We start from the raw sequence: 44,555 nt of genomic DNA on the forward strand, positions 1-44,555 counted from the left end.
GCCTTCGTCGTCAGGAATGCGCCGTCGACGTGGATCGCCTGCATCTTCTTCCAGTCGGAGAACGCGTAGTTCTCGATCGGGTTGACGATCTGGATGCCCGCGTTCGACACGAGGATGTCGACCGAGCCGAACGTTTCGGCGACCTTGTCGATGCCGCTGTTCACGGCTTCCTCGTTCGTCACGTCCATTGCAACGCCGATCGCCTTGCCGCCTGCCTTGTTGATCTCGTCGGCGACCGCATTGGCGCCGTCCTGGTTCAGGTCGGCGATCGCGACAGCCGCGCCCGCTTTCGCGAGTTCCAGCGCAATTTCCTTGCCGATGCCGCTCGCGGCGCCCGTGACGACTGCGGTCTTGCCATTCAGGTTGCTCATTTCGAATTCCCGTGGTGAAAGGATTGACAGGGAGAAGGACTGCGGACGTGTTACTGAGCCAGGTAATCGTAGACGACTTCGCCGAGACCGAGTGTCAAATCTGCGACGAGGTGCCGGGCTTCGACGATCTCGAGCACGGGCAGGTCGGCCACCGGCGCGAGCGCGTGCGGCGCCAGCTCGAGCGATGCGGGGCCCGTCCACGCGCCCTTCATCTTGATGTCCTGCATGTAGTAGCGCACCAGTTCGCACACGCGCGCGGTGCCGTCGACGTGCGGAATGATCTTCAGCAGGAAATTGGGGCCGGCGAGACGCTTCGACTGCTCGTCGATGTCGAGTTCCTTGTGCTTGTAGCCCATCGTGCCGGTCGCGACGCGCACCTTGCCGTAGTCGAGCGTGCCCAGGAGGTGATCGGTGTTCACGTGCAGGGTGGGCGACGCGAGCTTCTTCGGGAAGCCCCACAGCTCGCGGCCGCCGGCGATCGGCGGGTGATCGTCGAGATACATCGCGAGCGTGTAGCCGCCCGGCTGGCCGTCGTATTCGACGGGAATCACCTGGCCGCTTTCGGTGTAGTCGCCGAAACCGGTCGAATCGGCCATGCGGATGAATTCGTAATGCACGAGCGGCTCGGTGACCTGCAGCGGCTCGGGGACAATTTCGCGGAGACGGTCCGGATCGGTGCGATACGTGATGATCAGAAACTCACGGTCGACGAAACGGTACGGGCCCATCGGGAAGGCAGGGCTGGTCAACGGCATCGCAAACGCTTTCGATCGGACATCGCTGGGTTTCATGCGGACTCCTTGTTGTTGATCGCTTCGTGGATGAGTGCTCGTAAGCTCGTAATCCTATGCCTGTGCGTTGCCGTTGTGCGATGCCGCAATGGGAATTAATTGTTGCCGATTTCGATAGATTCGCGGCGTAAATATTGAGGCGAACGACGCAAACGGCCTGGATGGCGCCCGGCGCCCCGATGCTCGCACGCGTCGATGACGCCACGATGTGAAAAAGGTGAGGCTTTACGGGATGTCGGGTGAGCCTTTCCGGGAAACGGTCGCGCTGGAATATGACAATTTCGTGAACTTGTGTTGCTGTGCAGGCTCTAAGTGCGTTCGCCGCGGCGGTCGCGCCCTGTCCCGCAGGTCTGCCGCATTAAGCATCGCTTAAGCGGGCGCGCCCTAGCATCGTTCGTGTCCGACCGGGCAACCGGTCGAATCTTTATGCCCCACGCAACCGGATTCATGCAGAACCTCAATCTCGCCCTCTTTTCCGCCATCAACGCCGGGCATGCGCCGCAGCCGGGCGTGGCCCGCGTCGCGATCTTCGCCGCCGACTGGCTCGTCTACGCGCTGCCCGCGATGCTGCTGCTGACCTGGATCTTCGGCGCACGCCCGACGCGGCGCCAGGCGATCGAAGCCGGCGTCGGCGTATGCGCGGCGCTCGTACTCGCGCAACTGCTCGGGCATTTCTGGTTCTCGCCGCGGCCGTTCATGGCCGGCGTCGGCGCGCAGCTGATTCCGCACGCGCCGGACAGCTCGTTTCCGAGCGATCACATGACGTTCGCATGGAGCATGGCGGTCGGCCTGATGCTCGCCGGCACGACCCGGCTCACCGGGTTCGTGATGGCCGCGATGGCCGTGGCGATTGCGTGGGGGCGTGTCTATGCGGGCGTGCACTGGCCGTTCGACATGGCGGGCGGCGTGCTGGTCGGCACGGCCGGCGCGCTGGCCGCGCACCTGTACGGGCAACGTGTGACCGCGCTGCTCGAACGGTTCGGCGATTCGATGCACGCGGCCGTGATGGGGCGCCGGCACGCGCCGTAAGCGGAAGGACGTCGGGCAGGAGGCCGTCAGCCGGGCGAGCCCGGCGTGTGGGCGGATTCGGCCGATGCGGACGGGCCGCCGCCCGCATCGTGCAGTTCGGGCGTATCGGCCGGATGCTGCGCGGCGTCGCGTTCAAGGGCGCTTTCCTTCAGGATCGCGCACATCGCGACGAACAGCGCGAGTACGACCGCGGCGAGGCCGCAATAGCCGGCGATCTTCAGGTTGCGAAGGAAAGGCGAAGCGTGGCTTTCTTTTGTCATGACCGGGCGCTCCTGGGCGGGCTGCGGCGGCTGTCGCGTGACAGCGGCGTCGCAGATGTACATATATACCAGCCGCGATGCCGATGCCAAGCCCGTCGGTGCGCCGGCGCCACGGTCGCATCACCCGTTCGCCGGCCGGATGCGCGTACGCCGTATGCCCGTATGCGTCAATCTTCCAGCGTTTCGTGCACGGCCGCCGCGCCGCGCTTCCAGTAGGCCGCCGCGCGGATGCGCGACTTGTCGACGCCGCGCTCGCCGGTCAGGTGCTGACGCACCGCGCGCATCGACAGCGCTTCGCCGGCCGCCCACACGTAGCCGTCGCCGGACGGCGGCAGCGGCAGGTCGCGAACCGCATTCAGCAGCACGTCGCCGTCCGCCGCGTCGGCTTCCGCGCGGAAGCGCCAGATTTCATGCACGTCGGCGCGCGTATCGAACGAAATCTGCGCGGTGCGGTCCGCGACTTCCAGCACGGCCACCGCGCGCGCGCCGGCCGGCAGTTCCTCGAGACGCCGTGCGATAGCCGGCAGCGCCGTATCGTCGCCGATCAGCAGGTGCCAGTCGAAACCGGTCGGGACGACGAACGAACCGCGCGGGCCGCCGATACCCAGCCATTGGCCGACGCGCGCCTGCGCTGCCCACTGCGACGCGGGGCCAGGATGGTTCAGCACGAATTCCAGATCCAGTTCGCACGTGGCATGGTCGAAGCGGCGCGGCGTGAAGTCGCGCGCGACCGGCTTCGGTTCGCCTTCGGGAAACTCGGGGCCGTTCGCGCCGAGCGTCGGCATCGCGGGCCGTTCGGCGCCGGGCGGCGGGAAAAACACCTTCACGTGATCGTCGAACGACGCGGATTCGAAATCCGCGAGATCGGGGCCGCCGAGCGTGACGCGCAGCAGATGCGGCGTCACGGCATGCACGCGCAGGACCTGCAGCAGACGGAACTTGAGGGTATGGCGCACGCGGGTCATGGTGCGCTCGGATGTGTTCTGCATCAATCCGTTCTCCTGATGTTTGACGGGGCGGCGCAGATTACGCGCCGGTGCCGCCTTCGATTTCGGTCGTCGCGCGGCGCATGATTGCCGCGATGCGGCGCTGTTCGTCGGGGCCGGCTGCGCTCTTGTGCAGCAGCGCCCGCTTGAGCGCGACGCGCGCCTCGACGAACTCCGGCAGCCAGCCGGCCTGCGATTCGTCCTGCGCGTCGTTGCCCGCCGATTCCCCGGCGAACGCGCGGCGCATGAATTCCATCTTGCGTGCGAGGTGCGTGAGGCGTGCGAACAGCGTGTCGACACGTTCGCGTTGCGCGTCGAGATGCGCGCGGCCGGCGTCGGTCAGCGCATAGCGCTTGCGATTGCCTTCCGCCTGCGATGCGACGAAGCCGACTTCCTCGAGATACGTGAGCGCCGGATACACCATGCCGGGGCTCGGGCTGTAGAAACCGTTCGAACGCGTGTCGAGCGCCTTGATCAGCTCGTAGCCGTGGCTCGGTTGCTCGGCGACCAGCGCGAGCAGCAGCAGCTGGAGATCGTCGGAGCTGAACTGGCGGCCGCGCGGCATGCCGTCGTCGCCGAAATCGCCAAAGCCGCCGCGCCCGCCACGGCCGCCGAACGGGCCGCCGCCGAACGGATCGTGGCCGCGACGGTGGCGGCCGATCGCGTACCAGAGACCGGAGAACCAGTCAGGGCGGGCATGCGCACCATGACCGTCGCTTCGGGCATGGCCGCGGGAGGGATTGTGTCGCATGATCGTGTCCTATATGTCGTAAAACATATCTAAAGATATATATCGAAAGATAGGTCGTCAAGGAGATTTATTGGGGCGGGATGGAGAGGCGACCGTTTCCGTCTGCTTGCGGTGAGGGTTCCCGTCGATGCGTTCCCTCAACCTCTTTGGCGAGTCGATCGGACGATCGCCGTAAGGTCTGATTTCGCCGTTGCTGCGAGCCATTGATCGTGAGGCACAACCATGCCGCCCCTCATTCGCCTGCCGATGACACAGCGAGAAACTCGCCGTTGTGCAATGGCCTGTCGGAATGAATGGAGCAATGCTGTTTTTAAAAACGTCTACGGCAATTATTTTAATTACCGAAATGGTTTAATTTATTTCCGATTCATCAAACAAAATTTCCGCGGCAGCAAAGGTGTTTGAATCCGCCCCGTCATTCAATGTGATCTCATTCCGGCAACGCACGTCGGCCATGGCTTGCACACCGATGAAGTTTTTCGACCCTTTATTTGCAACCCGAAAATTCATCGAAAATGTAAAGCATTGCAATATAAAACCCGGGATTGAGTATTCCGATTGCGGCGCGCGATTTTATTTGGCAGGATTTTCAACAAGTTGCTCGATTTTTAAAACAACAAAACGGTCGACCATTCAATTTACCGAAATAACAGGTGCTGGATGAGCAACGATTCGAAAGGAAGCTGACGAGAAATCAGGTAACGAGGCGGCGAACAGTCGATATTGTTCGCCATCATCGAATCAATCGCTCGCCCGGCAGCGCCGATGCGTCACTCGAGCGATCCGGGCGAATCCGACGCGGGGCGACCATGGCGATACTCAAGAATGATTCATCCGGAGAAGCGTGCCTGCTCCGCGCCTATCACGTGTTCGGCCGCGATGCCGCGCGCTGCGACACGGTCATCCGGGACGCGTCGGTGTCCCGAGTCCATGCTCATATCCGCTGGATCGGCGGGCGGTGGGAGCTTCACGATCACAGCAGCAACGGCACGTCGGTTTCGGGCGTGCCGTTGCGCCACGGCGAGCACGTGGTGCTTCAGCCAGGCGACGTAATCCGGTTCGGCAGGACGGGTATCGCGCCGTGGCGCGTGGATGCGCTCGACGATCCGGCCGATACGCTGTGGCCGATACGAGGCGCCGCGCATCCGATCGTGCTCGCGCCGCGCCAGATCCTGGCCACACGTGCCGCGCAGCCGGTCACGATCGTCCGGTCGCCGGCCGGCGAATGGCTGTGCGACGACACGTTGCCGCCGCGCGCGCTTCATGACGGCGATGAAGTATCGACCGGCGACGTCACGTGGCGCCTGGCGGTCGTGCGCAACGGCTCGACGATGATGCTCGCCGCGCCCGCGGATCCGGCCGCGCCGGCGCAACTGCTCGAATTCTTCGTCAGCCGCGACGAAGAGCACGTGCGGATGCTGCTGCATGTCCGCGGCGGCGTGGTCGACCTCGGCGAGCGCGCCCATCACTACAGTCTCGTCACGCTCGCCCGGGCGCGCGCGGCCGACATGCAGGCCGGCTACGACGCCGCCACGCAAGGCTGGATCGAACTCGACCGGCTGGCGCGCATGCTCGGCATCGACACGTCCCATGTCAACGTGCAGATTCACCGCGCCCGGAGCCAGTTTGCGGCCCTGCCGGGGCTGGACGCGAGCCAGCTCGTCGAGCGCCGGCGCGGCAGCGTCCGGTTCGGCGAATTTCCGTTCCGCGTCATGCGCGGCGAGCATCTCGAATGCCAGTCGGTGCCGGCCGCCCTGCCGCGTATCGGCGTGCATCGTCCGGCGCCCGACCCGGTCGCCCAATACTCGTGAGCACGGGAGAACCGGCCGTGTTGCCGACCGTGTCCCGCGCGCCCGTCGTGCCGGAAGCACTTGAACCCCGGCAACCCCGCCAGCCCGCCGCGCCTTTCGCGGAACTTGCCGGCAAGTGGCATTACCGGCTCGGCTCGCTGCTCGGCGAAGGCGGCAATGGCGTGGTGTTTCGCGCGACCTGCGGCGAGACGGGGCAGGACGTCGCGATCAAGCTGATGCGGGACGACGCCGCGCGTACCGCGACGGAGCGCGCGCGCCAGCGTGTGCGCTTTCAGCGCGAGACGAGCCTGTGCGAAGCGCTGCGGCACCCGAACATCGTGGCGTTGCTGGACAAGGGGGTAGCGCCCGACGGCCGGCTGTTCGCCGTATTCGAGCTGGTACAGGGCCGGACCTTGCGCGATCGGCTCGCGGCTCAGGGGCCGTTGTCGGCCGCCGACACGGGCCGGCTGATGACGGAGGTGCTCGACGCGCTCGCGGCCGCGCATCGGCGGGGCATCGTGCATCGGGACCTGAAGCCGCAGAACATCGCGATCACGATGGCCGACGACGGGCCGCACGCGAAGCTTCTCGATTTCGGCATCGGCGCGTTGCTGCCCGGCATGGAAGACATCGCGCGTCAGACTTCGACGCTGGCGACCGAGGTGCTCGGCTCGCCGCCCTACTGCGCGCCCGAGCAATTGCGCAACGAGCCGCCGACGCCCAGGAGCGATCTGTATGCGTGGGGCCTGATCGTGATCGAATGCCTGACGGGCGATGTCGTCATGCACGGCGCGAGCGTGGCCGACATTCTCTATCAGCAGCTCAGCCCGGTGGATGTCGCGCTCCCTCGGTCGATCGCGTCGCATCCGCTCGGCTCGGTATTGCGGCGTGCGCTGAGCAAGAATCCGGAACAGCGCGCCGCGTCGGCCGACGAACTCGCGGAGCCGTTTCGCGCGCTCAACTTCGCCGCGCTCGTCGGCCAGTTCGATGCCGGCCGCGCAAGCGGGCAGACGCGTCCGAGCCCGTTCGCGCCGCGCAGCGAGACGATCGCAACGGTGGGCGAGTACCGTCAGATCACCACGCTGTGCTGTTGCGTGACGATCACGGGAGAGGGCCGGCGGCGCCACGGCGGACCCGATCACGGCGACTTGCTCGACGGCTACGAGGAGCAATGGCTGACGAAGTGCGCCGACATCGCCGTCGGTTATGGCGCGCAGGTCGACGGACGGCTCGGCGACACGTTGCTGTTCCATTTCGGCCTGCACGGCGACATCGACCGGCCGGCGCGCCGTGCGGCGCGCGCGGCGCTCGACATGGTGCGGGTGGCCGAGCGCGCACGGCTGCCGGCGTCGGTAGCGGCCGGCGGCGAAGGCTGGCGCGTCGAAGTGGCCGCCGCGATTCACGTCGGGCAGGTTCTCGCTCATGCGTCGCGCATGTCGGGCATCTCGACGCCCGCCGCGGCGGCGCGGCTGCTGCGGCTTGCCGGGCCCGGGCAGATCCTGATCAGCGACGATGCGCGGCTTGCGCTCGAACGGCATGCCGACTATCGGCCGACCTCGTTGCGGCTGGCGCGGGCGGGCCTCGTGCCGCAGCCGGTTCATGAATTGCTCGGCGAGCGTCGCGCCGATACGCCGTTCGATTCGCTCGATGCCGGCATGCGGGCACCGATGGTCGGCCGCGCGCGCGAACTCGACGCGCTGTTGCGCGCGTGGCGGGAGACGCTCGCACGGCATCGTCGGGTGATGCGCGGCGAGCCTGCGCCGCACGGTGTGCCGCGGCTCGTCGTCGGCGACGCGGGAATCGGCAAGTCGCGCCTCGTGCACGAGTTGTGCGAGGCTGTCCGGATTCAGGGCCACGCCTTCGCGCATTGCGGGTGCCTGCCCGAGCGGGAGAATCATGCGCTGTTTCCGATCCTGCGATTCATCGGCGCGCATTGGCATATCGACGCCGACAGCCCGGCCGGTCCCGCGCTCGCGGCGATCGACGCCATGATCGCGCCGCTCGAATGCGATCACGCGGCGGCCCGTGTCGCGCTCGCGACCTGGCTGGGGCTGCCCTGCGATGCGAAGGGGATCCTGTGGTCGAGTGCGCGCGAGCAGCACGCGCTGTTCGACGTCCTCGGGCAACTGATCGTGTCGCTCGGCAACGGCGCGCCGGTACTGCTCGTTGTCGAGGACGTCCAGTGGATCGATCGCTCGACCGAGGACTTTCTTGCGTACCTGCAGCGCTCGCCGCGCGCAGCGGCGCTCGGCATCGTGTTCACGTCGCGCCCCGACAAGCTCGGGCGCTGGCGCGGCGCGACCGAACGCGTGGTGCTGCGCCGCCTGCCGCGCGACGACGCGCAGCGCCTGATGTCGGCGTGTCTGGGCCAGGGCGTGCTCGATCCGGCCTGGCTCGACCAGCTCGCCCAGCGCACGGCGGGCATCCCGCTGTTCATCGAGGCCGTAGCGCGCGAGTTGACGATGAGCGGCACGGACGGTTCGCTCGCGGGGTTGCGGGAAACGGACGCTTATCCGCTTCCGCTCAGCCTGGGCGGCATGCTCGGTCTCGCGTTCGACCGGATCGACGACGCGCGCGATACCGCGCAGCTCGCCGCGACCATCGGGCTCGAGGTGGATGCGCAATTGCTCGCCGACGCGTCGCCGCACGATCGCGCCACGCTCGACGCGCATCTGCGGCTGCTGCTCGAAGAGCGGATCGTGTACGCGCAACATCGGCGCGATCGCGTGTTCTATTCGTTCCGCCACGCGCTGATTCGCGATGCGGCGTATGAATCGATGCCGCCCGCCGTACGGCGCGGCAACCACGCACGCGTCGGCCGCGCGCTGGTCGCGGAGGCCGACCGCGGTGCCGGTGCGCATGCGTTCGGCGTCGCCGGGCACTTCGCGCGCGCGGGTGCCTTCGCCGACGCGATCGCTCACGGCATCGACGCGGCGCGCCGCGCACTCGAACGTTCCCGGTACGACGACGCGATCCGCTACGGGCAGTCCGTGTTCGACTGGCTCGGCAACGCCGACTACGCGCACCGCGAGCACGACAGCGCGCGGATCCGCGCCACGTTGACGCACGCGACGATGGCGCGGTTCGGCTGGGCGGATCCGCAGGTGCGCGAGCATGCGGAGCAACTGTTGCGGCAGATGCAGACGCTCGACGACCCGGAGCTCGAGATCAGCGCGCTATGGACGCTGTCGACCTACTACCACGTCGCCGGCGATCGTCCTACCGTACGCGGGATCGGCATGCGGCTCGACGCGCTCGCGACCGAGCGCGGCGATGCCGGCGTCCAGGTCGCGGCAGACGCGATGCGCGGCATGAGCCTGTGGGTCGACGGCGACTATGCGCGCGCTCGCGCCGCGTTCGACGCGGTGCTGGCCGGCTACGACGTGCGGCGCGACGCGGACCATCGGCGCATCCTGGGGCTCGATACGCGCGCGTGGACGATGGCGTCGCTCGCGAGCGTGCGCTGGTGCATGGACGACGATCCGCAGGCCGCGCTCGCGATGGCGCGCGACGCGGTGTATTGCGCGACCTGCCTCGATCATCTGCCGACGCTCGGCGTCACGATGATGTACCTCGCACGCACGCACCAGCTGGCGGGCGATCGAGACGCGGCCCGCACGCTGTCGGAAGCGATTCTCCGTCTGTCGGACGTGCATCGGCTGCGCGCGGTCGAGCACTACGCCGCGATCATTCATGCGTGGGCGCAAGGGAGTCGTGCGGGCGTCGTCGCGCATCTCGATGCGCAGCGGCGGTCGGGCGGCCTGCTCGGCCTGACCTACTATGCGTCGCTGCTTGCCGAGCTGGACGCCGGGCGCGGCGATTACCACGCCGCGCTCGCGCAGATCGAGCAGTGTCTCGCATGGTGCGAGTCGACCGGAGAACGGTATTACGAAGCACAGCTGCTGCTGAAGAAGTCCGAGTACTTGCGCCAGGCCGATCCGCGATGCGGCGGCGTGGCCGCGCTGGCCGCGTGCCGGCGTGCATGCGAAGTTGCGACAACGGCGGGCATGGGCCGCATTGCCAGGCTCGCCGAAGCGATGTTGCAGTCGTTGCCGTAAGTGGTCCCATTCGTCAATCAGGAGAACATACCGATGAGCAAGGATCTTCGATTACCGACGTACGAACAGTTTCTCGAATACCGGGCAACCGTCATCCGGGCGATTGCCCTCGCGTGGCATTCCCCGGCGTTTCTCGACGAACTCGAGGCCGATCCGGTCCACGCGTTGCGCGAGCATTTCGGCTATCACTTTCCGTTCAGCCTCGACCTGAAGGTGCAGACCAAATCGTCGGCCTGGACGCCGGGCGTCAACGGCGACTGGACGGGCGGCCGGAAAAACAAGCTCACCCTGTTTCTGCCGCCCGCACCGGCGGACGAGGCGCAATTCGCGCAGGCGCTGGCCGCGTACAACGCGAACCACATCACCATCATGGAATGACCTCGGGGAAACCGACATGGCAAAGGACAACGCTAATCCGACGCTCGAATCGATGCTGGAGTTTCAGAAGGTCTATCTGCGTGCGATCGCGCTTTCATGGCGGAACCCGGAGTTCAAGAGCGAGCTGCTGGAGAAGCCGCTGGAGACGCTCGCGAAATACTTCGGTTACCAGTGCCCGTGGATCATCGACATCGAGGTCGTCAAGACGGACGGCGATCATGGCTGGACGAGCCACGGAAACGGCAGCGGGAGCTGGAACCTGCCGCGTAACGTGATGACGGTCGGCATACCGGCGCAGCCGACGAACCTGGACGAAGAGGCCGTCGCGCTCGCGGCCTACTGCGACGCCGGGCCGAGCTACCTGTTCACCTGCTGCTGACCTGGCGCGGCCGAGCCGCGCACCGTCGCGTGCCCCGGGCCGGCTGCCCGGGGCACGCGATGTTTTTTACCCACCGCACGGAACCCGACGATGCTTGATGACCTTTCGCGCGTGTTGCGCTTCAAACCGCATTTGCTCGTGCTCGATGCGGGCCCCGAGACGCTGTTCGTCGTCGATGAATTCAAACGCGCGATGCTGTCGGGCGCGATCTTCGTGCGGATCGCAGCCTGCCTGCGGGCGCGGATGACGATCGCCGAGATCGTGACGTCGCTTGCCGGCACGTTCGGAGAATGGGATGTGCTCGCGCGGCTCGATCACCTGGTGCGTCGCGGATACGTGCGAGCCGACACGCCGCACGACGACGATGCGGCGCGCGGCTTCTTCGAGCGCGCCGGACTCGACGGCGACGCGGCCTGCGCGCGCGTCGCTCATCTGCGCGTCGCGGTCGAGGCGTTCGGCGCCGACGATGCGGCGCTCAGGCGCGCGTTCGACACGGCCGGCATCGATGTCGTGCCGGACGCCGAATTGACCGTCGCGATCGCCGATACGCACGACCGCGACGATCTCGCCGCGTGCGCCGCCCGCGTGGCAGCGCGCGGCGGCGCATTGCTCGTCGTGGCGGCCGGTGGCGTGCAGACGCTGATCGGGCCGTTGCTCGCCGGCCGCGGTGCGCTGGCCGACGCGCCATGCATCGAATGCGTGCGCTACTGGATTCGCATCAACCGGCCGGTCGAGGCGCTGCTTGCGCGCCATCACGGCAGCGACGCGACGCGTCTGCCGCCGGCCGCCTCGCGTGCCGGGGCAGCTGCAGCGGCGGCGCTCGTGGCGGCGACGGTCGAGCAGATCGCGGTCAGCCGCACGGCATCGGAACGATCGCAGACGCATATCGTGGCGCAGCGCATCGACACGTTGGCCGCCGAGCGGCACCGCGTGCTGAAGCGTCCGCAATGCCCGTGCTGCGGCAATTCCGCGTGGATGCGCGAGCAGGCGGCGCGGGCGCCGCGGCTCGCCGATCATGCGCCGTTGGCGCGCGCCGACGGCGGCTACCGTACCGCCGATCCGGAACAGGTGTTCGAGCGTTACGCCCATCTGATATCGCCGGTCAGCGGCGCGATCGCGTATCTGCACCCGATGCCGAAGCGGCACGCGGGCCTGCGCAAGGTCTATGCGTCGGGTTTTCTCGTGTGCCCGGCCGCCGTACCGGCCAGCAACCGGTTCGACAGGATCTGTTCAGGCAAAGGCCGTACCGACGATCAAGCCCGTGTGAGCGCGCTATGCGAGGCGCTCGAACGATTCAGCAGCGTGTATCAAGGCGACGAGGCGGCGCTGACCGGAAGCATGGAAAGCCTGCTCGCCGATCCGGCATGCGACGCCCTACCGATTCACGTGAACGATCTTCAGCAGTTCAGCGAACGGCAATTCGACGCGCGCGACGCGATCAACGCACTGACCCGCGATGTTCGAAAGCAGGTGCCGCCGCGTTTCACCGCGCGCGACGTCATCGACTGGACGCCGGCCTGGTCGCTCGTGACCGGCAGGCGCCATCTCGTGCCGCTGAGCTACTGCTATGCGGAAACGCCCGACAGTGCGCGGGTGCATGCCGCATGCGTGCACAATCCCAACGGCTGCGCGGCGGGATCGAACGTCGACGAGGCGATTTTGCAGGGCATGCTCGAATTGATCGAGCGCGATGCGGTCGCGATCTGGTGGTACAACCGGATCCCGCGCCCCGGCATCGATCTCGCGAGTTTCGACGATCCGTATTTCGATGCGCTCGTGCGCGAATACGCGACGTTCGGGTGGCGTTTGTGGGCGCTCGACATCACCACCGATCTCGGCGTGCCGGCCGTGGCCGCGCTGGCGGAAAATCCGCAGGACAGGCGCTTCTCGATCGGCTTCGGCTGCCATCCGGACGGCCGAATCGCGGTGCAGCGCGCGCTGACCGAAGTCAACCAGTTGCTCGATGTCGCCGCCGAGGCGCCGCACCCGTGGGATCGCGACAGGCTCCCCGCAACGGAATTTCTGTACCCCGCGACGGACTTGCGCTGCACGACGCGCTCGACGTGGCGGCCGATCGACGCCGCGTCGTTGCCGGCGGCGATCGCGGATTGCGCCGGACGCATCGCGGCGGCCGGCATGGACGTGCTCGTCGTCGACAAGACGCGGCCCGACATCGGCTTGTCCGTGGTGCAGGTCATTGCGCCGGGGCTGTGCCATTTCTGGCCGCGTTTCGGCGCGCGACGGCTTTACTCGGTTCCGGTGGAACTGGGATGGCGCGCGCAGCCGTGCGGCGAACAGGAACTGAATCCGGCGCTGCTGTTTCTGTGACTTGACCGGTTGTCGTTTCATCGCGGCGGGATGACTTCGCCAGCGGAAAGCGGCGGGCGGGCCGATTGCTCCCGCCCGGTGCTGCCGGGCGCCTCGCGCCGATCACGCCGCGGTCTTGTCGAGGCGCCGGTTCGAGATCACCCGTGGCTGATGGCGAGGTAAGCCTTCCAGGTGACGTAGCCCTTCAGGTGCGCGTGCCGGTCGTAAACGGCAGCGACAAACGCATAGGTCTCTTGGCCGGGACTGAGCACGGTGGCTTGCGCCCAGTAGTCTGCGCGCAGCTCTGTTTTCACACTGTTGTTGTCGGGCCAGCCCTGTTCCGGGTAAGGCTCGGTGGTGTTCTCGGTCATGTGCGAAACATAGCCCAGAAGGTTGCCGCTGATTGCTTGGATGCCGTACAGGAAGCACTTGTAGTTTTCCGTGTCCGTCAGCGACACGGTGCGCCAGTAAATCATGTCGTTGACGTTGGCCTTGAGCATCAAGTTGCTGCCGCCCTCGCCCTGGTACATACCTTGCACCGAGCCTTGGCCAAAGCCAGACGCCGCATCCGCCAGCGGGGTGATCATGTAGACGGTATCGGGGTTGTTCCCGAGCGCGGTCGCCTTTTCCGGCGTCGCGCCGAGCGTATTGTTGTTCTGTTTCAGAATCTCCTGGACATCGAATGCAATCAGGACGTCAATGAATTTGAAGCTATCCAAGGTATGAGACATGACAGTTCCTTTCACGCTTTATCGTTGAAGAACACTCTGCTGAGTGACGACGCCCGTGGCGCCGGCATCTCTCCCATCCTGCGAAGCAGCGCCTGCGGAGAAATCGGGCGCGTGGAAGAGTACCGACAGCGTACGAAGAATTGATCCGCGAATCGATTACACGTGGTTACAGTGCACGCGTGACGAGATGTGCGGCGCGTGCATGTGAATCCTGCATCCGGTGTATGGCTGTACCAGCGTTGCCGGAACCTGCGTCCTGCAGTTGCCCGGACAGGCCGGCCGCGGATCGCCGGCAGGATTCGCCGACAGGCTGGAACCTAGAACCGCGTACTGAACCCGACCCGGGCGATCGACTGCAGCGCGCCGCTCGACGCGCCGTTCGCATCCATCACGCCGTTGATCTGCGCGTTGCTGCCGCGGCTCGCGCGCTGGTGAACGCCTGCCACGTACACCATCGTGCGCTTCGACAGCCAGTACTGGACGGCGGCGAGGAACTGGTGCGCATGCGCGTTGTCGAGCGTGTCGTTGCCCTTCATGTACGTGTAGCTCGCGCCGACCACCCACACAGGCGACGGATGCCACGCCGCACCGGCTTCCGCCGACCACGCGCCCGCGCCGTTCTGCGCGTTGCGCACGGTCGTGAAGAGTGCCTTCCCCGTGACCGTGCCGAGCGTGTAGTGCACGCCCGCCCCCCAGTTGCGCACGCTGGTCGGCGGCAGCCCCGCCGCCGCGCCGTATTTCTGATTCGTATAGGCTGCGCCCGCGCCGAACGGACCGTTGTCGTAGCTCGCGCCGACGCTGACCGTGTTGTTCGCGCCGACCGACCCTGCAACGTTGCCGAAACCGTACAGTGCGCCGAAGGTCAGGCCCGACAGCGACGGGCTCGTGTACTTGACGGAGTTCGCGACGCGATTGCTGCCTGCAACGCGATCCCAGTCGAACGCACCTGTCGGGTTGTTCGGCAGCGCGAGCTTGTCGAACGGTCCGTTGCGGAAGCCGTACAGGCCGACGAGATCCTGCGCGATCTCGTTGCCGCTCGCGGCGAGCGCATCGACCATGAACTCGTACTGGTTGCCGAGCGTGAGCTTGCCGTAGCGGTCGTTTTCCAGCCCGACGTAGGCCTGCCGCGCGAATAACCCGCCGCCGATGATCGAGCCGTTGCCGAGCGAATACTGATTCACGAGCCGGAAGATCGCACGCGTGCCCGCGCCGAGATCCTCCTTGCCTTCGAACCCGAGCAGGTTCGGAAAGAAGATGTTGTCGTCGAATTTCGCGTTTCCGCGACCGCCTTCGTTGCTGACGTAACTGAGGCCGGCGTCCATCAATCCGAACATCGTCACGCTGCCCTGCGCGAACGCCGCCGCCGGAATCGCGCAGGCCGCGAGTGCCAGAAGGGTCTTTTTCGTCATCTCCAAATGCTCCTCACATGTTTCCGATCGGGTCGGATATTTTTTGATTGGACTACTGAATGACATGAAAAAACATGAACCTGAATGATCCGGATTCAGGTGCAACCGAAAGGGACCGGGTCGCGCACGGCGCATCGGGAGCGGCTGCCTGCCCGCCGACACGCCGCGCGCCGAGCGCTATACCGTCGAATACCCGCCGTCCACCGGCACGACCGCACCGGTCACGAACGACGCGCCGGGCGAGCACAGAAACAGGATCGCTTCCGCGACCTCGTCGGTCGTGCCCCAGCGCCCGAGCGGCGTGCGCTCGAGGATCTGCCGCGACGCGTGCCCGTCGGCCATCAGCCCGCTGCTGAGCGGCGTGTCGATCCAGCCGGGCGCGACCGCGTTCACGCGAATGCCGCGATCGGCCCACGCCTGCGCGAGCGAACGCGTGAGCTGCGCGATGCCGCCCTTGCTCGCGCTGTACGCGGGCCGGTCCTTGCTGCCGAAGTACGTGTACATCGACGCGACGTTGACGATACTGCCGCCGTGCGCGGACAACGCCGGCAACGCGGCGTCGGATGCGCGCATCACCGACGTCAGGTTTACGTTCAGCACGAGCTCGAACTGGTCCATCCGGTATTCGTCCGCGTGCCGGCTGATGCCGACGCCGTTGACGAGCACGTCGAGCCGCGGCAGCGCGGCGATCGTGCCTGTCAGCGCATCGCTGTCGATCACGTTGAGTTCGATGCACCGGATGCGCTCGTGCACGGGCGCATGCGGGCCGGCGGCGTCGAGCCCGAGCGCGACGACCGATGCGCCGGCTTGCGCGAACCGCCATGCGGTGCGCGCGCCGATGCCCGATGTGCCGCCCGTCACGACGACAGTCTTGCCTTCAAACGCCAACGGACGACTCATGCTCGATGCTCCCGACAGTGTGTGCGCGGCGGGCGTACCGCTGCGCGGGGGAAACCAGGATCTTGATCTGGGTGCGATCGGCGAGCAGCGCGTCGAAGCCGTCGGCGACGGCATCTTCGAGCGACACGGTGCGCGTGACGATCGATGTGAGGTCGAGCGCGCCCGACGCGACGATGCGCAGCAGGTCTTCGTATGCATGCCGATAGCCGACGCTTGCCGTGAAGGTCAGCTCGTCGTTGACCGCGCGGAACGCATCGAAGCCCGCACGCGGCATCAGGCCGACCATCACGACGCGGCCGCCCTTGCGCAGCGCGTGCATCGCCGCTTCGAACGTGGCCGGCAAACCGGCCGCCTCGAAGCTCGCATCGACGCCGAGCCCGCCCGACGCCTCGCGGATCGCGTCGCGCAGCACGGCCGCGTCGAGCGAGCGCGCGTTGAACGAGTGCGTTGCGCCGAGACGCGCGGCGGCCGCGAGGCGCTCGGGCGACACATCGACCGCGACGATGGTCGTCGCGCCCTGCAGCTTCGCGAGCTGGATCAGCAGCAGGCCGATCGGCCCGAGCCCGAATACCGCGCAGGTGTCGCCGAGCCGGAGTTCGGCGCGGCGCAACGCATGCAGCGCGACGGCGGCGGGTTCCATCACGGCGGCCTGTTCGAGACTGACGCCGTCGGGCAGCCGATGCAGCATGTAGGCCGGCACGACCGCGAAGTCGGCCATCCCGCCGTCGCCCATCAGCCCGGCGAAGCCCATCGACACGCACAGGTTGTACGACCCCGAGCGGCAGTATGCGCATTGGTGGCAGCGATACTCGGGCTCGACGGCGACGCAGTCGCCCGGGTTCAGCGTCGTCACGCCTGCGCCGACTTCGACGACGGTGCCGCAGAACTCGTGGCCGAGCGTCAGCGGCGCGGTGCGCCGCGACAGCGGATGCGGCGCGTCGATGGGAATCGCGTGCGGGCCGTCCGCATATTCGTGCAGGTCGCTGCCGCAAATGCCGCAATAGGCGACCGCGATGCGCACCTCGCCCGGCCCCGCGCGCGGCGTGTCGATTTCCACGAGACGGACGTCGCGCGGGCCATGCCATTGAAGTGCGCGCATGTCAGCGTCCTCCGAGGTTCTGCGTATCGAGACGGTTCGCGGCGGCGCCGGCGAGCGCGCGCTTGCGCAGCACGGCAGGCGCGGTTTCGACGAGGCCGAACGACAGCCCGCACGCGAGGATCGCGCCGGTTGCCGACGTCCACATCGCGAACTGCAGGCCGTAGCGGTCGGCCGCGAAGCCGGCGACGGTCGGCGCGACGAAGCCGCCGATCAGCTCGCCGGCGCCCATGATCAGCCCGAGCGCGCTGGCGATCGCGCGCGGCGGCACCGTTTCGGCCGGGATTGTCGCCATGAACAGCGTGAAGCAGCCAAGGCCCGTGTAGGTCGCGAGCACGAGCGCGCAGAGCGCCCACAGCGAATTCGCGTGAATCATCGCGACGGGGCACGCGGCGGCGACCAGCGCGAACACGATCATCGTCGGCTTGCGGCCGATCCGGTCGGAGATCGCCGGCACCGCGAAGCCCCAGAACACCCATGCGGCGCCGAGGCAGGTCATCACGACGCCCATGTCGGACGGCGAAAGATGGCGGCTGTCGACGAGGAAGACCGGCGCGAACGAGATGACCACGACGAACCAAGTGAGGAAGAAGCAACTGATCAACACGCAGAGCAGGATGTTGCGTTCCTTCAGCAGCGCCCAGCGGTTGATCGCGGCGCCGCCCGCCGCTGCCGCGCCGACGGTGTCGGCCTGCGCGTGCCGTGCGCCGCCGGGCGGCACTTCGCGAACCCAGCGCCAGATGCAGAAAGCGATCAGGAAGCCCGGAATGCACGATACGTAGAACGCCTCGCGCCAGCCGTATGCGGTCGCGATGCCGATCACGACCGGCGGGCCGATCATCGCGCCGAGCAGGCCGGCGGCCGAGCCTTGCAGCAGGCCCATGTTCAGCCCGCGGCGGCTCGGCGTCGAACTCTCCACCATCAGCGACTGCGACAACGGCAGCACGGGGCCTTCGGCGATGCCCATCAGCGCACGGAATGCGATCAGGCTCGCGAAGCCGCCGACGAACCCCGACAGCGCAGAGCACACGGAAAAGCCGAGCACGGCCGCGATCAGCAGCGGCTTGCGCGTGCCGCGCGCGTCGGACCACGCACCGGTCGCGGCGCCGGACAGCGCCCACGTGAGCGCGAGCGCGGACGACACCATGCCGAGCTGCGCATTCGTCAGGTGCAGTTCGGCCGACATGAACGGGAACAGGAACGACAGCGCGAGGCGGTCGAAGAACACGAAGCCGAACGTCATGAACAGGATCAGCAGCAGCCTGTTCTCGTACGTCCGTGCGAGTTTGGGGGAAGGGTGGGATGTCATGGCGGGCCTCGTCGCGCGTCAGCGGAACAGCTTCTCGATCGCTTGCGCGCCGAGGCCGACCTTCTCGTAGTGGGCCTTGCACATCGCGATGTACGAATGCACGTCGAAATAGCCGTCGGGGTTGCCTTCATCGTCGAGCCAGATCAGCGGCCCCTTGACGATGAAGAACGCGCGCATCGGCTCGGGATGGTCGAACGCGACGAGCGTGTGGCCTTCGCCCGGCGTCTCGTACACGAAATCGCCCTTCGTTGCGGTCCATTCGTGTTCCAGGTAGCCCCATTTGCCGGACAGCGTGTATGCGAATACCTCGTGCGGGTGATAGTGCCGGTTCACGAGCCCTGCCTCCTTCGCCATCAGGATGTCGCACCATTTGTTCTGCGACGGCGAGATCCACAGCGGCCGCGACGAAACCGTTTCGGTGAACGGAACGTAATAGCGCTCGTCGTCGGTGGCCGCGTTCGCGATGTAGGCCTCGGGCAGCGCATCGGGCTTGAACGGATTGGCAATCGGCGGGATGTTTTGCCAGAATTCGGCTACGGCTTTGTCGACCACGGCTTGTCTCCTTGTGCATGGGTGTCGTGGGTTCGACTTTAGCCAGCCGGTGCGCGCCGCTCTTGACTGGGCTGGACGAATTGCTTGACCGCGCCGGACAATGCACTGCACGACGTTTAAACGATCCATCCCCCAATTCCGCAATGCATGCCGCTCCGTACGACGGGGCGCCAGCAGGAGGCGACGTGACGAATTCGACCGTTTTTTCACGCACGCGAGGCTCGACGGCCGACGTGCCGGCGCGCGACCGGATGGCGTACTGGGATGCGTTCAACGCGGCGACGCTGGTCGGCCTGCGCTGCTCGTCGCTGTCGCCGGCCGGGCTCGAAGTCGAGAAGACCGACATCGCGCTGCCGGGCCTCGGTATCGCCGACATCAGCGGCCAGGATCACGTGATCGAGCGCAGCCCCGCCTTGGTCCGCCAACTGCCGAAGGAATCGCTGTTCGCGTGCCAGATCCTGAGCGGGCGCGCGTATTTCATCCAGCGCGACCGGTGCCTGCTCGCGGAAGCCGGCGATGTCGTCGTCTACGACACGCGCGTGCCTTATCTGTTCGGATTCCTGACGCCGATGCGGCAGCTGCTGATCGATATCCCGATCACGACGTTCGACGACCGGCTCGATGCGGAACTGGCGGCGCTGCCGCTGCGGATCGCGCCGAAGCCGGGCGCGGGCGCGATGCTCGGCGCGACGCTGCGCGCGAGCGTCGAGCGGTTCATGAAGGATCCGGTCGAGCGCGATGCCGCGCGCTTTGCAGAGCACACGCGCACGCTGATCGCGGAACTCATCGACGCGGAAGTGAACGGCGCGGGCGCATCGCGTGCGTCGCTGTCGTACCTGCTGACCGCGAAGCAGTACATCGCGACGCATCTCGGCGAGCCGGAGCTCGGGCCGCAGGCGGTTGCCGACGCGGTCGGGCTGTCGCTGCGCCATCTCGGCCGGCTCTTTGCGGCCGAAGGCGAGTCGATCACGCAGCACATCTGGTCGGAACGGTTGTCGCATGCGCATCGCGAGCTGACGGATGCGCGGCTGCGCAAGACGAGCGTCGGCGAGATCGCGTTTCGCTGGGGGTTCTCGAGCCAGGCGCATTTCAGCCGCGCGATTCGCGAGCGCTACGGCGCGTCGCCGATGGCGCTGCGCGAGGCGGCGCGCGCGGCCGAGCGCTGACGCCGGCGGGTTGCGGTTGCGGCGGCGCGTATGTCGCGCACCGTTTTTGTTTTCAGTGCAGTGCGGCGCCCGCGCGCCGCGTCACTCCGCCAGCATGAACTCCGCGCAACGCTCCGCGATCATGATCGTCGGCGCGTTCGTGTTGCCGGACACGATGCGCGGCATCACCGACGCGTCGCAGATCCGCAATCCGTCGATGCCTTGTACCGCGAGGTGCGGCGTGACGACCGCGTGCGCGTCGTTGCCCATGCGGCAGGTACCGGCCGGGTGATAGACGGTTTTCGCGCGGCGCCGCACGTAGTCGGCGAGTGTCGCCTCGGTCAGCGTCTCGGCTTCGCGAACGATGCGCGCGAGCGACGGCGCGCGGATGATCTGCCGGGCGAGCGCGACGCCGCGCATGAGGCCGTCGACGTCGGCCGGGTCGGACAGCGCGCCGCTGTCGAACCGGATCGGTGCGGCCGGATCGTTGCCGCGCAGTTGCACGGAGCCGCGCGAGCGCGGCCTGAGCAGGCACGGGTTGATCGACAGGCCGTGGCCGGGCAGCGGCTCGCGGCCGACGTCGCCGACGAGCGTCGGCAGCACGTGGAACTGGATGTCCGGCCGGCCGCTTCCCGTCGTATCGACGAACGCGCCGGATTCGACGACGTTCGACGTCAGCAGGCCCGTGCGGCACAGCATCCACTGTAGCCCGTGCCGCAACGCCTTCAGCCCGCGATCCTCGCCCAACAGGCTGACCGGCGCGTGGCTATAGCCGTAGATCGATACTTCGAGGTGGTCCTGGTAGTGCGCGCCGACGTCGCGGCTGTCGTGCAGCACGTCGATGCCGTGCGCGTGCAGGTGCGCGCCGGGCCCGATGCCCGACAGCATCAGCAGCTTCGGCGTGCTCAGCGCGCCGGCCGCGAGCACGACGTCGGCACGTGCGGCCGCCGAACCCGTCGCGCCGCTTTCGGTGCACCAATCGACGCCGGTCGCGCGCCGGCCGTCGAACCGGATGCGCGTGACGCGGCAGCCGGTCAGCACGCGCAGGTTCGGATGGCCGATCGCATCGGCGAGATAGGTGGCCGCAGTGCTGCCGCGCTGCCCGTCGAAGATCGTCGTGTGATAGAAGCCGACACCGTGCTGCGCGGCGCCGTTGAAGTCGTCGTTGTATGCGAGGCCCGTTTCCTGCGCGGCCTTCACGAACGCGAGGCTCAGCGGATGCCGGTAGCGCGTGTCGCCGACCTTCAATGGCCCGTCGGTGCCGTGAAACGGTTCGGAGAGCCGCAGGTGCGATTCGGCGCGCTTGAACACGGGGAGCACGTCGTCCCAGCCCCAGCCCGTGCAGCCGAGCGCGGCCCAGTCGTCGTAGTCGTCGCGCGTGCCGCGCACGTACAGCATCGCGTTGATCGAACTGCCGCCGCCGAGCGTGCGGCCCTGCGGCACGTAGGTCTTGCGTCCCGCCGCGCCGGGCTGCGGCTCGCTTTCGAACGTGACCGTGCGCCGCGTGCCGAGCACGCGGATGAACGTCGCCGGAATCCGGATGAACAGGCTGTCGTCCTTCGGGCCGTCCTCGAGCAGCAGCACGCGCCTGCCGGCCTTCACCAGCCGATGCGCGACCGTGCAGCCGGCCGAACCGCCGCCGACGACGATATGGTCGTATGTCTCCATCCCGCTTCTTCTCCTTGCTGTCGGGCGGCGGAACGAGTGCCGCCGCGCAGGAAGCCAGCTTAGCGAGCGATATGCGGCCCATTTGACCGGGACGGACGCCGTGCTTGCCTCGCACGGACACGGCGGCGGGTAGCGGGTTTTGCGGCGTCCGGTTACCGCGCGTCGGCTGGCGCGCGCGTGTCGCTCGGCGTCTCGCCGAAGCGTGCGCGATAGCTGCGGCTGAAGTGCGCGCTGTTGTTGAAGCCCCAGCGGAACGCGATTTCGCTGACCGTCAGGTGCTTCAGCGACCGGTCGCGCAGGTCGGCGCGGCAGCGTTCGAGCCGCCGCGCGAGGATGTAGCGCGTGAGCGGCATCCCTTCGATCTCGAACACGCGCGCGAGCTGGCGCGGCGACAGGTTGATCGCGCGGCTCACGGACTGACTGTCGAGATCGTCGTCGGCGAGATGGCTGTCGATGAACGCCTTCGCGCGCGACAACGTGTGGACGGTCGACTTCGTCGGCGACGCATCGCCGTCGCGCAGCCGCAGCATCGACTGCACGAGCTCGAGTATCGCAACGGCGCGCCGCTCGCGCGTGCCGGGCGCCGGCTCCTGCGGTGCGGCGAGCAGCGCGTACACCTGCCGCACAGCCCACGATGTCACGCCGTCGTCGCGATCGATCTTGACGAGGCTGCGGTAGCGCCACGGCCCGACACGTGCTTCGAACACGTCGCGCGGCACGTCGAGCACGGTCATCGCCATGTCGGCGGGAAAGCCGTGCCCGTACGGCACCGACGTGTCGTAGAGGACGATATCGCCCGGCGCGTGCCGCATGCAGTCGACGTCCTGGAACGTATAGCCTTGCCCTTCGTGCATCAGGCAGATGAACAAGGCGTCGCGCTGGTCGGCATGGATGTTGTGCGGCGTACGCACGACCGCGTGCCGGTTCGCGACGATGTCGCATGCGCTGAACAGCCCGAGATCGCGCTTGCGCAGCGTCGCGTCGATGCCTTCGGACGATTTTCCGCTGCATTCGATCCGCACGAGCGTGCGGGCGACATGGTCGACCCAGAAGTCGACGCGCTCGGCGCCGCGTACAGTGCGCGTCGAGATCGTGACGATCCCCGTGCTGGTATCCGGCATGACGTTCTCCCAATGACCGCCCGAGCGGCGCAGTCTCGGGCACGTCGAATGTCGCGGTCAATCCGTGAAAGACCGGGGCCGGTGTGCGACGCGCTTGCAGCGGGGCGTTGCGGCCGGACGTGCGATCGATGTCCGGCTGGGTCAACGGAAGCGGCCGTGTCAGTCAAAACGCGAGTGCGATTTTCGGCTACGTAGCGCGCGTATCGCCACGCGCTGCCGACAGGTACCGCCGGCCTGCGGCCCCCGACTTCAGGTTGCGCTGGCCTCGTCGATCTGGCGGATGTCGTCCTGATCGAGCCGGATGCGGATCGCTTCGCCGAGCAATTCGAGCTGCGCGAGCGACGTCGCGCTCGCGATCGGCGCGGTGATCGTCGGCCGCGCGATCTGCCACGCGAGCGCGATCGCGGCCGGCTGCGTGCCGTGCTTCGCCGACACGGCATCGAGTGCCGCGAGAATGCGCAGGCCGCGTTCGTCGAGATAGCCGGCGACGCGATCGCCGCGCACGCTCTTCTTCAGGTCGGCCTCGCTGCGGTACTTGCCCGACAGGAAGCCGCTCGCGAGCGCGTAATAGTTGACGACGCCTAGCTTCAGGTCGCGCACGACCGGCTCGAGATCGCGTTCGTAGTCGGCGCGGTCGATCAGGTTGTACTCGGGCTGGATGACCTGGTACGCGGGCAGGCCGTCGCGCTTGCTGATGTCGGCGGCTTCGCGCAGGCGCGCGCCGCTGTAGTTCGATGCGCCGATGATGCGAACCTTGCCTGCGTCGATCAGCGTCTGGTACGCGCCGAGCGTTTCCTCGAGCGGGGCCGTATCGGCGAGGTCGCGGTGCGAGAAATACAGGTCGATGTAGTCGGTCTGCAGGCGGCGCAGCGAATCGTCGGCGGCCTGCAGGATGTTGTCTTTCGTCAGGCCCGCGCGTGTCGAAAGCAGGCCGACCTTGGTCGCGATCACGACCTGTTCGCGCTTGCCGGAACGCTTGAGCCACTTGCCGATGATCGTTTCCGATTCGCCGCCGCTGTTGCCGGGCGCCCAGGCCGAATAGACGTCGGCCGTGTCGATGAAGTTGATGCCGGTGTCGGCGAGCGCGTCGAGCAGCGAAAACGATGCGTTTTCGTCGATGGTCCAGCCGAAGACGTTGCCGCCGAACGCGAGCGGCGAAACCTGGATGTTCGACGTGCCGAGAGTGCGTAGTGCCATGTTCTGCTCCGATATCGGTGGGGTGACGGGATTGAACTGCCCGATTGGCCAGGTCGAGCGCGACGAGACGGCGGGGTGCGCGTTGCGGTTCCACCGTTGTCGCAGGACAGCGGACATTCTCGCCGATCGGTTCGATTCGTGCAGGCGGTGCGTCGTCGCGATGATGGACGGCCTGCGACAGATGACGGACGCATCGTCCGTCACGTTGGTGGTCCGTGCGACTGCGTTGGATCTGGAGCTGAATTTCGCTGCGGCGATGCGCTGCGGGAAGCGGGATGCCGTGTCGGCGGAAGCAGGCGGGAAGGCGGGACGCCCCCGACGTGGCGCAGGAGCGGATCGGCGCACAGGCGGCAGGCAGCCGCCCGTGCGATGGCGAGTCGGTCAGCGCAACTGCACGGCCGCGAGAAACAGCACCATGCTGCCGATCGCGCCATCCAGCACGCGCCACGCAACGGCCTTGCGGAACCACGGCGCCAGCAATCGCGCACCGTAACCGAGCCCGAGAAACCACACGACGCTGACCGCCATCGCGCCGATTGCGAACGCGAGCCGTGCGCCTTCCGGCTCGCGCGCGCCGGCCGTGCCGATCAGCAGGAACGTGTCGAGATATACGTGCGGGTTGAGCCACGTGAACGCGAGCGTCATCAGCACGATCGCGAGCCCGCTCTGCGGAGGCGGCGCGACCGCGTCGCCGCGCACGTCGAGCGTTGCGTGGCCCGGCTTGAACGCGCGGCGCAGCGCGTTGATGCCGAACCACGCGAGATACGCGAGGCCGACATACAGCACCGCGTGGACGAACGTCGGATAACGCTCGACGAGCACCGATGCGCCGCCGACGCCGGCGCCGATCAGGATCATGTCGGACAGCGCGCACAGCAGCACGATCTTGCCGACATGCGAGCGCATGATGCCTTGGCGGAGCACGAACGCGTTCTGCGCGCCGATGGTGACGATGAGCGATGCGCACAGTGCGGCGCCGTGGGAAAAAGCGAGCCAGTTCATGGTGGTGACAGCAGTAGAAGCAGTAGACGGATGAATCGGGTAGCGCTAGTCTGCGGTCAGCATGAGAATAAGAGAAGCTAATTAACCTAATGCGGATTAAGGAAATCTAATGCTCGACTACGCCCTGCTCGATGCCCTCGCGGCCGTGATCCGGTACGGCTCGTTCGAGCGTGCGGCCAAGGAGCTGAACGTCACGCCGTCGGCGGTGTCGCAGCGCGTGAAGCTGCTGGAGGAGCGCGTCGGCAGCGTGCTGGTCAAGCGCGGGCAGCCGTGCGTCGCGACGACGTCGGGCGCACTGCTGTGCCGGCATACCGAGCGCGTGCAACTGCTCGAGGCCGAGCTGGGTGGCCGGATGCCGGCACTGCCGGGCCAGATTGCGAGCGCATGGCCGATGTTGCGCGTGGCCGTCAACGACGACAGTGTCGCGACGTGGTTCATCGACGCGGTCGGGCCATTCTGCACGGAGCGCGAAACGTTGCTCGACCTCGTGATCGACGACCAGGACTACACGGCGGCGCGTATCCGCGACGGCAGCGTGCAGGGCGCCGTGACCGCGCAGGCCGAGCCGATCCAGGGATGCCGGTCGGAGCGGCTCGGGCGTATCCGCTATCGCGCGGTGTGCTCGCCGGCGTTTTACGAACGCTATTTCGGCGCGGGCATCACGCGCGATGCGCTGCGTCGCGCGCCGTGCGTGATGTTCAATCCGAAGGACGGGCTGCAGGCGCGTTTCATGCGGCGCGTGACGCGCGCGGATCTCGATCCGCCGCAGCACTGGATACCGCACGTCGCGGGCTATCTGCGCGCATGCGAAACGGGATTGGGATGGGGGATGTGCCCGGACCGGATGGTCGACCGGCAGCTGGCGGCGGGCGAACTGGTCGACATGTCGCGCGGGCGCACCGTCGACATCGATCTTTACTGGCAGAGCTGGCGTCTGTCGATCGGCTGGCTCGACGATTTCAGCGCGGCGCTGAAGGCGCGCGCCGCGCTGTTTCTCGACTGATCGGTAACGTCACGCGGGCGGCGCGCGAGATGCGCGCGCCGTGCGGGATCAGACGCGATGCAGGCCGTCGAAGTCGATGATCTGCACATGACGGCCCTGCATTTCGATCAGGCCGCGCTTCTGGAACTTGGACAACGTGCGGCTGACCGTTTCGAGCGTCATGCCGAGGTAGCTGCCGATGTCTTCGCGTGTCATCCGGAGGTTGAATTCCGACGGTGAGTAACCGCGCTTCAGGTAGCGCGACGATACGTCGAGCAGGAACGCGGCGACACGTTCTTCGGCATTCAGCGAACCGAGCAGCATCGTCTGCGACGTTTCGCGCACGATCTGTTCGCTCATCAGCTTGTGCATGCGCAACTGCATCGAGCCGGCTTCCGAGCACAGCGCCTTCAGCGCGCTGTACGGAATCACGCAGACGGAGCTGTCTTCGAGCGCGACCGCGGTGCGCGGATGCGTGTCGTCGCAGATGCCGTCGAGGCCGAGCGCTTCGCCCGCGAGATGCAGGCCCGTGACCTGTTCGCGGCCGTCGTGGCGCGTGGCGACGGTTTTCAGCGAACCCGAGCGCACCGCGTACAGGTTGTCGAATGCGTCGCCTTCGCGGAACAGCGCTTCGCCGCGCTTGACGGGGCGCGCCGCGCAGATGACCGATTCGAGGCGGCTGAGCGCTTCGGGCGCCAGGCCCTGCGGCATGCACAGGTGCCGCATTGCGCACGACGAGCAGTGCGCGGCCTGGCGAGGAGCCCAGTTGCCGGCATGAGGCGTGGCGGCGGTACGTGTGGCGACGGGCGTCAGCATGATCGTTTACTCCGGCGTTGAATCGACTGAATCATTGTCCCACCGCAAGTTGTCGCTGTCGGGTGACAAAACGTCGCGACCGGCCGAGGATGCCGAACGCCGTTCATGCGGCTTGCTCGTCCGTGTTGGCGGCGGCCGGAATCAGCAGCACGGGCAGCGTCGCGTGCCGCACGCATTGTTCGGCGATGCTGCCGAGCACGAGACGGCGGAACCCGCGGCGGCCGTGCGTGCCGAGCACGAGCAGATCGGCGCCGAACGCGTTCGCGCCCTCGAGGATCAGCTGCGACACATCGTTGAGCGACGTCGCTTCGGCCAGCTTCGTATCGCCTTTCACGCCCGCTGCCTGCATCAGCTTCGTGAAATCCTTCGCGAGCTCGTTGCCTTGCGCGACGAGCTGATCGCGCAGCACGGACGGGTCGTAGCCCGGCACGTTGTAGTAGATCGCGGCGTTCTCGACGACGTAGAACGGTTGCAGCTCGGCGCCGTGTGCTTTCGCGAGCGCCAGCGCGGCATCGAACGCATGGCGGGACGTGTTGCTGCCGTCGACGGCAACCAGAATACGCTTGTACATAGTGTCTCCGAGTGGCGGGTTGAAACGAAGTCGGCCGGATGGCCGATCAGTCTGAGCAATGCTGCGAGGCAGGGTAAACCAATGGCGGGGACTTCGCAGTGTGGTGCCTGTCCTGCCGTGCTACAGCAGCGCCTCCGGCACCGCGGCGCACGGCCATGCGCGCGATGCATGCCGCACTGCGCGACGCGTATCGCACGGCTGCGTCGCATCCGTCGTTCGCGGGCCGCCGCGCGGTTCGCGACTGCCGGCTCCGAGCGATGGTGGATGAAGACCGCATCGTCGCCGGGAACGGATGCGCGGGTATCGGAATCGCGCGTTGCACAGGTGCACGCATCGCGGCGCGTGCATGCCGCACCGACACGGTGCAACAGCCGCGCCGATGAACCACGCGCATCGTCATTCAATCGCAACCGCGCCGTTTCGACATGACTTCGATCAACGCATGTGCGTCGGCGCGATTCGCGGCATGCATGAAACCGCCGATGCCGACGCGCGGAATCGTTCGCTTGCGCACCCGTCGCGCGCGCCGATCCGCCGGCATCGATCGTCGACCGATGCCGATCCGCAAACGAACGATCGATTCAAACGCTGCGCCGGCTACCTCGGTACGGCCGTCAACTCGATCACGCGTTCCGGCCGCCGTCCGTGGCCGGGCCAGTACGCGCTGCCGTACATCCGGTGGACGGGGCCGAACTGCGCATCGTCCGCGGGCGACGGCGCGGCGAAGCCTTTCTCGATCATCACGTAGCCCGCGCGTAGCGCGAACGCCGGATGGTTGCCGCCGGCGCGGCTGTCGAAACCGGCGAGGCCGTCGCCGGCTTCGGGCATCGAATCGACGAGCGACGCGTTGCTGCCCGTGATCTGGTCGGGCGAGATCGGCCCGCCGCCGGCGAGAAGCCACGCCTCGCGGTTCTTGCCGTCGGTGTCGACCGTGCTGTCGTGAGTGTCGTCGTTGTCGAGCTCGACGCTGTGCGGATGCAAACGACCTGTTTGACCGGATGATTCCATCACGGCTCTCCTGGCGGCGAAGCGCTTCGGATCGAAGCAAATCCCGTTCCGGGTACGACGGGAAAAGGCGCGCGGGCGACCGCCGCGGTCGCGCGACGCGCACTGATTTGTCATGATTTATTTCAGCTAGAAGACGCGTTTTCTACAGAGTATGATTCTTTTCCTGCGAAGCGGCGACAGGGGATGCGATCTCGCCGCCTCTGCCCGCGCCGGGGCGCCGCAGCACCCTTAAAGACGGGTAGTGAACAACAAAGCAAGGGACTAGAGGTGGCGGATTCATGCAAGCGACTACTGCCTTCACGCACCGCGGTTATCTGTTGAATTGCGCGCCCGCACGCGCCAGTGACGGTTCGTTCAAGCCCTACGTCGTGATCTCCCGATCGAGCGACGGGGAGTTGGTTGCGAACCGTTTTTTCCCGACCGAGCTCCAGTTCAACGACGAAGGCGCCGCGATCGCGCACGCGCGCGACTGGGCCGTGCGCTGGATCGACGCGAGCAGCATCGTGATCTGACGCCATCGCGTTTCCTGCATCGTCGGCCGTCCGGCCGATCCCCCGGTGTGCCGCTCCCGGACAAAAAACGCGGTAATCTTGCGGAACCCGTCACTTTATTAGCGGCCGTGCGACCGAGCGCGGCCGCCTGCATTTGCATATGTCGACATCACCCGTCCGCCAGTGGGGCCTCGAAGAAATCGTAGCCGGCTTGCGCGAGTCGCGCGAGGAACTCCATCGCACGCGCCATCCGCGCGGCATCCGCGAACTGCCGTCCCGCGATGCGATCTGCAAGATTGTGACCGGCCTGCGCGCGTCGATGTTTCCGACGCATTACGGCGCACCGGATCTCACCGACGAAAGCGTCGACTACTACGTCGGCCACACGCTCGAAAGCACGCTGCGCGTGCTGTGCGAGCAGATTCGCCGCGCGCTGCCGTTCCTGCCCGAGCATGCGGACACGCCGTTCGCGGAACTCGACGAGCGCGCGTTCGAGATCGCGCGCGAGTTCGGCCGGCAGTTGCCGGCGGTCCGCGCGCTGCTCGTCAGCGACATCCAGGCCGCGTACGCAGGCGATCCGGCCGCGCAGCACATCACCGAGATCCTGCTGTGCTATCCGGGCGTGCTGGCGATGATGCACCACCGGCTCGCGCACGCGCTGCACCAGCTCGGCGTGCCGCTGCTCGCGCGCTTCATCAATGAAATCGCCCACTCGGCCACCGGCATCGACATCCACCCCGGCGCGCAGATCGGCCCGAGTTTCTTCATCGACCACGGCACCGGTGTCGTGATCGGCGAGACGGCGATCATCGGCGAGCGCGTGCGCCTGTACCAGGCCGTCACGCTCGGCGCGAAGAGCTTCCCTGCCGATGGCGAAGGTGCGCTGGTCAAGGGCAACGCACGGCACCCGATCGTCGAGGACGACGTGGTGATCTATGCGGGTGCGACGATTCTCGGCCGTGTGACGATCGGGCGCGGCTCGGTGATCGGCGGCAACGTGTGGCTCACGCACAGCGTGCCGCCCGGCACGAGCGTCGCGCAGACCAGGGCCCGCGAAGGCGGCAGCGCCGAGAAGCCGTAACGCGGCGCGCGGCCGCCGGCCGCCGCTGCGCGTGCATCAGTGCTTGCCGGCGGGCGAGCGGTGCTTGTACAGCACGTCCTGGTCGACGCGGATCAGGTTCTGCCCCGCATCCACCACGAAATCCACGCCGTTGTAGGCGTTGCCCGTCAGCAGCAGGATCGCGCTCGCGACGTCGTCGGGGCCCGCGATGCGCGCGAGCGGCGTCGATGCGCGGCTCGCGTGTTCGAAGTCGGCCTGCGTCTGGTCGTCGCTCGGCAGCATCAGCCCCGGGAATACCGCGTTCACGCGCAGCACGGGCGCGCATGACAGCGCGAGCATCTGCGTGAGGTTGCCGAGCGCGGCCTTCGCGACCGTGTAGCTGAAATGGTCGCGGTGAAAGTTTTCCTTGATCTTCTGGTCGACCACATTCACGACGACACCCTGCGTGCCGGCGGCACGCGCCCGTTCATAGAACGCGCGCGTGAGGAGGATCGGCGCGCGGCAGTTGACGGCCCATGCCTGGTCGAACGCCGCGAGATCGAAGCTCGGGAAATGGTCCTGCCAGAACACCGACGCGTTGTTGACGAGCACGTCGAGGCGCCCGAAGCGCGCATACACCTGGTCGATCAGCGAAGTGATCTGCGCGGCATCCGACAGGTCGGCCTGCAGCGCGATCGAATCGTGCCCGCGCTCGACGATCGCGCGGGCCGCCGCGCGTGCGGCATCGGCCGAACGGTCGTAGTGCACCGCGGTGCGATAGCCGTGCGCGGCGAAATACTCGGCGAACGCGCGCCCGGCCCGGCGCGCGGCGCCGGTCACGAGCACGACGGGCGCATGCGCCGTTTGCTTCGTCGACTCCATTACGTATTCGTCAGGTTGACTGAAGAAGGATTGGCAACGATCGACAGGAATTCGCGCCGCGTCGACGGATCGGTGCGGAACGAACCGAGCATGCGCGACGTGACCATCTCGACGCCCGGCTTGTGCACGCCGCGCGTCGAGATGCACTGGTGCGCGGCTTCGAGGATCACGCCGACGCCCTTCGGCTGCAGCACGTCGAACAGCGTATCGGCGATCTGCACGGTCATCTTTTCCTGGATCTGCAGGCGCTTCGCGAACGCGTCGACGAGGCGCGCGAGCTTCGAGATGCCGACCACGCGATGGTTCGGCAGATACGCGACGTGCGCGCGGCCGATGATCGGCACCATGTGGTGCTCGCAGTAGCTCTCGAAGCGGATGTCCTTCAGCACGATCATCTCGTCGTAGCCGTCGACTTCGCTGAACGTGCGCGCGAGGATGTCGCGCGGCTCCACCGCATAGCCGGCGAAGAACTGCTCGTACGCGCGCACGACGCGCGCGGGCGTGTCGACCAGGCCTTCGCGTGCGGGATCGTCACCGGCCCAGCGCAACAGCACGCGGACGGCGGCCTCTGCTTCTTCGCGGCTCGGCCGGGATGCGGCCTGCTCGGGCCGTGCGGATTTTTTACCCATGTAGTGGCTCCATCGAAGGCCGCCTGCGGCGGCCGATATCCGGCAATTGTTTCATGCTTTCGCGGGTCGTGCGTGCTAGCTCGAACAGGCCCTGGCGCTCACTTCGGCCATTCGTCCTGCTCGTCGTTGAACAGCGACGCGACCACGCCGCGCAGCCACGCGGTGCGCGGATCGTTGTGGTACTTGCGATGCCAGTGCTGCTTCAGGTCGAAGCGCGGCAACGCGAGCGGCGGCTCGACGGGCACGATGAACGCATGCTCGGCTGCGTACGCATAGCCGATCGCATGCGGCACCGTCGCGATCAGGTCGGTGCGGCTCAGGATGAACGGCAGGCTCATGAAGTGCGGCGTCTCGAGCACCGCGCGGCGCTGCATGCGCTGCTTCGCCAGGTATTTCTCGAGCACTTCCTGGCTGCGCCCTTCGGCGCGCACCACCGCATGCCCGCACGCGAGGAACTGCTCGACCGTGAACGGCGGCGTCTGTTCGAGCGGATGGCCGCGGCGCATCAGGCAGACGAACCGGTGCGTGAACAACCGTTGCTGGAAGAAGTTGTTGCCGTCCAGATCGGGGAAGTAGCCGACCGCGAGATCGATCGACCCGGCTTCGAGGCCGCGTCCGACTTCGTCGTGCGCGAGCGAGACCGAACGCAGGTTCGCGTGCGGCGCGCGCGTCGCGAACGCCTGCAGAAGCTTCGGCAGGAACACGATCTCGCCGACGTCCGACAGCGCGATCGAAAACGTATGCGTGCTCGCGGCCGGATCGAAGTCGTGCGGCGCGACGAGGCCGCGCTCGATCTGCGCGAGCGCGTCGCGTGCGGCCGGCAGCAGCGCGAGCGCGCGCGGCGTCGGCTCCATCCCGCGCGACGTGCGCACGAACAGCGGATCGCCGAAATACTCGCGCAGCCGGCCGAGCGCCGTGCTCACGCGTGGCTGGCTCACGCCGAGCAGGTCGCCGGCGCGGCTGACGTTGCGCGTGTCGTCGAGCGCGACGAGGTAGGGAATGAGGTTCAGATCGAGCGAATCCATCATCAGGCCAATATCTTCAAAACGTATACAACATATCTCCTGAATCGCGTTGCCGCATAGTCGGGAAAGCGCTCAAATGTGTTCCATTACTCGAACCAATGTTCAGGAGACGAACAATGCGCACCCAAGTCGCGATCATCGGCGCCGGTCCGTCCGGCCTTCTGCTTTCCCATCTGCTGCGCCTGCAAGGCGTCGATTCCATCCTCGTCGAAGCGCGTTCGCGCGAATACTGCGAGAACCGCATCCGTGCCGGCGTGCTGGAGCAGGGCACGGTCGATACGCTGAATGAAGCCGGCCTCGGCGACCGGATGCGCCGCGAAGGGCTCGAACATCACGGGATCGAGCTGCTGTTCTCCGGGCAGCGTCACCGCATCGACCTGTCCGAGCTGACCGGCGGCCGCGCGATCACCGTCTACAGCCAGCATGAAGTCGTGCGCGACCTGATCGCGGCCGGCGTCGAGCACGGCCACCCGATGCACTTCGAAGTCAGCGACGTCGCGCTGCACGACGTCGAAGGCGAACACCCGTTCGTCACGTTCAAGCACGCGGACGGCCGCGCGGACCGCATCGACTGCGACTACATCGCCGGCTGCGACGGCTTCCACGGCATTGCGCGCCAGACGATCCCGGCCGAGCGGCTGAACACGTTCGAGCGCGTCTACCCGTTCGCATGGCTCGGCATCCTCGCCGACGCGGCGCCGTCGCTCGACGAACTGGTGTACGCGCATCACGACAACGGCTTCGCGCTGTTCTCGATGCGCTCGCCGACCGTCACGCGCCTGTACTTGCAATGCAAGCCCGACGAAAACCTCGCCGAATGGTCCGACGCGCGGATCTGGGACGAACTGCACATGCGCTTCTCGAACGACACGGGCTGGACGCCGACCGAGGGCCGGATCACGCAGAAAAGCGTGACGCCGATGCGCAGCTTCGTGTCGGAGACGATGCAGCACGGCCGGCTGTTCCTTGCCGGCGACGCCGCGCACATCGTGCCGCCGACCGGCGCGAAGGGGATGAACCTCGCGGTGGCCGACGTCCGCGCGCTGTCCCGCGCGCTCGGCGCACGTTACCGGACGGGCGACGCGACGCCGCTCGACACGTATACGGCGACCTGCCTCGAGCGCGTATGGCGCGCCGAGCACTTCTCGTACTTCATGACGAACATGCTGCATTCGTCGCCGGAGGATTCACCGTTCGTCAATCGCCTGAAGTTTGCCGAGCTGAAATACGTGACGCGCTCGCGGGCCGCCGCGCAGTCGCTCGCCGAAAACTACGTCGGGCTGCCGTTCGACGATGCAGGGACCCCCGAGGCAACCCGCCTTGACAACGCGCTGTGCGCGACTCTATGATCGGCCCATCGTTCGCTAATCGAATCTAGGTTCGATTGGCGAACAAATGCCCGGGTCGAAATCGGCCCGGCGCGGCACGCGGCACGCGCGTGTCCCCTCGACAGGCCGCGCATCGTGCCGCGGGTTCGTATCAGGAAGAGACATGGTCAACAAGATTTTCGAATCGCTTCAGTCGGCGGTTGCCGACATCCACGATGGCGCGACAATCATGATCGGCGGCTTCGGCACGGCCGGCATGCCGTCCGAGCTGATCGACGCGCTGATCGAACAGGGCGCGCGCGACCTGACGATCGTCAACAACAACGCGGGCAACGGCGAGACGGGCCTGGCGGCGCTGCTCAAGGCGAAACAGGTGCGCAAGATCATCTGCTCGTTCCCGCGCCAGAGCGACTCGCAGGTGTTCGATGCGCTGTACCGCGCGGGCGAGATCGAGCTGGAGCTCGTGCCGCAGGGCAACCTCGCTGAGCGCATCCGCGCGGCGGGCGCCGGCATCGGCGGCTTCTTCACGCCGACGGGTTATGGCACCAAGCTCGCGGAAGGCAAGGAAACGCGCGTGATCGACGGCAAGCCGTATGTGTTCGAGACGCCGATCCACGCCGATTTCGCGCTCGTGAAGGCGTACAAGGGCGATCGCTGGGGCAATCTCGTGTATCGCAAGACCGCGCGCAACTTCGGGCCGATCATGGCCAGCGCCGCGAAGGTCGCGATCGTGCAGGTGTCGGAGGTCGTGCCGCTCGGCGCGCTGAACCCGGAACACATCGTGACACCGGGCATTTTCGTACAGCGCATCGTCGAGGTGCCGCAGGCCGCCCATGCGGCCGAGCTGGCCGCCGAACACGCTGCATCGCAAGCCGCTTGAGGGAGATATCCAGATGAAACGACTGACCCGCGATGAAATGGCCAAGCGCGTCGCGCAGGACATCCCCGAAGGCGCGTACGTGAACCTTGGCATCGGCGTTCCGACGCTGGTGGCGAACCACCTCGACCCGAGCAAGGAAATCTTCCTGCACAGCGAGAACGGCCTGCTCGGCATGGGCCCCGCGCCCGCGCCCGGCGCAGAAGACGACGAACTGATCAACGCCGGCAAGCAGCACGTGACGCTGCTCACCGGCGGCGCGTATTTTCACCACGCCGATTCGTTCGCGATGATGCGCGGCGGCCACCTCGACTACTGCGTGCTCGGCGCGTTCCAGGTGTCCGCGAACGGCGATCTCGCGAACTGGCATACGGGCGCACCCGATGCGATTCCTGCCGTCGGCGGCGCGATGGACCTCGCGATCGGCGCGAAGCAGGTGTTCGTGATGATGGAGCACCTGACGAAGCAGGGCGAGAGCAAGATCGTCGCGCAGTGCTCGTATCCGGTCACCGGCGTGCAATGCGTGAGCCGTATCTATACGGATCTCGCCGTGCTCGACGTGACGGCCGACGGCCTCGCGGTGAGCGAGATCTTCACCGACCTGTCGTTCGACGAACTGCAGAAGCTGACCGGCGTGCCGCTGATCGACGCGACGCAAAAGGCCGCTGCCTGAACCGCAGGCGTGCCGGCGCGCGCGATCGAGCGCACGCCGGCGCGCTTGGGTGGACAATAGGCGCACGCCGTTTCCCCAATCTGATGCCATGCTCGAAGACAGCGCCCGCCTGACCTCCCTCATCTGCGGCACCGAGCCGCTCAACCGGATCTGGTCGCCGCGCGCGACGATCCAGCGGATGCTCGACGTCGAGGCCGCGCTCGCGCGCGCGCTCGCCGCGCAGCAGGTGATTCCCACTGCCGCGGTCGCGCCGATCGTACGGGCGTGCGACGCAAGCCGGCTCGACGCCGACGCGCTCGCGCACGGCGCGGCGCTTGGCGGCAATCTTGCGATTCCGCTCGTCAAGCAACTCACCGCGCAAGTGAAGGCCGACGACCCCGAGGCCGCGAAGTTCGTGCACTGGGGCGCGACGAGCCAGGACATCATCGATACCGCCACCGTGCTGCAGCTGCGCGACACGCTCGACGTGCTCGAGCCGATGCTCGACCAGGCGTGCGCGTCGCTCGCGGCGCTCGCACGCACGCATCGCGCGACGCCGATGATCGGCCGCACCTGGCTGCAGCAGGCGCTGCCGATCACGCTCGGCCTGAAATTCGCCCAATGGCTCGATGCGCTGCTGCGCCATCGCGCGCGCTTCGCCGAATTGCGCGAGCGCGTGCTGGTGCTGCAATTCGGCGGCGCGGCCGGTACGCTCGCGAGCCTGCGCGAGCACGCGCGTGGCGTCGCGGCCGCACTCGCGGCCGACCTGAAGCTCGCCGTGCCGGCCGTGCCGTGGCATACGCAGCGCGACCGCATCGCGGAAGCCGCATCATGCTTCGGGATGCTGACGGGTACGCTCGGCAAGATCGCGCGCGACGTGTCGCTGCAGATGCAGACCGAAGTCGGCGAACTCGGCGAGCCGGCCGCCGCCGGCAAGGGCGGCTCGTCGACGATGCCGCACAAGCGCAACCCGGTCGGCTGCGCGGCCGTGCTGACCGCCGCCGTACGCGCGCCGAACCTCGTCGCGACCGTGTTCGCGGGGATGGTCCAGGAGCACGAGCGCGCGCTCGGCGGCTGGCAGGCCGAATGGGATGCGCTGCCCGACCTCGCGCGGCTGACGGGCGGCGCGCTCGCGCAGATCGCGCAGATCGTCGCGGGCCTCGACGTCAATACCGAACGCCTTGCCGCGAACCTCGACCTGACGCACGGGCTGATCCTCGGCGAAGCCGTGATGCTCGCGCTTGGCGACCGGATCGGCCGGCTCGATGCGCATCACGTCGTCGAGCATGCGTCGAAGGAAGCCGTGCGCACCGGCGCGACGTTGTTCGACGTGCTCGCCGCCGATGCAACCGTGTCCGCCCACCTGTCGCGCGACGCGCTCGCGCGGCTGCTCGATCCCGCACATTACGTCGGCGAGGCGCAGGCCTATGTCGACGCCGTGCTCGCGCTGCATGCGGGTACGACCCAACCAGGAGAACATTGATGCCTTTCGCCACTGTCAACGGCGTGAAACTGCATTACCGGATCGACCGTGCCGCGCGCGACGACGCGCCATGGCTCGTCTTCTCGAACTCGCTCGGCGCCGACCTGCAGATGTGGGCGCCGCAGATCCGTCCGCTCACGCAGCACTTCAACATCCTGCGCTACGACACGCGCGGCCACGGCCATTCCGACGCGCCGGCCGGTTCGTACACGATCGACCAGCTCGCGGGCGACGTGATCGGCCTGCTCGACCACGTCGGCATCGCGCGCGCGCATTTCTGCGGGATCTCGATGGGCGGGCTGACGGGCGCCGCGCTGGCCGCGCGCTACCCGTCGCGTATCGTTCGCGCGGTGCTGTCGAACACCGCCGCGAAGATCGGTTCGCCGGAAGTGTGGGCGCCGCGTGCGCAGAAGGCGCGCGCCGAAGGCATGGCCGCGCTCGCCGACGCCGTGCTACCGCGCTGGTTCACCGATGCGTTCGTCGAACGCGAGCCGCGCCTGTTCGACGCGATCCGCGACACCTTCGTGCATACCGACAAGGACGGCTACGCGGCGAACTGCGACGCGCTGAACGCGGCCGACCTGCGCGAAGAGGTGAAAGGCATCGCGCTGCCGGTGCTCGTCGTGACCGGCGCGAAGGACATGTCGACGCCGCCCGACCAGGGCCGAGCGCTGGCTGCCGCGATTCCCGGTGCGCTTCACGTCGAATTCGACGCCGCGCACATTTCGAACATCGAGTGTACCGGCGGCTTCAACCGCGCGCTGCTCGATTTCCTGACCGCGTGAGGCACCGGCGATGGACGACCAGGAACGTTACGAAGCAGGGATGAAGGTGCGCCGCGCGGTGCTCGGCGATGCGCACGTCGACCGTTCGCTCGAGAACCGCACCGAGGTGACCGACGAATTCCAGAACCTGATCACGCGCTATGCATGGGGCGAGATCTGGACGCGCGACGGCCTGCCGCGCCATACGCGCAGCCTGCTGACCATCGCGATGATGGTGGCGCTGAACCGCGGCGAGGAACTGGCGCTGCATCTGCGCGCCGCGCGCAACAACGGCGTGACGCGCGACGAGATCAAGGAAGTGCTGCTGCAGACCGCGATCTATTGCGGCGTGCCGGCCGCGAATTCCGCGTTCCATCTCGCGGACAAGATTTTCAAGGAACAGGACGGGGCCGCCTAGGACGGCCGCGTAAGACGGCCGGTCAGGAGCGGTCGGCTGAGGGCGACCGCAACCGATCGTGTGGCCCGCTGTCCCAAGCGGGCCGTCGACGACGGGATCGATGAACGCGCCGGCAGAGTATCGGCGCGCGGCGCACCGGATGGCCGGTGGGCGAACAAAGGAAGGGCGCGGCTGCCATGCCGTATTGCTCATACATATATGGGACCGGAGTAAGCGCTGAAGCGCCAACTCCGGTCGACACAGGAGACTCGCGATGAATCGCGCAACCACGGTCGATGTCCAGACCTTCATCAACGAGCAGCCGTTCGGCGGCTTTCAGTGGCTCGTGTTCCTCATGTGTTTCGTGATCGTGCTGCTCGACGGCTTCGATACGGCCGCGATCGGCTTCATTGCGCCGTCGCTGCTCGGCGAATGGAACCTGACCAAGCCCGATCTCGCGCCCGTGCTGAGCGCCGCGCTGTTCGGCCTCGCGTGCGGCGCGCTCGTGTCGGGCCCGCTGTCCGACCGGCTCGGGCGCCGCTCGCTGCTGCTCGGCTCGGTATTCCTGTTCGGTGTCGCGTGTTTCGTGTCCGCGTTCTCGACGACCATCGGACACCTGACGATCCTGCGCTTCGTCACCGGCGTCGGGCTCGGCGCGGCGATGCCGAACGCGGTCACGATGATGGGCGAATTCTGTCCGGACAAGCGCCGCGCGACCGTGATCAACCTGATGTTCTGCGGCTTCCCGCTCGGTGCCGCGTTCGGCGGTTTCCTGGCCGCGTGGATGATTCCGCATTTCGGCTGGCGCAGCGTGCTGATGCTCGGCGGCGTGACGCCGCTGCTGCTCGGCGTGCTGTTGCTGCTGAAGATGCCGGAATCGGTGCGCTTCATGGTCGCGAGCGGCCAGGCTGTCGACAAGATCCGCGCAACGCTCGCGCGCATCTCGCGCGACGCGCTGAATGCCGGCTCGTTCGCGATGACCGAAGCCGCGCCGCAGACGGGCGGCAAGGGGCTCGGCGTCGTGCTGTCGCGTTCCTACATCGTCGGCTCCGTGATGCTGTGGATCGCGTACTTCATGGGCCTCGTGATCTTCTACGCGTCGATCAACTGGATGCCGATCCTGCTGAAGGATGCCGGCCTGACGCCGAAGAGCGCGACGCTGATCTCGGCGCTGTTCCCGCTCGGCGGCGTGGGCGCCGTGCTGTGCGGCGTGCTGATGGACCGCTTCAACGCGAACCGCGTGATCGCCGTGTGCTATGCGCTGACGGCGGTGAGCGTGTATGCGATCGGGCAGGCGGCCGGCAACGTCGGGCTGCTCGTGCTGGTCGTGTTCGTGGCCGGCGTGCTGATGAACACCGCGCAATCGTCGATGCCGGCGCTTGCCGCCGCGTTCTATCCGACCGAGGGGCGCGGCACGGGTGTTGCGTGGATGCTCGGCGTCGGCCGCTTCGGCGGGATTGCCGGGTCGTTCCTCGTCGCCGAACTGACGCGCCGGCACTTCACGTTCGCGGGCGTGTTCGCGACGATCGCCGTCGCGGGCGTGCTCGCGTGCATCGCGCTGCTGATCAAGCAGATGGCGCGGCCGCATGGCGTCGTGCAGCCGGCAGGCAAGATCGAGTCGCTCGGGCATTGAGCGAAGCGCGGGCCGGTGCGATGCGCCGGCCCTCTGTGAGCGGCGCCCTTCGCGCCGCTATTCCTCCGCGTCGTGTTCCTTGACGAAGTTGCGCAGATACGCGCGCAGCGCGGCCTCCCGGCCGCGATGATCGGCGAGGTTCGCGGCGCCCATCTCTTCCTCTTCGCCGAACAGCGTGGGCGGCGCGCAGTAAGTGCCGACTTCGATATTCTCGCGCAGCACGCGGATGTCGTGCGTGAGCGGGCGATACTCGGCGATCCAGTGCATCCCCTCGATGTGCTCGCCCGTCCTCAGCATTGGCTTCATCGGCTTTCTCCCGACAGCAGCGGCGCAACCGCGAAGCGGCTGCGCGCGCCCGTACCGAAAGGGTACGCCTGCATCACATGAATCTCAACGGGCGCGCTGTGAGCGCTCACTGCGGCAGCAGGTGCGCGATGAGCGGATACAGCGACAGGATCAGCAGCACGGCCATCGTCACGTTGAAGACGCGCAACGCGCGGCGGTTCGACAGGAAGCGGCGCAGGCCGAGGCCGAACGCGGCCCACAGGCTGATGCACGGAAAGCCGATCAGGATGAACACGACGGCCATCCACGCGGCGTTCATGCCGTAGTCGGCGGACAGGCGGACCGTCGTCGCGGCGGTCAGCACCATCATCCAGGCTTTCGGGTTGACCCACTGGAACGCGGCGGCTTCGATGAACGTCATCGGGCGCGGCTTGCCACCGTTCGCCTTCACTTCGCCCGACGTGCCGATGCGCCACGCGAGGTAGAGCAGGTACGCGACGCTCGCGGCTTCGAGGATCGTGTACAGCAGCGGCAGGCGCCTGAACGCTTCGCCGAGGCCGAAGCCGACGCAGAGCATCAGGATCGCGACGCCGATACTGATGCCGAACAGGTGCGGCATCGTGCGGCGGAAACCGAAATTCACGCCGGATGCGAGCAGCATCGTGTTGTTCGGGCCGGGCGTGATCGACGTGACGAGCGCGAACAGCATGCCGGCGGGCAGCGCGCTCAGGGTGAGGAATTCCATCGCGGATTCTCCATTCGGTTCGAGACTGGGATGGAGGTCAGTTTAGCGACGGTTGACGGTACAGTACCGGTACAGTTGGATTGACGATTGCCGGTACGGCGAGGGTGGGGGTGGTTTTTGGGGGGTGTTGTTGTTGTTGTTTCTCAGAAAAGATGGATTGGCCGAGCTGATCGGTTTGAACGTTGCCATCAATACGGCACCTTGCCCTGTCGCTCCGGCGACGCTTGATTGCCCATCACCGGTGTAAGTATCGGTTACGTAGATTTGCCCGGCTGCCGGGTCGGCTCTAACTTGGAAGCTCGTGGGCGTACCCCCTTGTTTCAGGAATTCGCCTTCAACGATGTTGCCCACTTCCAGTTTTTTCGGATCGTAGCCAATCGCTACGGGAATGCCAGTCACGGGCTGACCCGAATTCATGACAAGTTGTACGGTGAACGGTTGGCCAACTTTGGCTTGCGAAGGTGCAAGCCAGATCGCCTGTGCGGACCCATTCGCTGGGTCGGACACGGGATTCGCCGATCCATTCACAGGTGCGACCGGCGCAGAGGTGCCCGGCAAACTTGATGGCGAGGAGGTCGTGCTGCCTGTAGTTGCTGGTGCTTGTCCTTCAGGCGCCGGCTTTGCGGACGAGGGGATAACGGGTGCCGCGCCGGGCTGCGAGTTAGCGTCCACATTGGCGTCGCTTCTTACCATGCTGCGTGAGTTAGACTCAGTGCCAGAGTCGAATGCCAACAGTCGTGCATCGGGGCTCGGGAGGGTGCGAATGAGATGGGGCGTGATCGAGAGAACGATCTCGGTTTTTTTGCCATCGTTCTGGTGGCTGGAAAAGAGCCTGCCCAATATCGGAAGCTGGCCCAGTCCGGGTACCTTGTTGGCCGTGTGGGTATCGTTGTCATTGATTAGGCCAGCAAGGACCTGGTTTTCGCCATCCTTCAGCCGTAGTACGGTGGCGGCGGATCGGGTCCCGATCTGATAAGCGATAGTGCCTTGCGATGTCGTTAACTGGTTCGCGATGTTGCTCACTTCCAGGTTGATCTTTATCTCGACCTCACCATCGGCGGCTAGCAGCGGCCCCACCTATTGAAATCGTCCCCGTTGCATCCGGTGGAACGCTGTACAAGGTGAACGTTGCAGTTTGAACCGCAGCCGCCTCCGGGTTGAACTTAATCGTGTACGTACCGGTGGCTGGCAATATCAGCACGTCGGTGAAGATGGGACTTCCGCAGTAGTAGTACCCATACGAAGGCCCAGTCGTGTTGACACCGTCAGGATTGAAAATAGTGACTCGCCCGCAACCGCCACCCGAATTTGGCACCATGTACAGAGACACACGCTGCGAAGCGGTGCCACTGAAAGTCAGACTGCCATTCTGGCCAGGGGCCGTGGTGGAGAGCGTAACAGCCGACCCACCAATCGTAATCGCTCCGGTCACATCCGCTGGAACAGACGTCAGAGTAAACGTCGATGTCGGGGTGCTGGTCGAGTCCGGATCGAACTTGATCGTGTACGTGTCACACCACGACCTACCGGTACGACACCTCGGGCAATCTCACCGAGATAGACGATCCGCTAGGCAACGCCACTCACTTTACTTACAACAGCCTCGGGCAGATGATCGGGAGCACCGATCCGCTGGGTCATGCCACGACGTTCAGTTATCAGTATGGGGACCTCGCGGGCATCACTGATGCGCTCGGCCGTGCAATTATCCGCTACACGGACGGAGTCGGCCGGTTACTGTCCGTCTCGGATCCGCTCGGTAATCGCACAGTGTTCGACTATAACGGGCGCAGCTTGCCGACCCGCGTGACGGATGCGCGAGGCGGCGTCACGACCTTCGCTTACGACACCAATGGCAACCTGACGTCCTTCACGGACGCGCGAGGTGGAGTAACGACCTTTGCCTACGACTCGAAGGAGCGGCGGGCGAGCCGCACTGATCCGCTGCAGGCAATCGAAACCTACATTTATGATGGGACCGACAATCTCACTAAGTTCACCGATCGGAACGGCAAGATCGCGACGTTCGGTTACGATGGACTGAACCGCGGGGTGTCGGCTGCCTATGGGCAGACCAATTCCGGGGGGAGTCCGACGTCGCCCGATGCGACTGTGGCTATTACCTACGATGCGGGTGACCGCGCCACGCAGATCGCTGACAGTCAGGGTGGAACTATCACGCGCGCCTACGATGGCCTCGATCGCCTTACGGCCGAAACCACTCCGCAAGGTGGTGTGACGTACGCATACGATGCAGCGAACCGGCGCACAAGCTTCCAAGTGGCGGGTCAGAATGCGGTCACATACACCTATGACAACGGGAACCGCCTTACCGCCGTCACGCAGGGCAGCGCGCAGGTGGGATTCACTTACGATGCCGCTAGTCGGCGATCGACGCTGACCTTGGCCAACGGGATCGTCGCGACCTACAGTTACGATATCGCGAATCAACTGACCGGGATAACCTACGCGAATGGCAGTACCGCTATCGGCGCCCTGACCTACGTGTACGACAACACCGGCCGGCGTACACAGATTGGCGGCACACTCGCCAGCCTAAACCTTCCGGCTACGCTGGCCAGTGCGACCTACGATGCGGATAACCGGCTGACCAACTGGTCCAGTAATACTCTTACCTATGATGCAAACGGTGATCTCACCGGGGACGGCAGCCTTACGTATGGCTGGGACTCGCGTGGTCGACTCGCCTCGCTCTCCGGGACGGCGGCCGCGAGCTTCACCTACGACACACTGGGGCGGCGAACTGGCAAGACGGTGAACGGGGCGGCGACGAACTTCCTCTACGACGGCCCGAACGTGGCACAGGAACTGGCGAGCGGCACACCCACCGCGAATCTGCTACTGGGGCTCGATATTGACGAGGTCTACAGCCGTACCGATGGCCTTGGGGCGCGGAGCTTCGTAACTGATGCGTTGGGCAGCACAGTGGCGCTCACGGACACCAGTGGGGTAGTCAAGACAAGTTACATGTACGAGCCGTACGGCAATCCATCTGCGACTGGCGAGACCAACACCAACACTGCTCAGTACACTGGACGGGAGAACGACGGCACTGGCCTTTACTACTATCGGGCGCGTTATTATCAGCCACGTGTAGGCCGATTCGTAAGCGAAGACCCGATTGGTTTAAACGGAGGAAGCAACCTATACGCTTATGTAGGTGGAAATCCAATCAATCTCATTGACCCAACAGGCGAATTTGGCATCCCTGGTGCAATTGCTGGAGGAATTATCGGGGGTATCAGCGGTGGCTTGGGCGCGGCGGCTACGGGCGGGATCGTTTGGCGCGGTGCGTTGTTCGGCGTGGCTACAGGCGCGGTTGTCGGTGGCACTGGCGCGTGGATTGGTGCGTCTCTGAAGTTGACCCGCTTCAACGGACACCTATTCTTTTTGAAGAGGAGGTGCCGTCATGGGCAAGCATCGGAAGCCGTACCCGGCGGAGTTCCGGGCGCAGATGGTAGAGCTGGTGAAGGCAGGACGTACGCCTGAGGAATTGGCGCGCGAGTTCGAGCCGACGGCGCAGAGCATCATCAACTGGGTCGCTCAGGCCGATCGCGACTCGGGAATGCGCCAGGACGGACTGACCACGGCCGAGAGGCAGGAATTAACGCGGCTACGCCGTAAAGTCCGCCAACTCGAGATGGAGCGCGACATACTCTCTCACGCGGCTGCCTGGTTCGCTCGGGAGACGGGGGCC

44 protein-coding genes and 1 pseudogene are annotated in these 44,555 nt (G+C 66.5%); 21 read left to right on the top strand and 24 right to left on the bottom strand.

Annotation, left to right across the window (positions count from 1 at the left end):
- On the bottom strand, nt 1–371 hold a 371-nt coding region (locus BT264_RS34580), incomplete at its 3' end, for an SDR family NAD(P)-dependent oxidoreductase (RefSeq protein WP_143156758.1).
- Nucleotides 372–421: 50 nt separating this feature from the next.
- Nucleotides 422–1,162 carry an acetoacetate decarboxylase gene (locus BT264_RS34585; protein WP_072445127.1) on the bottom strand — a complete coding sequence of 247 codons (741 nt, stop codon included), beginning with the start codon at nt 1,160–1,162 and terminating at the stop codon, nt 422–424.
- A gap of 447 nt (nt 1,163–1,609) precedes the next feature.
- Between BT264_RS34585 and BT264_RS34595 the strand changes: the two genes are divergently transcribed.
- On the top strand, nt 1,610–2,191 hold the full coding sequence (locus BT264_RS34595) for an undecaprenyl-diphosphatase (RefSeq protein ID WP_072445126.1): 582 nt from the start codon (nt 1,610–1,612) through the stop codon (nt 2,189–2,191).
- 26 nt (nt 2,192–2,217) lie between these two features.
- Here the strand turns inward: BT264_RS34595 and BT264_RS34600 are convergent, their stop codons facing one another.
- From BT264_RS34600 to BT264_RS34610, 3 genes are all read right to left on the bottom strand, one after another.
- On the bottom strand, nt 2,218–2,451 hold the full coding sequence (locus tag BT264_RS34600; protein WP_034181811.1) for a hypothetical protein: 234 nt from the start codon (nt 2,449–2,451) through the stop codon (nt 2,218–2,220).
- Between the two features lie 167 nt (nt 2,452–2,618).
- Nucleotides 2,619–3,440, bottom strand: coding sequence for a siderophore-interacting protein (locus tag BT264_RS34605; protein ID WP_072445125.1), 822 nt, complete (start codon nt 3,438–3,440; stop codon nt 2,619–2,621).
- Between the two features lie 37 nt (nt 3,441–3,477).
- Nucleotides 3,478–4,188 (bottom strand): PadR family transcriptional regulator, encoded by a 711-nt coding sequence (locus tag BT264_RS34610; protein ID WP_072445124.1) that lies wholly within the window; start codon nt 4,186–4,188, stop codon nt 3,478–3,480.
- 222 nt (nt 4,189–4,410) lie between these two features.
- On the opposite strand from BT264_RS34610, the gene BT264_RS38780 reads away from it, so the two are divergent.
- From BT264_RS38780 to BT264_RS34635, 6 genes are all read left to right on the top strand, one after another.
- Entirely contained in the window at nt 4,411–4,593 is a 183-nt protein-coding gene (locus tag BT264_RS38780; RefSeq protein WP_143155810.1) for a hypothetical protein, read from the top strand.
- 404 nt (nt 4,594–4,997) lie between these two features.
- The gene (locus BT264_RS34615; protein WP_072445123.1) at nt 4,998–5,999 is read left to right on the top strand and encodes an FHA domain-containing protein; all 1,002 of its coding nucleotides are present in this window, start codon (nt 4,998–5,000) and stop codon (nt 5,997–5,999) included.
- On the top strand, nt 5,996–10,036 hold the full coding sequence (locus tag BT264_RS34620) for a TOMM system kinase/cyclase fusion protein (RefSeq protein WP_072445122.1): 4,041 nt from the start codon (nt 5,996–5,998) through the stop codon (nt 10,034–10,036). Before BT264_RS34615 ends, BT264_RS34620 begins: the two co-directional genes overlap by 4 nt.
- A gap of 33 nt (nt 10,037–10,069) precedes the next feature.
- Complete coding sequence (locus BT264_RS34625; protein WP_072445121.1) at nt 10,070–10,414, top strand: BMA_0021/BMA_0022 family TOMM bacteriocin; 345 nt, start codon at nt 10,070–10,072, stop codon at nt 10,412–10,414.
- A gap of 16 nt (nt 10,415–10,430) precedes the next feature.
- Nucleotides 10,431–10,793: a BMA_0021/BMA_0022 family TOMM bacteriocin gene (locus BT264_RS34630; RefSeq protein ID WP_072445120.1), complete on the top strand. Its 363-nt coding sequence runs from the start codon at nt 10,431–10,433 to the stop codon at nt 10,791–10,793.
- Between the two features lie 90 nt (nt 10,794–10,883).
- Nucleotides 10,884–13,121, top strand: a complete 2,238-nt coding sequence (locus BT264_RS34635) for a TOMM precursor leader peptide-binding protein (RefSeq protein WP_072445119.1) — start codon at nt 10,884–10,886, stop codon at nt 13,119–13,121.
- A 137-nt stretch (nt 13,122–13,258) separates the two neighbouring features.
- Here the strand turns inward: BT264_RS34635 and BT264_RS34640 are convergent, their stop codons facing one another.
- The 6 genes from BT264_RS34640 to BT264_RS34665 all read right to left on the bottom strand — a co-directional run bounded on the left by BT264_RS34640 (nt 13,259) and on the right by BT264_RS34665 (nt 19,097).
- Entirely contained in the window at nt 13,259–13,831 is a 573-nt protein-coding gene (locus tag BT264_RS34640; RefSeq protein ID WP_072445118.1) for an AidA/PixA family protein, read from the bottom strand.
- Nucleotides 13,832–14,148: 317 nt separating this feature from the next.
- A complete protein-coding gene (locus tag BT264_RS34645; protein WP_072445117.1) occupies nt 14,149–15,240 on the bottom strand; it encodes a porin in 1,092 nt (363 codons plus the stop codon).
- Between the two features lie 177 nt (nt 15,241–15,417).
- Entirely contained in the window at nt 15,418–16,140 is a 723-nt protein-coding gene (locus tag BT264_RS34650; protein WP_072445116.1) for an SDR family NAD(P)-dependent oxidoreductase, read from the bottom strand.
- Nucleotides 16,118–17,239: a 2,3-butanediol dehydrogenase gene (locus BT264_RS34655; protein ID WP_072445115.1), complete on the bottom strand. Its 1,122-nt coding sequence runs from the start codon at nt 17,237–17,239 to the stop codon at nt 16,118–16,120. The genes BT264_RS34650 and BT264_RS34655 overlap by 23 nt, the downstream gene beginning before the upstream one ends.
- 1 nt (nt 17,240) lies before the next feature.
- The gene (locus BT264_RS34660) at nt 17,241–18,545 is read right to left on the bottom strand and encodes an MFS transporter (RefSeq protein ID WP_072445114.1); all 1,305 of its coding nucleotides are present in this window, start codon (nt 18,543–18,545) and stop codon (nt 17,241–17,243) included.
- 18 nt (nt 18,546–18,563) lie between these two features.
- Nucleotides 18,564–19,097: a 2,4'-dihydroxyacetophenone dioxygenase family protein gene (locus tag BT264_RS34665; protein ID WP_072445113.1), complete on the bottom strand. Its 534-nt coding sequence runs from the start codon at nt 19,095–19,097 to the stop codon at nt 18,564–18,566.
- 185 nt (nt 19,098–19,282) lie between these two features.
- On the opposite strand from BT264_RS34665, the gene BT264_RS34670 reads away from it, so the two are divergent.
- Nucleotides 19,283–20,263, top strand: a complete 981-nt coding sequence (locus tag BT264_RS34670; RefSeq protein ID WP_072445128.1) for a helix-turn-helix domain-containing protein — start codon at nt 19,283–19,285, stop codon at nt 20,261–20,263.
- Nucleotides 20,264–20,344: 81 nt separating this feature from the next.
- Here BT264_RS34670 and BT264_RS34675 read toward each other — a convergent pair whose 3' ends face one another.
- The 4 genes from BT264_RS34675 to BT264_RS34690 all read right to left on the bottom strand — a co-directional run bounded on the left by BT264_RS34675 (nt 20,345) and on the right by BT264_RS34690 (nt 25,230).
- Nucleotides 20,345–21,910, bottom strand: coding sequence for a GMC family oxidoreductase (locus BT264_RS34675; RefSeq protein ID WP_072445112.1), 1,566 nt, complete (start codon nt 21,908–21,910; stop codon nt 20,345–20,347).
- A 152-nt stretch (nt 21,911–22,062) separates the two neighbouring features.
- Nucleotides 22,063–23,031, bottom strand: coding sequence for a helix-turn-helix domain-containing protein (locus BT264_RS34680; protein ID WP_072445111.1), 969 nt, complete (start codon nt 23,029–23,031; stop codon nt 22,063–22,065).
- A gap of 249 nt (nt 23,032–23,280) precedes the next feature.
- The gene (locus tag BT264_RS34685) at nt 23,281–24,228 is read right to left on the bottom strand and encodes an aldo/keto reductase (RefSeq protein WP_072445110.1); all 948 of its coding nucleotides are present in this window, start codon (nt 24,226–24,228) and stop codon (nt 23,281–23,283) included.
- Between the two features lie 381 nt (nt 24,229–24,609).
- Nucleotides 24,610–25,230, bottom strand: a complete 621-nt coding sequence (locus tag BT264_RS34690; RefSeq protein WP_034181470.1) for a LysE/ArgO family amino acid transporter — start codon at nt 25,228–25,230, stop codon at nt 24,610–24,612.
- A gap of 109 nt (nt 25,231–25,339) precedes the next feature.
- Here BT264_RS34690 and BT264_RS34695 point away from each other — a divergent pair, with 109 nt between their 5' ends.
- Nucleotides 25,340–26,233 carry a LysR family transcriptional regulator ArgP gene (locus BT264_RS34695; protein ID WP_072445109.1) on the top strand — a complete coding sequence of 298 codons (894 nt, stop codon included), beginning with the start codon at nt 25,340–25,342 and terminating at the stop codon, nt 26,231–26,233.
- Nucleotides 26,234–26,281: 48 nt separating this feature from the next.
- Here the strand turns inward: BT264_RS34695 and fnr are convergent, their stop codons facing one another.
- The 3 genes from fnr to BT264_RS34715 all read right to left on the bottom strand — a co-directional run bounded on the left by fnr (nt 26,282) and on the right by BT264_RS34715 (nt 28,607).
- Nucleotides 26,282–27,028: a fumarate/nitrate reduction transcriptional regulator Fnr gene (gene fnr / locus BT264_RS34700; protein WP_072445108.1), complete on the bottom strand. Its 747-nt coding sequence runs from the start codon at nt 27,026–27,028 to the stop codon at nt 26,282–26,284.
- A gap of 103 nt (nt 27,029–27,131) precedes the next feature.
- On the bottom strand, nt 27,132–27,599 hold the full coding sequence (locus tag BT264_RS34705) for a universal stress protein (protein WP_072445107.1): 468 nt from the start codon (nt 27,597–27,599) through the stop codon (nt 27,132–27,134).
- A gap of 597 nt (nt 27,600–28,196) precedes the next feature.
- Nucleotides 28,197–28,607, bottom strand: coding sequence for a DUF3005 domain-containing protein (locus BT264_RS34715; RefSeq protein WP_072445105.1), 411 nt, complete (start codon nt 28,605–28,607; stop codon nt 28,197–28,199).
- 278 nt (nt 28,608–28,885) lie between these two features.
- Between BT264_RS34715 and BT264_RS34720 the strand changes: the two genes are divergently transcribed.
- On the top strand, nt 28,886–29,119 hold the full coding sequence (locus BT264_RS34720) for a hypothetical protein (protein ID WP_034181465.1): 234 nt from the start codon (nt 28,886–28,888) through the stop codon (nt 29,117–29,119).
- Between the two features lie 139 nt (nt 29,120–29,258).
- On the top strand, nt 29,259–30,179 hold the full coding sequence (gene epsC, locus BT264_RS34725) for a serine O-acetyltransferase EpsC (protein ID WP_034181464.1): 921 nt from the start codon (nt 29,259–29,261) through the stop codon (nt 30,177–30,179).
- A gap of 36 nt (nt 30,180–30,215) precedes the next feature.
- On the opposite strand, the gene BT264_RS34730 is transcribed toward epsC, so the two are convergent.
- The 3 genes from BT264_RS34730 to BT264_RS34740 all read right to left on the bottom strand — a co-directional run bounded on the left by BT264_RS34730 (nt 30,216) and on the right by BT264_RS34740 (nt 32,673).
- Entirely contained in the window at nt 30,216–31,019 is an 804-nt protein-coding gene (locus tag BT264_RS34730) for an SDR family oxidoreductase (RefSeq protein ID WP_072445104.1), read from the bottom strand.
- Nucleotides 31,019–31,648 (bottom strand): GTP cyclohydrolase I FolE, encoded by a 630-nt coding sequence (gene folE, locus BT264_RS34735; protein WP_034181462.1) that lies wholly within the window; start codon nt 31,646–31,648, stop codon nt 31,019–31,021. Before folE ends, BT264_RS34730 begins: the two co-directional genes overlap by 1 nt.
- Nucleotides 31,649–31,746: 98 nt before the next feature.
- On the bottom strand, nt 31,747–32,673 hold the full coding sequence (locus BT264_RS34740; RefSeq protein ID WP_034181461.1) for a LysR family transcriptional regulator: 927 nt from the start codon (nt 32,671–32,673) through the stop codon (nt 31,747–31,749).
- 116 nt (nt 32,674–32,789) lie between these two features.
- Here BT264_RS34740 and BT264_RS34745 point away from each other — a divergent pair, with 116 nt between their 5' ends.
- The 7 genes from BT264_RS34745 (at nt 32,790) to BT264_RS34775 (ending at nt 39,807) form a co-directional block, all read left to right on the top strand.
- A complete protein-coding gene (locus BT264_RS34745) occupies nt 32,790–34,022 on the top strand; it encodes a 4-hydroxybenzoate 3-monooxygenase (RefSeq protein WP_072445103.1) in 1,233 nt (410 codons plus the stop codon).
- 142 nt (nt 34,023–34,164) lie between these two features.
- On the top strand, nt 34,165–34,881 hold the full coding sequence (locus tag BT264_RS34750; RefSeq protein WP_034181459.1) for a 3-oxoacid CoA-transferase subunit A: 717 nt from the start codon (nt 34,165–34,167) through the stop codon (nt 34,879–34,881).
- A 13-nt stretch (nt 34,882–34,894) separates the two neighbouring features.
- Complete coding sequence (locus tag BT264_RS34755) at nt 34,895–35,551, top strand: CoA transferase subunit B (protein ID WP_047903702.1); 657 nt, start codon at nt 34,895–34,897, stop codon at nt 35,549–35,551.
- A gap of 88 nt (nt 35,552–35,639) precedes the next feature.
- Nucleotides 35,640–37,013: a 3-carboxy-cis,cis-muconate cycloisomerase gene (locus BT264_RS34760; protein ID WP_072445102.1), complete on the top strand. Its 1,374-nt coding sequence runs from the start codon at nt 35,640–35,642 to the stop codon at nt 37,011–37,013.
- Nucleotides 37,013–37,798 carry a 3-oxoadipate enol-lactonase gene (gene pcaD / locus BT264_RS34765; protein WP_072445101.1) on the top strand — a complete coding sequence of 262 codons (786 nt, stop codon included), beginning with the start codon at nt 37,013–37,015 and terminating at the stop codon, nt 37,796–37,798. The genes BT264_RS34760 and pcaD overlap by 1 nt, the downstream gene beginning before the upstream one ends.
- A 10-nt stretch (nt 37,799–37,808) precedes the next feature.
- Nucleotides 37,809–38,195: a 4-carboxymuconolactone decarboxylase gene (gene pcaC, locus BT264_RS34770; protein ID WP_046548861.1), complete on the top strand. Its 387-nt coding sequence runs from the start codon at nt 37,809–37,811 to the stop codon at nt 38,193–38,195.
- A gap of 253 nt (nt 38,196–38,448) precedes the next feature.
- On the top strand, nt 38,449–39,807 hold the full coding sequence (locus BT264_RS34775; RefSeq protein WP_072445100.1) for an MFS transporter: 1,359 nt from the start codon (nt 38,449–38,451) through the stop codon (nt 39,805–39,807).
- A 57-nt stretch (nt 39,808–39,864) separates the two neighbouring features.
- On the opposite strand, the gene BT264_RS34780 is transcribed toward BT264_RS34775, so the two are convergent.
- From BT264_RS34780 to BT264_RS34790, 3 genes are all read right to left on the bottom strand, one after another.
- Nucleotides 39,865–40,113, bottom strand: coding sequence for a hypothetical protein (locus tag BT264_RS34780; protein WP_034181454.1), 249 nt, complete (start codon nt 40,111–40,113; stop codon nt 39,865–39,867).
- Between the two features lie 106 nt (nt 40,114–40,219).
- Nucleotides 40,220–40,837 (bottom strand): LysE family translocator, encoded by a 618-nt coding sequence (locus tag BT264_RS34785; RefSeq protein WP_072445099.1) that lies wholly within the window; start codon nt 40,835–40,837, stop codon nt 40,220–40,222.
- Nucleotides 40,838–40,879: 42 nt separating this feature from the next.
- Entirely contained in the window at nt 40,880–41,914 is a 1,035-nt protein-coding gene (locus BT264_RS34790) for a cohesin domain-containing protein (protein WP_072445098.1), read from the bottom strand.
- A 447-nt stretch (nt 41,915–42,361) separates the two neighbouring features.
- Here BT264_RS34790 and BT264_RS40625 point away from each other — a divergent pair.
- From BT264_RS40625 to BT264_RS34800, 3 genes and pseudogenes are all read left to right on the top strand, one after another.
- Nucleotides 42,362–42,772 (top strand): annotated as a pseudogene (locus BT264_RS40625) (RHS repeat protein); the annotation flags it as partial.
- A 117-nt stretch (nt 42,773–42,889) separates the two neighbouring features.
- On the top strand, nt 42,890–44,347 hold the full coding sequence (locus BT264_RS40630; protein ID WP_371293695.1) for an RHS repeat-associated core domain-containing protein: 1,458 nt from the start codon (nt 42,890–42,892) through the stop codon (nt 44,345–44,347).
- On the top strand, nt 44,268–44,555 hold a 288-nt coding region (locus tag BT264_RS34800; protein WP_143156745.1), incomplete at its 3' end, for a transposase. The genes BT264_RS40630 and BT264_RS34800, both read left to right, overlap by 80 nt.

Origin of the sequence: Burkholderia sp. NFPP32, assembly GCF_900119325.1 — a bacterium.
Taxonomy (GTDB): Bacteria; Pseudomonadota; Gammaproteobacteria; order Burkholderiales; family Burkholderiaceae; genus Burkholderia; species Burkholderia pyrrocinia_C.

What these genes read in the sequence shown, in the direction of transcription:
- BT264_RS34585 (WP_072445127.1), bottom strand. Translation starts at nt 1,162, where the DNA reads ATGAAACCCAGCGATGTCCGATCGAAAGCGTTTGCGATGCCGTTGACC.
- BT264_RS34595 (WP_072445126.1), top strand. Translation starts at nt 1,610, where the DNA reads ATGCAGAACCTCAATCTCGCCCTCTTTTCCGCCATCAACGCCGGGCAT.
- BT264_RS34600 (WP_034181811.1), bottom strand. Translation starts at nt 2,451, where the DNA reads ATGACAAAAGAAAGCCACGCTTCGCCTTTCCTTCGCAACCTGAAGATC.
- BT264_RS34605 (WP_072445125.1), bottom strand. Translation starts at nt 3,440, where the DNA reads ATGCAGAACACATCCGAGCGCACCATGACCCGCGTGCGCCATACCCTC.
- BT264_RS34610 (WP_072445124.1), bottom strand. Translation starts at nt 4,188, where the DNA reads ATGCGACACAATCCCTCCCGCGGCCATGCCCGAAGCGACGGTCATGGT.
- BT264_RS38780 (WP_143155810.1), top strand. Translation starts at nt 4,411, where the DNA reads ATGCCGCCCCTCATTCGCCTGCCGATGACACAGCGAGAAACTCGCCGT.
- BT264_RS34615 (WP_072445123.1), top strand. Translation starts at nt 4,998, where the DNA reads ATGGCGATACTCAAGAATGATTCATCCGGAGAAGCGTGCCTGCTCCGC.
- BT264_RS34625 (WP_072445121.1), top strand. Translation starts at nt 10,070, where the DNA reads ATGAGCAAGGATCTTCGATTACCGACGTACGAACAGTTTCTCGAATAC.
- BT264_RS34630 (WP_072445120.1), top strand. Translation starts at nt 10,431, where the DNA reads ATGGCAAAGGACAACGCTAATCCGACGCTCGAATCGATGCTGGAGTTT.
- BT264_RS34635 (WP_072445119.1), top strand. Translation starts at nt 10,884, where the DNA reads ATGCTTGATGACCTTTCGCGCGTGTTGCGCTTCAAACCGCATTTGCTC.
- BT264_RS34640 (WP_072445118.1), bottom strand. Translation starts at nt 13,831, where the DNA reads ATGTCTCATACCTTGGATAGCTTCAAATTCATTGACGTCCTGATTGCA.
- BT264_RS34645 (WP_072445117.1), bottom strand. Translation starts at nt 15,240, where the DNA reads ATGACGAAAAAGACCCTTCTGGCACTCGCGGCCTGCGCGATTCCGGCG.
- BT264_RS34650 (WP_072445116.1), bottom strand. Translation starts at nt 16,140, where the DNA reads ATGAGTCGTCCGTTGGCGTTTGAAGGCAAGACTGTCGTCGTGACGGGC.
- BT264_RS34655 (WP_072445115.1), bottom strand. Translation starts at nt 17,239, where the DNA reads ATGCGCGCACTTCAATGGCATGGCCCGCGCGACGTCCGTCTCGTGGAA.
- BT264_RS34660 (WP_072445114.1), bottom strand. Translation starts at nt 18,545, where the DNA reads ATGACATCCCACCCTTCCCCCAAACTCGCACGGACGTACGAGAACAGG.
- BT264_RS34675 (WP_072445112.1), bottom strand. Translation starts at nt 21,910, where the DNA reads ATGGAGACATACGACCATATCGTCGTCGGCGGCGGTTCGGCCGGCTGC.
- BT264_RS34680 (WP_072445111.1), bottom strand. Translation starts at nt 23,031, where the DNA reads ATGCCGGATACCAGCACGGGGATCGTCACGATCTCGACGCGCACTGTA.
- BT264_RS34685 (WP_072445110.1), bottom strand. Translation starts at nt 24,228, where the DNA reads ATGGCACTACGCACTCTCGGCACGTCGAACATCCAGGTTTCGCCGCTC.
- BT264_RS34690 (WP_034181470.1), bottom strand. Translation starts at nt 25,230, where the DNA reads ATGAACTGGCTCGCTTTTTCCCACGGCGCCGCACTGTGCGCATCGCTC.
- BT264_RS34695 (WP_072445109.1), top strand. Translation starts at nt 25,340, where the DNA reads ATGCTCGACTACGCCCTGCTCGATGCCCTCGCGGCCGTGATCCGGTAC.
- fnr (WP_072445108.1), bottom strand. Translation starts at nt 27,028, where the DNA reads ATGCTGACGCCCGTCGCCACACGTACCGCCGCCACGCCTCATGCCGGC.
- BT264_RS34705 (WP_072445107.1), bottom strand. Translation starts at nt 27,599, where the DNA reads ATGTACAAGCGTATTCTGGTTGCCGTCGACGGCAGCAACACGTCCCGC.
- BT264_RS34715 (WP_072445105.1), bottom strand. Translation starts at nt 28,607, where the DNA reads ATGGAATCATCCGGTCAAACAGGTCGTTTGCATCCGCACAGCGTCGAG.
- BT264_RS34720 (WP_034181465.1), top strand. Translation starts at nt 28,886, where the DNA reads ATGCAAGCGACTACTGCCTTCACGCACCGCGGTTATCTGTTGAATTGC.
- epsC (WP_034181464.1), top strand. Translation starts at nt 29,259, where the DNA reads ATGTCGACATCACCCGTCCGCCAGTGGGGCCTCGAAGAAATCGTAGCC.
- BT264_RS34730 (WP_072445104.1), bottom strand. Translation starts at nt 31,019, where the DNA reads ATGGAGTCGACGAAGCAAACGGCGCATGCGCCCGTCGTGCTCGTGACC.
- folE (WP_034181462.1), bottom strand. Translation starts at nt 31,648, where the DNA reads ATGGGTAAAAAATCCGCACGGCCCGAGCAGGCCGCATCCCGGCCGAGC.
- BT264_RS34740 (WP_034181461.1), bottom strand. Translation starts at nt 32,673, where the DNA reads ATGGATTCGCTCGATCTGAACCTCATTCCCTACCTCGTCGCGCTCGAC.
- BT264_RS34745 (WP_072445103.1), top strand. Translation starts at nt 32,790, where the DNA reads ATGCGCACCCAAGTCGCGATCATCGGCGCCGGTCCGTCCGGCCTTCTG.
- BT264_RS34750 (WP_034181459.1), top strand. Translation starts at nt 34,165, where the DNA reads ATGGTCAACAAGATTTTCGAATCGCTTCAGTCGGCGGTTGCCGACATC.
- BT264_RS34755 (WP_047903702.1), top strand. Translation starts at nt 34,895, where the DNA reads ATGAAACGACTGACCCGCGATGAAATGGCCAAGCGCGTCGCGCAGGAC.
- BT264_RS34760 (WP_072445102.1), top strand. Translation starts at nt 35,640, where the DNA reads ATGCTCGAAGACAGCGCCCGCCTGACCTCCCTCATCTGCGGCACCGAG.
- pcaD (WP_072445101.1), top strand. Translation starts at nt 37,013, where the DNA reads ATGCCTTTCGCCACTGTCAACGGCGTGAAACTGCATTACCGGATCGAC.
- pcaC (WP_046548861.1), top strand. Translation starts at nt 37,809, where the DNA reads ATGGACGACCAGGAACGTTACGAAGCAGGGATGAAGGTGCGCCGCGCG.
- BT264_RS34775 (WP_072445100.1), top strand. Translation starts at nt 38,449, where the DNA reads ATGAATCGCGCAACCACGGTCGATGTCCAGACCTTCATCAACGAGCAG.
- BT264_RS34780 (WP_034181454.1), bottom strand. Translation starts at nt 40,113, where the DNA reads ATGAAGCCAATGCTGAGGACGGGCGAGCACATCGAGGGGATGCACTGG.
- BT264_RS34785 (WP_072445099.1), bottom strand. Translation starts at nt 40,837, where the DNA reads ATGGAATTCCTCACCCTGAGCGCGCTGCCCGCCGGCATGCTGTTCGCG.